The organism is Bradyrhizobium sp. CCBAU 21365, assembly GCF_015291305.1.
Lineage (GTDB): Bacteria > Pseudomonadota > Alphaproteobacteria > Rhizobiales > Xanthobacteraceae > Bradyrhizobium > Bradyrhizobium elkanii.
In genome coordinates this window covers 3,537,624-3,594,575 of record NZ_CP030036.1, presented here as the reverse complement: position 1 = coordinate 3,594,575, position 56,952 = coordinate 3,537,624, and the positions used below count along the sequence as shown (strand labels likewise).

Below are 56,952 nucleotides of genomic sequence, written 5' to 3'. Positions count from 1 at the left end.
GATCGGAGCGATATTCTCGACCGCCAGCGTGACGCCGCGGGACCTCAGCCCGCCGACAATGGCGGTTGCGAAGCCGTGCCAGCTGGTTTCGCCGGCGCAGACGAGGTTGACGACACCTCCCCTGCGCACGAGCTGATCGTGCAACGTGGTGAGGTTCGGCAGGACGATGCCGGCGACCGCACTGGCGATCGCTGATGCCGTGGTCGGCGCACCGATCTGATCGGCCACGATCCGCAGCTCCTTACGCTCGCCGGCGAGCCGCGCGATGGTGCGCAGGAAATTTGTGCCCTTTGCGGCATAAACCCATGAGGTGCGCGCGATCAGGTGCGCCCCGCCCGCCGCCTGGATCGCGGCATCACCGGCAAGCTTGCTGGCGCCGTAGACCGATAGCGGTTCTGTCGGGCTGTCCTCGCGCCACGGCCTGTCGCCCGAGCCATTGAAGACGTAGTCCGTGGAGAAATGCACCAGCGGCACGCGGTTCGCCGCAGCCCATTTGGCCATCACCTCAGGCCCCTTTGCGTTGACCAGGAACGCCTGCTCACGCTCGTCCTCGGCGCGATCGACGGCGGTATAGGCCGCCGGATTGATGATGAGATCGGGCTTCAGGCTCTCAAGCTGGCTCGTCAACATCTCCGGCTTCGACAGATCGAACTCCGCTGTGGGCGGCGCGATGATCGTGCCGTGGCTTTCCAGCAGAGGCTTGAGCGCGCTGCCAACCTGGCCGCGTGTTCCCGTCAACAAGATCCGCATCAGATTTGTCCATAGGTCGGAAGGTTGCTGGCGTCGGCCAGGAGCGGCGCGTCCGCATCCTTGGCCGACAGCTGTGGCTTGTCGACGCCCCATTTGATCCCGATCGCCGGATCATTCCACCGGATCGAGAGCTCGTCCTTGGGGCTGTAGAAATCGTCGCATTTGTAGAAGAAGTCGGCGGTCTCCGAGAGCACCACGAAGCCGTGGGCGAAGCCACGCGGCACCCATAATTGCCGACGGTTGTCCTCGCTCAATTCGACCGCGACATGCTTGCCGAAATTCGGACTGCCGACGCGCACGTCGACGGCAACGTCCAGCACCTTGCCGCGCAGCACAGTCACGAGCTTTCCCTGGGTGAGCGGGTTTTGCAGATGCAGCCCGCGCAGCACGCCATAGGCCGAGCGGGACATGTTGTCCTGCACGAAGGGACGCGTGATGCCGTGCTCGACGTAACGCGGAGACTGGTAGGTCTCGAGGAAGAAGCCGCGCTGGTCGCCAAACAGCTTCGGCTCGACGATCAGGACTTCAGGAAGCTCGGTCTTGATGACGTTCATCTAACATTTGTTCCAGTTTGACGCGCTTGAAATGTTAATTTCCCTCTCATAACAAACTTGTGCAGCGCACGCTATATGTTATGTTCTGATAGTCAAATTGTGAGGGACCATGAAAGGCATTATCCTTGCCGGTGGCACCGGCTCGCGCCTCTATCCGGTGACGACAGTCGTCTCCAAGCAACTGCTGCCCGTGTTCGACAAGCCGATGATCTACTATCCGCTGTCGACGCTGATGCTGGGCGGAATCCGCGATATCCTGATCATTTCCACGCCGCAGGACAAGCCGCTGTTCCAGCGCCTGCTTGGCGACGGCAGCGAGATGGGTGTCCGGTTCGCCTATGCGACGCAGGAGACCCCGCGGGGTCTTGCCGACGCCTTCATCGTCGGACGCGACTTCATCGGCGATGACTCTGTTGCCCTTGTGTTAGGGGATAACATTTTCTACGGCCACGGCCTGCCGAGCATGCTGTCGTCCGCCTCGATCCGCAAGAAAGGCGCCACCGTGTTCGGCTACGTCGTGAACGCGCCGGAGCAGTACGGCGTGATCGAGCTGGACGGCACCGGCCGGGCGCTCTCGATTGAGGAGAAGCCGAAGCGGCCGAAGTCCAACGTCGCGGTCACCGGCCTCTACTTCTACGACAATGATGTGGTCGACATCGCGGCGGGCATCAGGCCATCCCCGCGCGGCGAGATCGAGATCACCGACGTCAACAAGGCCTATCTCGAGCGCGGCGACCTCTATGTCGAGGTGCTCGGCCGCGGCTTTGCCTGGCTCGACACCGGCACCCATTCCTCGCTGGTCGAAGCCAGCCACTTCGTCCAGATCCTGGAGCAGCGCCAGGGCCTGCGCATCGCCTGCCCCGAGGAGATCGCGCTGCGCCAGGGCTACATCTCGCTCGAAGCCTTCGCGAGAGTCGCACAGAAGACCGCCAAGAGCAGCTACGGCGAGTACCTGCTGTCGGTCTACCGGTCATTCCACGGCGAGCCGCGCGCGGCGGAGGTATTCAAACATGCGGTTTAAGGGATCGACGATCTTCGTCACCGGCGGCGCCGGCTTCATCGGCTCCGCCGTGGTCCGCCACCTGCTGCGAGACACCCACGCCCGCGTCGTCAACATCGACAAGCTGACCTACGCGGCAAACCTCGCCTCGCTGCCCCGCGCCGCCGAAAGCCTGAACTACACCTTCGAGAAGGCCTGCATCTGCGAGGCACAGAACCTGCGCCGGCTGTTCGAGAAATATCAGCCCGATGCGGTGATGAACCTTGCCGCGGAAAGCCATGTCGACCGCTCGATCGACGGCCCCGGCGAATTCATCCAGACCAACATCGTCGGCACCTTCACGATCCTGCAGGAGACGCTGCGTCACTGGCGTACGCTCTCGCCCGAGAAGCGCGACCGCTTCCGCTTCCTGCATATCTCGACCGACGAGGTGTTCGGTTCGCTCGGCGACGAAGGGCTGTTCACCGAGACCACGGCGTATGCGCCGAACTCGCCCTATTCGGCCAGCAAGGCATCGTCCGATCACCTGGTGCGGGCCTGGCGCGAGACCTACGAGCTGCCGACCCTGGTGACCAACTGCTCCAACAATTACGGCCCCTATCACTTCCCGGAAAAGCTGATCCCGCACATGATCATCAAGGGGCTCGCCGGCGAGCCGCTGCCGGTCTATGGCGACGGCAAGAACATCCGCGACTGGCTGTTCGTCGAGGATCACGCCAAGGCGCTGACGCTGGTGCTGGAGCGCGGCGAGGTCGGCGAGACCTACAATGTCGGCGGCCGCAACGAGCGCACCAACCTGCACGTGGTCGAGAGCATCTGCGACCTGCTCGACGAGGTCGTGCCGGCCGCAGCAGGTCCGCGCCGCCAGCTGATCAATTTCGTCGCCGACCGGCCCGGCCACGACCGCCGCTACGCGATCGACGCCACCAAGCTCGAGACCGAGCTCGGCTGGCGCGCCGAGGAGAATTTCGAGACCGGCATCGCCAAGACCGTGCGCTGGTATGTCGACGAGCAACCCTGGTGGCGTTCCATCCTGGAGGGCGGCTACAAGGTGGAGCGTGTCGGCCTGAACCAGTAGCCGCCGGTCACCGCGGGTCATCAGCAACGGTGGCAGCGCCGATCATCGTGGGATTTGCGGAATATCCCTCGGCCGGAAGGTGTCCGGCCGATCGGGTGCAAGGATGCAGGCCCTGGCGACTATGACTTGGCGTTTGATGAACTGCGGCGCGGCCTGAAGATGCAACGACGTGCTGGCATCAGACACGTCCAACGCCCCCGGTGAAAAGGAATTGTCCCAGGGGCTGCGAACAACGAGGAGACGTCAATTGCTACCAAGAATGTCGCGGGAAGAAGCGGAACTGTTCTTGTCGTTTGTGAGAAATAGCCGCGATTACGTCGAATTCGGCACAGGCGGAAGTACGGTCATCGCCTCAAAGCACGTCACGAACTCGATATTGTCCATCGATTCCTCACAGGACTGGCTGGATCAGGTCGATCGTGCGTGCGCCTCAGCTCGTACGAAGCCGCATTTGACGTTCATCGACATCGGACGCACTGGCGATTGGGGTTTCCCGGTCGACCCATCAACAAAGCCGCGTTGGCCGGACTATCACTCGACCATCTGGGAAACGCCGCAAAGCGCCGATGCTGATCTTTATCTCGTCGACGGCCGCTTCAGGGTCGCATGCTTCGCCCAGATCGTCCTGCACTGCAGCCCAACTGCAATCATCGGCATGCACGATTTCAGCTCTCGCCCCGCCTATCATTGCGTCAGAGAGATCGCTCGCGAGATTGCGACGGCCGGCGACATGTCGTTCTTCATGCCGCTTGCGAAGAGAGACGCTGCCGAAGCCATACTGCAGTCGTTCAGCGGAGAGCCGTCCTGACCGGCGAGCTCTCCCGACAAGGCAACATTGCACCACGGCTTGCCGCCTGAGCGTTCAAGGCGGCAATGCCCCGACAGAGCAGCCAGATCCAACCTCAGGAAGGCAGCGTTTGCGCGCATAGCGCGTCAAAGGATGCAGCGAACTCGGCAAAGACGCGCTCCTCGGCCGGCGACGCAAATTCAACTTTGCCCGACTGGTCAATTCGCATCGACCCCGTTCCCAAGGGAGCCGTCTCGGGACCGCGGTCTTCCCGAAGAGAGAGCATCCGCTTGATCTCGGTCACGTACAGCTTCTCGTTCTCTGTCGCCCGCGATATATCCCGCTCCAATACTTTCTCAAGGGAGTCCCCGCGCTGCATGAATCCGCGGGCAATCAGCTTGTTGAGATTGGCGCGGATCCTCTGCGCGGGCGACAGAGTCGCCATATGCAGCAGGAAAAATCCAAACAACGGCGCCGGCGGCTTCTTTCCCTTGGCGATCTGGCAGTTGTGATTCACCTCTCCCGAGAAAGGCGCGGCAGCCGAACGGATCAAAGGCTTGCCCCAGGTGAGGCCATTGCGGAGCGTGCCCAAATCGGTGCCGCACAACATCCTGTCGCGATAGGAAGGCGCGTTGTACAGCCAGGTCGACGGGATAAACGCACCACCTTCCTTGTCGTTCAGGTGATGCAATATCGAAGCGTCGCTCGTGAAGCGTTCGCCGTCATAGAATGCCAGAAACTCGTCCGTATCCAGGAAGCAATGGAAATCGGAAGAAGCCGACAGACTGGCGTACAGCTCCTCGAAGTTCTTGGGATTGTGCAGATTGTTGTGAAATCCGCCGAAGCTCGCGATCAGCAAGTCCGGCCCCAGCTCTTCGTAAACCGACAAGACCTTGCTGTCGGCAGATCCATTGTCAAGAATGATCAGGTTCGCATCGCCCACGATCTTCCTGTGATGGTCCACCCAATCCGCAAGGAAAAACGGATCATCCTTGGTCTTGAGAACGATCTTGAGCGCTCCATGGCTGCTCCGGATGCGATCGCAAATCGCAGTAGATTCATTTTCCCATGCAACCAGCTGCATCAAACACGGTCCCTGTGCGTTGCAATCAACATCGACTGGTTTTAGCCAATCTAAGCTCATCGCGCAGAAAAAGTTTGGCCCATCATTAGCCGTACTGTCAGTTGATCATTAGGGCGTTTTTGAAGAGAATCAACAGGATGTTTGGGAAAACAACGGCGAGCGCTCGAAGATGCTGACACGACGATTGTTCCTGGCCCTGGGCTCAGCTGGAGCCCTTAGCTATACGGTTGAGCGCGCCCTGGCCGCCCAGCAAGCGGCTGCGCGCACCGACCGGCCTCTGGTGGGCGCGCTGCGGTGGGACGCCTGGTATGCGCCCGGATCGACGCCAACGAAGGCGGTTGAAACATCGCTCTCGCCGCAGCAGTACCATTGGCGAGTTCCATTCTTTGCGAAGGAGACAACTGGAAAGAGCCGCAGTGAGATTGCCTTTCCGGAGATCACGCAACAGACGATCGACAAGGAAATCAAGCAGGCCGTTTTCGCAGGCATCGACTACTGGGCGTTTGTCGCCTACGGCTCCGCCGATCCGATGTCGAGGGCCCTGAAGGTCTTCAGGGAAAGCCCGATCAAGAATGAGATTTCCTACTGCATCTTTACCGAGTTCCCTCGATGGGGCTCCCACGACAAGCCAAGCCCGCTGATTGACGAACACGTCAAACTCATGGGCGACAGCAACTACCTGAAAGTAGCGGGCGGAAGACCGCTGTATTTTCTCGGCTTCATACATGTTGCCGACGTTGAAAAACGATGGGGTGGGATCGAGAACCTTCGGGCCCAGATCGAGCAATTCAGAGCGCGTGTAAAGGCTGCGGGACACGGAGATCCGTATCTGGTGCTCACCGGTGACAAGAAACTGCTCAATGAACAGGGCGCTTTCCTGACTGCCGACGCAGTCAGTTCCTATGCCGGCGTTTACGGCAGCGTCCGTGGCTCCTATGCCGACCTCACGCGCGGCGCGGAGCGAGACTGGAATGAACTGGCCAAGAGCCGGCTTCCCGTCATCCCCACCGTGATGACCGGCTGGGACCGCCGTCCACGCATCGAACGCCCAGTGCCTTGGGAAGCCAAGCAGCGCCCCGGCGTGGGCATGGAAAACTTCTTCATTGCGCCGACCGGGGCGGAGCTGTCGGATCATCTGCATCGCTCGATCGAATGGAGGGCAGCTCAGCCCGGTGAGATGAAGTCTCCCGCGATCCTGATTTATGCCTGGAACGAAAACGACGAAGGCGGATGGCTTGTCCCCACCTTGCCCTGCAAGACCGAGCGCCTGGAGGCCCTGCGCAAGGTCCTGAAAGACCCGCAATCCAAGCAAAGGCCAAATCTTTGCTAGCTTCTGATGCGGTGAGGCTGGCGCCCGCGAGCTTCTTCAGCTGCGAACTTGTTCAGCTGCGACCTAGCGTCAGCCGTGACTTGTCAGCCGTGACTTGGCGCGTGATCTGGCGTCAGCCGCGTTGTGCTAGCGCCATTCGGCCGGGACCGTCCATTGGTTCAGCTCCACGGTCCTGTGCTCTGCAAGATAAGGTGCGTAGAGCTGCCGCATCCAAAAGCGGAAGTTCGGGTAGTTCCTGATCAGCTTGTAGAACGCCTCCCCCATGTTCAACGGACTGAGACAGGTCCCGTTCGGTGGCTTGGACGTCATCGCGCGCAGCGAATAGCTTTGCATGCAAGCCCGCGTTTCGCTTTCGGCCACCGAACTTAGTCCGCGGAAGCTGTTGGTTGCGTGCAATCGATACATGTACTGATCGGATTCCACGTATTTTGGTTCGACGATCGTGATCGCGCGCAGCGCGAATTCCCAATCGTGACAATATTTGAGGTCCGCGAACCACCCAGCCTGCCGCAACAGTTCGGCGCTCAACACGAAATTTCCCGTCGAGGCGGCGATCTGCGACTCCAGGAAGGACCACGACAGCGGGCGATCGGAGCTTACCGCCTGACTCGTTGCGTATCTGAGACGCGCCGGAAACTGATAACTCTTGATGGATTTCCCGTTCTCGTCGATCGGCTCGATCGCGGAGAAGCCGAAGAACAGCTTTTCAGCGCCATGGCGGCCGACAAATGTCTCGACCCGCTCCTTCGAAAAGGCGTCGTCCGAGTTGAGCAGGAAGAGCATGTCGCCCTTAGCAAGCGACAGCGCACGATTCCAGGTAAAGTGAGCTCCCATGTTGGTGGGATTCTTGAGCAGTTTGCACGATGCAAAACGCTTTGCGAACGACTTCCGCTTCAGAAGCCTTTCGGCCAGCTGGAAGCTGTTGTCCGGCGAATTGTCGTCGACAATGATCAGCTCAAGTTCGGGATGGGTCTGGTCGAAGACCGTCTCGAGACAATGCTCGAGATAGGCCTCGTGCTTGTAGCAAGCAATCACCACGCTGGCTAACATAGGACTCTCAACTCAATGCCGAACGACCAGGGAATGGCTTGATCCAACCAGCAGGTTTTCTCCTTCGCCAACCTCGAGCATCGAAAGCCTGTACTCTCCGTCCGGCAGTCCCTTGAGCATGAAGCTGACCTCGAAACCGAAGCAGCATTCGCGCGCGGTCGCCTTCATATATTCCGTGACGTCCATTCGCTCGTGCCAATCGATGACGAGGCAGTACCCGCTCTTGCCGGCGTTCGTCTCGCCTTCCGGAGACAACACCAGAAACGAGATGCGGTTTCTCAGGGGCTCGAAGCCATCCTTGGCAAAAACCCACCCCCGGACCAGCACTCTGTAGCGCGGGTCCACCACCACGCGCTCCTCCGTTTGCGAATTGATGTTCTCGATCACGAACATGGAGCCATCCGGACTTGCGATGGCTCCCTCAATTTCGACCGGCAAGCCTTCGCGAATGCTCTGGAATCCGGTGAGCGCGACTTCATTGCGCTGCAAATTGGCGAGGACTTCGACATGAACTGCAGCGCTCTTGATCGTCTGCTCGAGCTCCGATCTGCTCAAGCAGTCCAGCAGCGCGGAGTTCGAGCGCAGTTCTGCCGAGATCGACTCGCCGGCAGACACACGCCTGACGACATCGAGATAGGCACGGCCGAAACGCGAGTCCGGCTCCAGGTGGGCTCCCTCGGCCCATTCGTTCCACGAATTGATGAACACGATCGGCTGTTCGAAAGAACTCCGGCGCGCCCGCTCGGTCGCTTCACGAAGCCAGACTTCGAACGCCTCGGGGCTTGATCTGACGAACACGTGTCCTCGCGAGCCCTTGCGCGGCGTGTTGTCCCAGCGCGGCATCACGGTTGGAAAGAACGGAAACTCATAGACCTTGCCGAGCGTCGAGCGCATGGCTTCAAGATAGTCGTAGAGCTTGCCGGAAAACTCCGTCGGCGTCTCGACCTCTGCCCGGCTCAGCTCCCGCGCATTGACGGTATGGGGCGGGAATTCCACGGCGGCATCGCAATGGAATTCTCGCGGATCGAACTCGCCGAACGTCATCGCATTGCAAATCAGCAGCTCGCCGATGCCAAGTTGCCTTGCACGCACACGCCAGGTCTGGAACAGGCGTTCCTTGTCCGGGATCAGCGAGGGACGGTAGATGAGAAGGATCTTGCGACCGTCAACCGTGATGTAGCGATCATCCAGGAGGATATCTGCCATATCGTCAATGAAGCGGACGTCATCCTCGAGGGAGTGGTTCTGGCCGAGCAGCAGCTCGGTATCAGAACCATCCCATCGCCGTGACCAGTTTTCGTTCGCCCAGCAGATGCAGAACGGGATGTTCGGCTCGCCGTCCTCCAGCAAAAGCCGCAGCGGCCGCTCCAGGAGTCTTCGCCCCTGAAACCAGTAGGCGTAATAGCAAAAGCCGTGAACGCCGTAGCGGCGAGCCAGGTCTGCCTGTTGCTGGCGGGTCTCGACCAATCTCATGTCATAGAAGCCGAGATCCGCGGGCAACCACGGAGACTGGTGCGTGGGAAACTGCGGACGCATCTGGGAGACGTTGGTCCATTCGGTGAAGCCAGGACCCCACCAACGGTCGTTCTCCGCGAACGAATGGAATTGCGGCAGGTAGAAGCAGACGTAGCGCACCTCCTTCACGGAGGCGGCGCCCGCCATGGCGGCAACCAGTTTCTTGTCGTTGTTCGGAAACAACAGATCGTCGTAATCGTCGGTCGAGAAGCCGAGCGCGACGACCACCTCGTTCGACTCGAGTTTCTCGAACAGCGGTATTTCGTAGTGTTCGCCGTCGTTCAGGCTGATGCGCAGGTAGATCTGCACAGGCTTGCGTTCCAGCAGCGTATTCTTCAGGGCGCGAGCCAAACGACGGCGCACGGCTGGCGTGGAGAGATTGATGCGAAATCCGGGACGCCCGATCACGGTGTGCGGACCGACGCTGGCCGGCACCGACCGGCCCGTCCGTCCCTCTTCGACACAGTGGGAAGCAACAAAAAGCGATATCGCAACGGTCGAAGCAGGCGACTGCGCATCCACGATCCAGCCGGAGATCACTCGCCCGGAGTGCTCGAGGATCGCACCACGCAGCCTCGGTCCCGACTGGAAATCGCTGACATCGGGATCCAGGAATACACTCTGCGATTGATCGTCCTGCTGAACCGGACTGGCAACGGGCAACATATCCTTCGTATCCCTGACGCTCCGTTCCACCATCTTGTTCATCGCTTCTCAAGCTCCTACCAACGTCTAACGCTGGTTCCAGTTTCTTTATCAGCCGTGTGGAAGATCGATATCCCGAGATCGCGTTGCCGTTCGAACCTGCCCCGGATCGTGACCTGATGCTTATCAGTCAACTTCACACAACCACAATGAGTATTTGTTGGCGATAGCCACATTAACGCAATCTCTCTGTCGTCGATATGAAAGCCATCGTTAGTTCTGCCCAGATTGTCGCGCGAAGCTGCCTGCTTCAGTGCCTTCGCGCCTAAAAACAAAGCCGCCGCTCGGCGCCGCGTGCGAAGCCCGCCTCCGACAATCTCAGCCAACACTCTCGCCCATTGCCTGCAGACGACGTCGCGCGCCTTCGTTGTTCTGCTGTGCCGCTTGTCGATACCAGTGCAACGCCTGGTCGCGGTCCTGCGCGACGCCGTCGCCGGCGCGCAGTGCATCGCCAATCGCAAGTTGGGCTTCGACCATGCCCTGCTTCGCCGCGGCCTCGAACCATTCGGCCGCCTTCGCCGGATCGGCATCGCGCCCCTGTCCCCGGCCGAGCATCACGGCAAGGTTGTATTGCGCCGTCGTGTGGCCCTGGCGCGCCGCCGCCTCGTACCACGTGACGCCCTTGGCGAGGTCCTGCTCGACGCCCTGCCCGGTGCAATACATCACCGCAAGCTTGAACTGCGCCGCGGCGTTGCCGCCGTCCGCCGCCTTGACGATCCAGCCGGCGGCGGCCTGCGGATCCTTGAGGCCGCTCTTGGGATCGGAATACAGCAGCGCCAAAGTGTGCTGGGCTTCGACGTGGCCGGCGCTTGCCGCACGTTTGAACCATTGCGCTGCGGCCGGAACATCGACGGCGCCGCCGGATCTGCCCATGTGAAGCCCGCCCAGCTGAAATGCCGCAGCCGGATGGCCGGCCTCGGCCGCGTCGGTCAGCAGCGCACGTGCTTGCGCAAGACGCTCCGCGGACGGCTCATCCTGGATAAGAAACATCGCATAGGCCATCTTCGCATCGGCATCGCCGCCGTCGGCCGCCTTGCTGAGCCACTCCGCCGCACGCGCTTGATCGCGCGGCACGCCGTTGCCGGCAGAGTAGAGCCGACCGAGCTGCACGCCGGCGGCGCTGATGCCTCCCTCGGACGCGCGCTCGAACCACTTGATCGCAGCCGCGACATCGCGCGCCACGCCCCTGCCATTGAGATAGAACACCGCAATGTTGTGGGCCGCCGTGGCGTGGCCGCCCTCCGCCGCACGCTCGAACCATTTCGCAGCCTGGCGGATGCTGGGCGGAACGCCGGTGCCGGTGGCATAGAAGCGTCCGGTCAGGAACTGCGCCTGCGTATCGCCGCGCTCGGCCGCCTTCTCGTACCAATACGCCGCCTCGCGCAGATCCGGCTCGGCGGCAGTCCCGAGCGCATAGAACTCGGCCAGCGCCTGGATCGCCGGCAGGTAGTCCTTCCGCGCCGCCTTGCGCAATGCGGTCTCGGCCCTGTCGAGATCCTTGACAGCCCCCTTGCCGCTCAACCGCAACAGCGCAATGTTGTAGAGCGCGATCGTATCGTCATGCGCAGCGGCGCTCTGGAACAGCCGTGCGGCCTCTTCGACATTTTCGGGAAGCCCGGTGCCCTTGAGGCACATGAAAGCCAGCGCAACCTGTGCGCGAACATGTCCCTGCTCGGCCGCCTTGTGATACCAGATCGCGGCCTGCGCAAAATCGACGGGAACGCCGCGGCCCTGATAATACACATCGCCGAGTGCGAATTCGCCGGACGCCGCTTTCTGCTCGGCCGCGGCCTGATACCAGCGCAGGGCAGCAGCGTGATCCCGCACGCAACCTTGCCCGTTGGCGTACATGTCGCCGAGAATCGATTGCGCCTCCGCCTTGCCGGCTTCCGCCGCCACCGACATCCAGAGGAATGCGGCATCGACGTCCTTGGCCACGCCTGTCCCGTTCGGGAAGACCAGATCGTGGAGGTTGATCGCCTTGTCGCCGAGACGGGCCGCCGTGGATTGCCGCCACATCTCGGGCCTGTTCGGTCCGAGCGTCGCCTTGACCCCGTTGAGGTAGATCAGGCCAAGCTGGAATTGCGCATCCAGATGTCCTTTCAGCGCGGCGCGTTCATACCACGCGACCGCGTCCGGAATGCTGCCGATAACGCCCTCGTTCCGCGCATAGAGCAGCCCGATCCGGTAATCCGCCTCAGGCTTGCCCGCCCGCGAGGCAAGCCGCCAAAAGCGCAGGGCTTCAAGGTATCGCCCGTTCTCGTAAGCCTCCAGTCCCCGTTCAAACTGCTTTGGGTCTGAACGGGAGGAGTCGGGCCGGAACAACTCGAGCAGGGATCTCGCAGACTCCATCATGGCTCGCGCATCGCTTCCGTCATGCCGCGCAGCATGTCGCTGAGCAGATACATCGCCACCGAACGGGTGCCGACATTGACATCGCCCTGCAGCGTCATGCCGGGGATGAGGCGGAAATTGTTCGGAACATTGGTGAAGTTGCTCTGGTCGACCGAGCATCGCGCCTTGTAGTAGGCATCGACGGGCTTTCCGTCGTCGTCAGTGGTGAAGGCGCCTTCGCTGATCCAGCGTATCTTGCCCGCCGCCGTGCCGTGCTCCGCCGCGTTGAAGGCATCAACCTTCAGCGTGCAGGGGTCATTCGGCCGGATAAAGCCGACGTCGCGGGACAGCACCTGGATCTCCGCCTCCAGCCGCGTCTTGAGCGGCATCAGCGTGATGAAGGGATCGCCCGGCTTCAGCACGGATCCGACCGAGAGCTTGGCAAGGGTGAGGACGACCGACGGCTCGGCAGCCGTCCATCGGACCAGGTCCTGATGCTTGATGGCCTTGTCGTAGGCTGCCCGGGCCGTATCCAAATTGTTGCGCGTCGTGACCAGATCCTGGCTCAGCTGCGCGTTCCACTGCTCGATGAAGGCCTTGCGATCGGCCCTCAGCGAGTCGAGCTGGTGTTGCGCTTCCAGCAGCGTGTTGTGCGTGTTGTCGATCTGACGCAGCAACTCCAGGCGCGTATCCTGCGACAGATACAGGTTCAGCTTGGACCCGCTGCCGCTTTCGGCAAGGGTCGAGCGCATGTCCTCGATCTTGCCGGCGATCTCGGCGCGTTGACCATACCGCTCGTCGTCCTTCTTCGCCTTCGAGATCGTCGCTTCGGTCTGGCTGATCTTGGAATCGTAACTCGTCACCTGCGCGCTGTACTGGGCGACGCGCTGGTCGTAGAGCGCCTTCTGCAAGGCGTTGTACCTGGCGGCATCCGGATCCTTGGCGTTGCCATACGACAGCGGCTTTCCGGACAATTCGGCCTCGTCACGCGCAACCTGCGCATCGAGGCTCGCGATCTGCAGCTTGTACTGGGTGACATCGGCTGCGGTGAAGGTCGAGTCGAGGGTCGCAAGCAATTGTCCCGTGTCGACCTGCTCGCCTTCCCGAACATCGATCGTCTTGATGATCGACGGGTCCAGGGCCTGCAGCACGTTGATCTGATCGACCGGAACGATCTTGCCGCGGACGCTGGTGATCACCCGATCGAGGCGCGTCAGGCACATGATCGCCACGATGGATACCAGCAGCGCCGACAGCACGAACAGCGTCGCACGCGCCAACATCGGCTCGGGCGCCTCGCGGATGGCGTCGGTTTCGGACTGGAACTGGCGAACGGTCGCGAGCGAAGCTTGATTAGGAGACAAGGGTCGGACTCCTGAAGTTAGGCTTGTCGTTGCGGCCCGTCGGAACGAGATGCGTGTTCTGCTGGTACCAGAGCGAACTGTAGATGTCGTTGCGCTCCAGAAGTTCCTCGTGGCGACCGATATCGTTGACCACGCCGCGATTGAGCACGAGGATCGCGTCGGCCTTCGTCAGCGACGACAGGCGATGCGAGATGATGATCAGCGTGCGGCCGTGCGCGATCCGCGAAATGTTCGCATTCACGATCGTCTCGCTCTCCGCATCGAGCGCGCTGGTCGCCTCGTCCAGGATCAGGATGGGCGGATTGACGATCAGCGCGCGCGCGATCGCGAGGCGCTGACGCTGTCCGCCGGAGAGGTTGGTGGAGCCCTCGTAGACATAGGTCTCGTAACCCCGCGGCAGCTTGTCGATGAACTCCTCGGCGCCGGCCAATCGCGCCGCCCTGACGACGTCGTCGAAGGTCGCGTCCGGCTTTGCCGCGGCAATATTCTCGCGGATCGTGCCGCTGAACAGGAAGTTCTCCTGCAGCACGACGCCGACGTTGCGCCGCAGATGGTCGACATCGTATTCGCGAACATCGATACCGTCGACCTTGATCAACCCGCCATAGTCGGAGTGCAGGCGCTGCAACAGCCGCGTGATCGTGGTCTTGCCCGAGCCGCTCTTGCCCATCACGCCGAGCGTCGTGCCGAGCGGAATCTCGAAGGAGATATTGTTCAGCGCCGGCGACACCGCGCCCTTGTACTTGAACGTGACGCCGGAGAACTCGATCAGGCCCTTCAGCGGAACCCGCACGCCATGGCCAGAGCGTCCCTCCTCCGGCAGCTGATTCACCAGATTGCCGACGATGGTGACCGCGGTGCGCGCCTCGTCATACTGGTTGATGAGTTGGGCCATCTTCATCAGCGGGCCGGCAACACGCTGCGACAGCATCAGAAAGGCAAACAGCGCCCCGACATAGACCGGATCGCCGCTCGATACGGCGAGGTAGACGCCGAGTGCATAGGGAGCGCTGACCGCCAACCGTTCCAGCGGACGGACCAGCGTCTGGATCATGTTTCCGGTCATGCCTTCGGCAAGACGCGCCTTGGCGGCGCGCGCCACGAGCACATCCCACATGTGCCGCTGGCGCGTGTCGAGCGCCAGCGATTTGATGGTCCTCATGCCGTTCAGGCTCTGGATCAGAAACGCCCCCTGCGCGCCTTCGGCGGCAAGAACCGCCGAGGAGCTCCGCCGGTACACGGGCAGCATCAGGATGAGCCAGACCACGATCATTGCGGCAAAGCCCAGCACCATCAGCGTCATGATCGGGCTGAAGAAGAACATGACGGGCAGGAAGAAGATCAGCGTCGTCGAATCGAGGACGGTCCCGAACAACTGCCCGGTCAGGAAGCCGCGAATCCGGAACACTTCGCGAATGTCGCGGGAAATCAGGCCGACAGGATTCTGCTCGAAATAGTCGATCGGCAGATTGAGCACCTTTTCGAACACGTAGGTCGACAATTTGACGTCGAGGCGTGCCGTCAAGCTCTGCACGAGGTATTGCCGCAGGAACGAGAACGCCGTCTCGAACAGGATGATCACCAGCATCGCAACGCACAGCACGTAGAACGTATTGTACGCCTTGTAGAAAATGACCTTGTCCGAGAGCAGCCTCCAGAACATGATCGGTGCCAGCCCCATGAAGCCCAGGACCAGCGCCGCGATCGCGACGTCGCGCATGATGCGCCGTTCGCGGAACACCAGGGCGACGACGAAACCGAAGCTGAACGGCTGCGTCTCGTCCGAAATCTCATAGTCGCGCTTGGCCATGACGACGTCGCCCGACCAGATGTCCTCAAAGCGCGGTTGGTCGATGACGAGCAGCGCGTCCTCGCCGGCATTCGGATCCTGCAGGACCACCCGGGAGCTGTTTTCATCGCCTTCGAGGCGCAGCAGCACCATGTGGCTGCCGTCGCGCAGCCGAACGATGGCCGGCAGCGCCCTCTTGAGATGGCTCAGGCTCTTCCAGTCCAGCGTGACGGCCTTTGCCGTCATGCCCGAGGAATTCGCGCACTTCAAAAGCTCGGCCAGCGTGACTTCCTGGTCGCCCAGGAGGTTGTCGTGGATCAGCTGGGACGGGGTCAGATGCAAACCATGCTGTCTTGCCACGATGACGAGACAAGCGAGCCCCGAAGGTGGCAGGGCCTCCACCGAAGGTGCGCCGACGAGCGAGAGGTGTTTGGTCATGGATGCCTCGAAGTTTCGACTGCGCAAGGTCCGGTCCCCAGCGAGATATAACTTATCACTGTTAGTTCGCTAACGCAGCATTTTCAGCGCGTCGCCCGAAAAAGATATGTTTCGCGGCAGGCCGCGAAGCCAGTTTCGAGCGCGTTCTCGTGCGACTTAACCAGGGAACCTTATAACATTGTTTAACATCGACAAATCACGAGTCGGCGGTCACCGTCTCCTGGAAGTCGAATCCGCAGGCCTCCAGCTGTGGCCTGATCCGCTCGTCCCTGGCCTCCGGCATGAGTGCCAGTGCACAGATCTCAAAATTCCCGCTCCGAACCGACACCGTCGGGAAACCGGCGCTGAGCAGCAGGTTCCCCATCCGCTCGGTCGAAAAGCCGGTCTTGTGCGCCATGTGGTGGCGCCCCTGCTCGATCGCGCCGGAATGCCCGTAGATCATGTCCAATGGCCGGATCGGACCTGCCGGCGAGACGTAAGCGATCGCACCGAGGCCGCGCGTCAACATGTGCTGAGCGACCGCCTCGAGGTCGGGAGACATGATCAGTGCGAATCCGTCCGGTTTGAGGACTTGGCGGAACTGGACGAATGTGGGGTGAACCTCATGGGCATAGAGGTGCTCCATGACATGAGAACACCAGATCGCATCGAACGAGGCCGCCGGGAACAATCGGGCAAGATCGGTAATCGACCCGACGACGTCGGGATTCACGCCGCTGTCGACGTCTAATCGAATCTCGTCCCATTCATGCGATGTCAGGAGCGGCTGGATGCGCTTGGTAACCGTCGATCCAGCGCCGGCATTCAGCATTTTCTTCGTGGCCAATTCGAGAGCTCCGCGGGTTCGTTAAGCGGCTGAGTTCTGCAGCGATCGTTCGTCTTGACCAAATGTGCCGGGGCCGCAGATAGCCGTCGGCCCCAGCACCGTCGTGTCAAGCGAGCGGCACGGCTTTACAAAAGCTACGTGGTCCGAATGTGACGAACTAACTTCTAACGTCGATTGGCTAAAATGCCCGGGGCGGAACTTGTGATTGATTTGATACATCCGACTCGGATCGGTCGACAAGGTTCCAATCGGAATGTGCGCATGCACTTCCCCTGACGCGAGCCGTCGAACTCATCGCAGGCGCGTCATGATCGTCAACCGCAGCCTATTCGATCATCAATCACCCACTTTTGACGGCCATGCCGACGATCGAAGAAAAAAGCGCCGCCTCAACCTCGGTTGGGGCGGCGCCTTCGCTTAGTGCAGACCTAGGATCTTACAGCTTGGTCGAGTTACCATCGTTGAAGATCAGGTATTCGATGTTGCTGATCTGGGTCACCTGACCATTGCTGAAGGTGATGTCCATAGAACCGTTCGATCCAGAGCTGATGTCGCTCACGTCGGTCGAAGCGTGATCCAGGAAGGTCAGGGAGTCCTTGTTGCCGCCACCGCCATCGATGGTGTCGCTGCTGGTGGCGTTGTTCAGGTAGAAGTAGTCCTGACCGGAGCCGCCAACCATCGAGGCCGTACCGGTGTCGGAGCCGACGAACGAGTCCTTGCCGTCGCCACCGATCAGCGTCTGCGTGCCCGAGCCGGCGACCAGCGTATCGTTGCCGGAACCGCCAAACAGCGTGTCGTTGCCGGCACCGCCATACAGCGAGTCGTTGCCGGCACCACCATCGAGCGAGGTCGCGTGCGACGCATCGCTGCCCGAGTAGAGCACGTCCTTGCCGTTGCCGCCGAACTCGGCAGCAGTCTGGGTACCGCCGACAAGGAGATCGTTGCCGTTGCCGCCATGCAGCGTGTCGACACCGGATCCGCCATACAGCGTGTCGTTGCCGGCGCCGCCGTCCAGGCTGTCGTTGCCCGCACCAGCGTACAGCGCATCGTTGCCCTTGCCGCCATCCAGTGTGCTCGAATTGCCGGCGGTGCTGCCGGACGCCAGCACGTCGTTGCCGTTGCCGCCGCTCAGCTGCGACGAGCTGCCGCCGTAGAGCGTGTCGTTGCCGGCGCCACCGTTCAGGGTGTCGGCACCGGAGCCGAACAGCAGATCGTTGCCCCTGCCGCCATCCAGCGTGCTGTGACCGGAGGCGTTGTCGACCAGCACGTCGTTGCCGGAGCCCGCATCGATCGAGTCGTGACCGGCACCGCCGAAGATGGTGTCGTTGCCGGAGCCGGTGAGAACCGTCGTGTCGCCGGTGTTGTTGACGAACACCTGATCGTTGCCGGAGCCGGTCGCAGCCAGCACGGGGGTGCTGCCGTTCACCGTCAGCGTGACGTCCTGATTGGTCGCCTCGATGATCGCCTTCAGGTTGGCGTCGGTGTTAACAGTGTTAACGGGGTTGGTTTCGATCAGAACATTGGCGTTCGGATCCGGGTTGGTGATCCCAGACCCCTCCTGCACCGGAATCGTCGCGCCGTTATCCGGGCTGGTGTATCCGATCCCCGCGTTGATCAGATAGTCAAGGATCTGTTGCTGGGTCGAGTGATCGATCGTGGAGTTGATCGCCGCTTTAAGGTCGGTCTGGTCTAGATTGTAAGTCGCCATCGATGTAGCCCCTGCTTGGGATACGAGGATTCAAGCCGCTCGCCCACACTTAAGCTGTTGATTCACAACTAGTTTGTTGCGATGCAACTCAAATGTGGACCCAGGTTACGAACTTGTTAAGTCCATTGTTAAGTCCGCTAGGCCGGAGTGTCAATCAGCAATGCGCTGTTAACACCTGGTTCCCTGAGATTTATGTGAGACTTAGCACCACTTCGTATGCACTATAACATTCAGCGCAGGGCAATCACCAATGTTAGCCGCGGCGCAAAAAAGGTAGTGATTATACGGGGTTTCACGGGGGCCCGGGATACCGCGGGCGCGCTGAATTTCACTGATGCCGCGAGCGCTTCGATGGGATTTTCTGATCTGAAAAAAATATTTCTGCATCGCGTGAGACGTTTTGCAAAAAAGCGTCAAACTTCGCAGCCGGCGCCCCATCGGCCAGTGTTATAACGCCGCCTGGCCGCGATTTGCGGGCTCGATCAAGCGAGATCCGAGGAATCACCCGCAGAATCAGCGCCGTTCGACCGCGCGATGAAAACCTGGCGCGACGCCGGTCGGACGCCGTATTGTAACAAATTAACATCAGATTTGGCGCAATATGTTAGCGACGCGCATGGAACCGGCGGCACGAGGCCCGATCGCGGGCCGAGCGCCGACCTGCGGCGATCATCCCCTGGCGGCGCGCGCGTAGATGGCCTCGAGCATTCTGCGGTTCTCGTCCGGCGCGTAGTGCTCGAGATAGGCGGCCCGTGCGGCCCGTCCCCATGCGGCGGTCAGGCCGGCGGCGCCGAGAACCTCACCGATCCGCTTTCCGAGCGCGGCCGCGTCGCCCGGCGGCACCAGCGCGCCGGTCTTGCCGGCGGTCACCACCTCGGCAAGTCCGCCGATCTCGGAGGCGATCACCGGCGTGCCTCGCGCGAAGGCTTCGACCACGACCATCGGAAATCCCTCGTACCACAGCGACGGCACCACCAATGCCTCGGCATTCGCCATTTCCCGCAGCACCTCACCGCGCGAGAGCCCGCCCAGGAACGCGACATGGCCGGACGCCCGAGCCTCGAGCGCGACGCGCTCAGGCCCCTCGCCCACGATCCGCAAGGGCACGCCGGTCCCCGCAACGGCATCGAGCAGCACGCCGACGCCCTTCTCGCGGCTCAGCCGTCCAACGTAAAGCAGCCCGCTGCGCGGCCTGGACGGATCCGGGGCCCCCGGATCGGCCATGAAGTTCGGCTTCACGTCGATCCGGTCGGCGTCGAAGCCGGCCTGCGCGAACAGGGTTTTGGCAAACTGCGTCAGCGCGATGAGGCGCAGCCCGGGACGCGTCCAGGTGCCGCGGCGCCGGTGCTGCGCGATCATGTAGGCCGAAGCGATCGAGCCCGGAAGCGATCCGCGGTAGCAGCGGTGCACGACGCCCCAGCGATGTCCACGGTCCAGGCACTTGTGGCAGATGCGGCCGTCGCGCAGCAGCATGCCGCCGGTGCAGATGGTGCGATAATTGTGCAGCGTCACCACCGCGGGCACGCGCTTTTGCCGGCAGAGATCGAACACGGCGGGCGACAGCAGCGGGAAGAAATTGTGGACGTGCACGACGTCGGGGCTAGAGCGGTCGATCGCCTCCGCCACGACCCGCTTTCCCTCCGCATTATCGGCGATCGACAGCGTGGTCGTGATGCGTGCGGGGAGCGAATTGATCGTCTCGTTGCTGACCGTGAGCGTTTCAACGCTGTGTCCTGCGGCGCGCAGCAGGTCGACTTCCGCTTCAAACACAACGTCCTCGCCGCCGCGTCCCTGATACCTGTTGTGGGCGACCAGGATCTTCATGATCGGGCCGGATCAGAGAACCAGCGCAGCTCGGTCACCAGGCTTTGGCCGCCCGCGAGCGTACCGGAGCCGATCAGCGTCGCTGAGGGCACCTTGAGATCGAAGGACGGCGAATACCAGCCGGCCGGCATGGTCTCGTCACCCCGATGCGGCATCCAGCTCAGTGCCGCCGGCAGATCGAGCTCGCCGCGCCCGCCCGGCCATGCCAGCTGCGCCCTGTGCCCTTCGAGCCTGCATTCGACGTCGGGACCGAGATGCCAGCTGAGGCTCGCCTGCACCGCAAGCCCTTCATCGGCAAGCACGACATCGGTGACGACGAGCCGCGCCGCCTGACGCTGCAATTGCACCGAGCGGCGATGCACGACACCTGCTTCGTCCCGATATCCCGAATGCTCCGCGACCCAGCTCGCATCCGCATCGCGATCGTCCAGGCCGCTTGCTGCGACAAGCCGGCTCTGCGCATGCCGTGTCCAGAGAAACGGCCCGCCCGACACCGACTGGTCGCGCGCGAACAGGCAGAGCGTGTTGTGCGCCAGCGTGGAGCGGAAGTAGGCCCGCCATCGCGGATCGCCATGGTAGCAATAGGTGCCAGGGTCGGCGAGGATCTCCACACCGCCGATCCTGCATTCGAGCGACAGCGCGTCCGCATGGGCGTGGGCGGCAATGCGGCCGAAGCCATGCGGGCCGTAGTCACAACGGCACCACACCGCGCGCTCGGAATCGATCAGAAAGGCCTGTCCCGCCCCTTCAAGCAAATGCGGGCGGCGCTTGGGCCGCCCAGCGATCGCACGGGCCTTAATGCCTTCGGTGAGCACAAGGGTGCGCAGATCGGGCTCCGGCGATTTAGGCCACCATGGCAGCCCGCCGAACAGGCGCGCACCGGTGGCGAGCAGGCCGAGCCAGCGATTGCCGGCGTGATCGTCGAGCAACAGGCCGATGCCGTCGTCACCGTCGCCCTGCCGCGGCGGATGACCGCGATCGTCCAGCATCGCGGCAATGACGTCGCTCATGCGGCACATCGTGGTCCAGACCGCATCGCCAAGCGGATGTCCGGACGACTGGCCCTGCACTGCCGCCGCCAGCAGCAGTTCGAGAACAAAGCCGTGATAGTCGGTCGCGAGCTCACTGTTGCTGCCGCAGGCGAGCGTCTGCGCAACGGCTTCGTGTGCCAGCGTGCCGGCCGATTGCTCACGCCATCGCGCACTGTCCTGGAAGAACGGAAACACGCAAGCCGCCACGAACTGCCCGGCAGCCTCCGCGATGAGGTGGTTGTTGGCCGAGGAGCCACGGCTTGGGAACTGCGACAGCCAGTATTGATGCGCATAGAGCTGCGTCAGGAACAGATCGTTGTTTTCGAACAACGCAGCAGCGCCGGGCCAATTCTGCAGCAGCTGGCGCACCCAGGTCCACGAGATCAGCCGTACGCCCAGCTCGATGCCGCTGATCCAGTGCGGGCCGCGCGGGAACGGATTTTCGCGCCACCAGCTCACCAGATGCTCGGCCGCGCGCCTGGCGTAGCGCTCGTCGGAGGTCAGGTAATACGCGGCCGCGAGCACCGTGAGATGGTGGTGACGCGACGGCTCCCAGATGTATTTGATGTTTCCGACCGCGGTCTCGTCACGATAGGGAACCGCGAACGCGTGCACGCCGGCCGGCGCCCGCTTCCCGCTTCTGATATCGACGAACCAGTCGGGCCGTTCGCCGAGGGCCCCATGATCCCTGGCGAAAATCCGCCACTGCCCGGCGAGAATCCGGTCGGCGCTCTGGATCAGCCGTTCGGCGGCCTGTCCCGGGGCGTGGGCGGGCAAAGGCAGCGGCTTCAGGCGCGGCTGCCGCGGGCCGGGAGCGAGCTTGGCGCCGGCGCGCCGTGCGATATCGGGCGGAGTGATCCGCCAGAGCAGATGCAGCACCTGGTCGTTCACCCGTCCGGCAAGCTCGGACGGCTCCATGCGCTGCAGCCTGCGCAGATACCAGGCCGGATTCATCTCAACGCAGTCGAGGCGCGCGCGACGCCCTGCTCCGCCGCGCCGGCCGTCAGATCGATCGGCATCCCGGCGGCCGCGCTTTCCTGGACGGCAAGTGTTGCGCGCGTGGTCGCCAGCAGCGAGTCGAGCGCAATCGGCATCGCAGCTCCCGATGCGACCGCAGCGATGAAGGCATCCAGCATCGGCCGCTGGCCCTTGTCGAGCCGCGCTGTCTTCGCCGTGCGCTGCCCGGCGTGCCAGACCTCGAAGCCCGAGAAATTGTCGAAGGCGGCAAAACCCGTGCTTGCCGATATCTCGAGCGCTTCCTTCGGCACCCGCGGATCGCCGCCGGTGAGATAGCTGAGGCTCGCGACCGAACCGTCGGCAAAATCGAAGGTGGCGACCAGATTGTCGACGTCCTTGCCCGCCATGCTCGCGAAGACACGCACCGGCTCGGCGCCGAGCCACCAGCACAGCACGTCGATGAAATGGCCGCCCTCGCCGACGAAGCGGCTGCCTTCGCTTTCGGCCTGCAGATACCAGGATGACTTCTCCAGCGGCCCGGCCATGACACGATATTGCAGGGTCTGCGGTCCTGCCGGCGCGAACGTCGCGCGCATGCCCTGCAGCAGCGGCGAAAAGCGGCGGTTGAAGCCGACCATCAGCCGGTTGTTGCCGGTTTCCCGGATCACCTGCTCCAATCGATCGAGCGAGTTTGTATCGATCGCCAAAGGCTTTTCGACAAACACCGCCTTGCCGGCGCGCAGCGCCTGCGTCGCGAGGTCGGTATGGGAGGCATGGCGCGTTGCGATCAGCACGGCATCGATGTCGTCGGCGCCGAGCACCGATGCCGCGTCCGTCGAGGCGCGCGCGAAGCCGAATTTGCGGACCGCAGTGGCGCCGCTCAGGCCGGTATTGGTGGCGACCTCGACGAGATCGACGCGCTGGTTGCTCGCAAGCTGCGGCAACAGCATGCTGGAGGCATAATTGCCGGCGCCGATGACGCCGAGCCGCACCCGGCCGCTGCGCGAGGCAACCGCCGGACGATAGATCATCTGCATCGCGCGGGGAGCGGCGTCCGGATAGGCGAACACCATGCCGAGGCCGACCTCGCCGCGGCTCATACGCTCGAACGCCGACGTCGCCTGCTCCAGCGGTACCATTTCGGAAATCAGCGAGGAGAAATCCAGCCGCCCGTCGGCGAGCAACGCGACGATCGCTTCCATATTGCGCTTCTCGGTCCAGCGCACATGGCCGATCGGATAATCGATGCCGCCCTCCTCATAGAGCGGATCGTAGCGGCCGGGGCCGTAGGAGCGCGAGAAGCGCACGTCGAGCTCCTTGTCGTAGAATTCGTTCCACGGCAGGTTCAGCGTGCATTTGCCGATATCGACAATGCGGCCGCGGTCGCGCAACAGTGCCGCCGAACGCGATGCGAGATCGGGATCGTCGCTGCCTGCGGTGATGAACACGCAATCGACGCCGTTGCCTGCGGTCAGCTGCTCGATCCGGGCGCGGAATTCGGCCGCGGCATCATCCGATGCGACGGCACAGACCGCGGCGCCCGCAGCTTCCGCCTGCCGGCATCGCGCCTCCAGCCTGTCAAGCCCGGCGACCACGACACCGGCGCTGCGCAGCAGCCGCACCATGATCTGCCCGATCAGGCCGAGGCCGATCACGCAGGCGGTCTCGCCGAAACGGATCTCCGACTGGCGCATCGCCTGCAGCGCGATCGAGGCGATCGTGGTGAATGCGGCCTGGTCCAGCGCAGCGCTGTCCGGCAGCGGCACGCAAAGGTTCACCGGCACCCAATTGTATTCGGCGTGGGTTGCATATTGATTGCCGCCGCAGCAGACGCGCTGTCCGACCGAGAAGCCGCCGACGCCCTCGCCGACCTCCACCACGGTGCCCGACAGCGAGTAGCCGAGCGGCGTGTAGGAATCGAGGCGGTTCATCACCTTCTGATAGGTCGCGAGCAACCCCTGCTGGCGGACCGAGCTCACCACCTTGGCAACCTGGTCGGGTCGCGCGCGCGCCTTGCCGAGCAGCGACAGGCGGCCTTCGGTGAACTTCATCATTTCGGTGCCGGTCGACACCGCGGAGAACGCCGTGCGCACCAAAACCCCGCCGGGGCGGCAGCGCGGCGCCGGCACATCGATCAGCTTGAGCTCGCCGCTCTTATAGTTCTGCGCGATCTGCTTCACGGTCGGTCAATCGCCTCAAGTTAACAGCGCTCCTTGTATCGCGCCCGCCGCCCGCAATGAAGCCAGGAACATCGTCATAATTATCTCACTGCCGGAGACTTAACATTGCTATCATTCCAGCAACAGGACCGGTTTTGGCGAGATCTCGACCTCGCCGCTGGCGACAGGCCCTTCGCCGCCGTCGAGGCCCTGGTAGAGGCTAAAATGCGGGTCGACCCGATAAACGGACCGGCCCTTGGTGGTCCAGAGGATCAGACCGTTGCGGCCATCCGGCAAGCGAAGCTCGACGCGCCAGGTCGACGGCGACGTCCTGCCTGCCGCCACGACGCTTGCACCGACCAGCCAGGACTGGATCGTGCGGTAGGCAATTCCGCTCGGCAGCAGCCCGCGCACCGGGTCCCATAATTTTCCAAAGTCGCTGCCGCCTCCGGCAAACTCGTACCAATAGAAGCGGTCGACACCGCTGATCCATTTCAGGATGTATGCGCGCGCCAGACACCCGTCGGGATTGTCCTCATAGGAGGACCAGCCGGCCTCGGTGTCCCAGATCGGCCTCGCGGACAGGTCGTGCGCGGCGAGGATTTTCTTGAAGCGCGCAATGATTCCGAGCACCGCCTCGGGTTCGCTCGTGTAGCCGTGGAAGGCGAACACATCGGCATATTGTCCGCCACCTTGCGCCATGAAGGCTTCTTGCCAGCGATACCCGTCCGGCGTGCCATTGGACGGCGGCGTCAGCACGGTCAGCGTGGGGTCGCTGGCTTTAATGATCTCGTAGGCCCGCTTCTGCAGCTGGACCATGGTCGCGATATCGCCCGAGTAATATTTGGGATCCTCGGGCTCGTTCCAGATTTCCCAGTATTTGATGCGGCCGGCGGCACGCGTGACCGCCGCACGCACCCAGTCGTCCCATGACGCGAGATCGGCCGGCGGTGAGCTTGCGCCCGGCGTGAACGCCGGCGGCGCATCCTTCACCGACGCGGCCCATCGCGGCGTATAGGCGAGATTGAGGACGATCTCGACGTGCTCGCGCTCCGCCGCGGCAAGGATGGCGTCGAAGCGCGCCCAATTGTAGATGCCGGGCGCCGGATTGATCTGCGCCCAGTAGATCGCGCCCCACAGCCGAACGCCGTCGAATTTGAGCTCGGGCCAGGGCTGCGACTTTGGCTGCGACTGCCCGATCGCGTTGATCGTCATGCCGAAAAGCGTCGGCGGGATCACCGCATTCACGCGGCTCGCATTGAGCGCATCGTATGCCGTCAAACCAGCCCACTGCAGCGGCCATTTGTAGGCCAGCGGCAGCAGCGCGCTCAAAACCAGCGCAATCAATGCCCTTTGGCCCCAATCCCACACTCTGCCTGCCATGTCCCTGTCTCGTCGCCGTCACATCCGCGCCGGGATTGCATAGTGGAAGCCGCGCATGTTAATGCCGATGTTAGTCGGATTGTGATGTTGTTAGGTCAATGGTATAGATCATCGCAGATGTCGAGAGCTGAACCATCACCGCGGCGGATCCTGATCATCGTCGAGAACCTTCCGGTTCCTTTCGATCGCAGGGTGTGGTGCGAAGCAACGTCGCTGCGCAAGGCGGGTTATGAAGTTTCGGTGATCTGCCCGAAGGGCCGCGGCCATGACGAATCCTACGAATGCCTCGAGGGCATTCACATCTACCGTCATCCGATGCCGGTGGAGGCGCGCGGGATCGCCGCCTACCTGATCGAATATCCGGTCGCACTGTTCTGGGAAACGCTGCTGGCGATCAAGGTGGCGTGGAAGCACGGCTTCGACGTGATCCAGGGCTGCAATCCGCCCGACCTGATCTTCCTGATCGGCCTGTTGTTCAAGCTCGGCGGCAAGCGCTTCGTGTTCGATCATCACGACGTCAATCCGGAGCTCTACGAAGCAAAATTCGGCCGCAAGGATTTCTTCTGGCATCTGCTGCGGCTGGTCGAGTATCTCACCTTCAAGACGGCGAGCATCTCGATCGCGACCAATGAATCCTATCGCGAGATCGCGATCGCGCGCGGCGGCATGCCCGCCAATCGCGTCTTCGTGGTGCGATCCGGCCCCAATCTCGACCGGGTGCGCTCGCGGCCGGCCGATCCGGCCTGGCGCCGTGGCCGGCGCCACAGCGTCGGCTATGTCGGCGTGATCGGTCAGTCGGAAGGCATCGATCTGCTGCTGCAGTCGATCGGCCACATCGTGCACGATCTCGGCCGCACCGACATCCAGTTCAACATCGCCGGCACCGGGCCGGAGTGGAATGCGGTGGTCAAGCTCTGCGAGGAGATGCAGCTCTCCGACTACGTGAACTTCACCGGCGCCATCGCGGACGACGCGCTGTTCACGATGCTCTCGACCGCCGACGTCTGCGTCAATCCGGACCGCGTCACGCCGATGAACGACATCTCCACCATGAACAAGATCATGGAGTACATGGCGCTCGGACGACCGATCGTTCAGTTCGATGTCCGCGAGGGCCGGCGCTCGGCGCTCGACGCCTCGCTCTATGCCGCGAAGAACGATCCGAGGGATTTCGCCAGCAAGATCATTACGTTGATCGACGACCCGTCATTGCGGCAGTCGATGGGGGCATTTGGCCGCAACCGCGTCGAGCGTGCGCTGTCGTGGACACATGAGGAGCCGAAGCTGCTTGCGGCCTATGAGTCGTTGTTTGCCGGGACGGTGCCCGCGCAAAGCCGTGCGCCGCGCGCGCATGCACCCGCCGAGCGGCCGACCTCGCAACCGTCCAGCGCGAACGCAGCCGCCGGGCGGGCATCGTCTTGAACGCGCAGCCGCCTCACTCACGTCAAACGCGACGCGGGTGCGGCCACGCGCACGTCCTGGATTGTTGAAGGTCGAAGCATGAACGTCAGCATTTTCGGCCTCGGCTATGTCGGAACGGTCTGCGCCGCCTGCTTCACCGAGCTCGGCCATCAGATCATCGGCGTCGACAAGAGCGTTGCGAAGGTCGACCTGATCCGCGAAGGCAGATCGCCGGTCGTCGAGCCGGGCATTTCGGACAAGGTGGCGCACGCGGTGGCAACCGGTCAGCTGACCGCGACCACCGACGCCACCGAAGCGATCGTCAACAGCGACATATCGCTGGTCTGCGTCGGCACGCCCTCGTCCGGCAACGGCAATCTCGACCTGACCGCGATCCGACAGGTCGCGATCGAGATCGGCCGCGGACTGCGCGCCAAGAACGCACCGCACACCGTGACGATCCGCTCCACCGTGCTGCCCGGCACCACCCGCGGCACCGTCGGACCGCTGATCGAGGAAGCCTCCGGCAACAGGATCGGACGCGATTTCGACCTCGCCTTCAATCCGGAGTTCCTGCGCGAGGGCAGCGCGATTGCGGATTTCAACGCGCCGTCCAAGACCGTGGTCGGCGCCTTCAACCAGGAAACCGCCGACCGCGTCATGGCGCTTTACAAGGATCTGCCCGGCGCCAAGATCACGCCGCCGGTCGAGACCGCGGAACTGGTGAAATATGTCGACAACAGCTGGCATGCGCTCAAGGTCAGCTTTGCCAACGAGATCGGCACGATCGCGAAGACGCTCGGCATCGACGGGCGCGACGTCATGAACATCTTCATGCAGGACACGCGGCTCAACATCTCGCCGGCCTATTTGCGGCCGGGCTTTGCCTTCGGCGGCTCCTGCCTGCCCAAGGACGTCAAGGCGCTGAAACACCTTGCACACAGCCGCGGACTGTCGACGCCGGTGCTCGAAAGCATCCTGCCGAGCAATGACATGATCATGTCGCGCGGCGCCGACTGGATCCTGTCGCATGAGGGCCGCCGCATCGCATTCCTCGGAATCAGCTTCAAGGCCGGCACCGACGACGTCCGCGACAGTCCCTTCGTGAGGCTGGTGAAGAACCTGCGCGGCGAGCGGCGCGACATCCGGATCTACGACCCCAATGTGCAGCTGTCGCAACTGATCGGCGCCAACCGGGAATTCCTGATGCGCAATCCGGAGCTGGTCGGCCTGTTGAACGACGATGTGACCGCGACCATCGAGTGGGCCGACATTATCGTGCTGACGACGGCCGATCCGCGCTTCGTTGCGGCGCTGACTGCGACCCGTCCCGACCAGGTCGTGCTCGAACTGTCGGAGATCGGATTGCCCGAGCAGGTGCGCGCCAAAGTGAGCGGCTTTCACTGGTAGGGAATATCATGGCCACCATGGGCCAGACCCGCGAGCGACCCGAAATCCGCTTTCACGACGAGATTTCGTCGGGATGGGAGACGCTGCATCAGAGCCGTACCTTCAAGGCGCGGACGGCCGCGATGTTCGGTCTGGTCGGCAATGCGGACCTCAACGGGCAGCGCTGGCTCGACGCCGGGTGCGGCACCGGAACGCTGTCCCGCCTGCTCGCCGCGCGCGGCTGCGACGTCACCGGCGTCGACGCCTCATCGGAGATGATTGCGGCGGCTCGCAGCCACCTCGCCGACGGCACGCTCGCCGGGCGCCTCACATTCCAGCAGATCCCGACCATCGCTAGCCTGCCGTTTCCCGATCGATCCTTCGACGGCGCGCTGTGCGCGAGCGTGCTGGAATATGTTCCCGACGTGGCGCAGTGCCTCGCCGAGATTCATCGCGTGCTCAGGCCTCGCGGGCTGCTGCTGCTCTCGATCCCCAACCGAGACTCGCTGCTGCGCCGGGGCTACAGGCTCGCGCATGCGGCCTCTTCACGCGTGTCGGCGCGGCCGCTGTTTCGCTATCTCGCGTTCTCCAAATTCGACACCTCGCCGGCGGCCATGCAGGGTCTGCTTCGACAACACGGCCTCACGATGCTGGGGAGCAGCTTTGCCGGTTCCCCGCTCCCCCCGGCGCTCGATCGCCAACCCGCAGTGGGCACGCTGATCAACATCCTGGCCCGGCGCGACGATTGACGTGGCAGGCGGATGGCCGCCTCAGGCCTTGATCGCCATCAGCGACTTGGTCATGCCGAGATAACGTTCGCGATAGATCTTCGCGTCGGGAAATGTTTCCGTCATCTCGCGCCAGTCGAACAGGTGCCAGTCGGGCGCGGTCCGCTTGAACCAGAAGCGATTGAATATATTGATCAGCGCGATCTGCGGCCGCCTTGGCAGCAGGACGATGATGCCCGGCAGCCAGGTATGGCTCTCGATCGGAAAATACCGGTACGGCGTCTGCACGTAGAAGGACTTCGCGACCCGCGAGATCTCGCCCGCAAAGCGGTTCTGGTGCTCGCGCGCGATATTCAGGAACGTTGCGTCGCTCTCGATCGCGACGACATCCTGCTTTGGTCCGGTGACGTGTTCGATCACCGACGAGCAAAAGCAGAAGTCGAACGCCTGATCGTCGAACGGCAGGCGCTCGGTCTCCTGCAGCAGAACGGTCTTGAAGCCGAAGCGCTCGCGTGCGGCCTTCAAATCGTCGGCCGATATGTCGCAAACCGTGATGTCGGTATGGCGGGGCAGGATCGCGCGAATGTGCCGGCCGGTGCCGCCGCCGAGATCGAGGATCTTCGCGTCGAGCGGCAGGATTACGGTGCGGACGAGGAATTCGCCGCGCCGCTGGCGTGCCGCATTGGAAAATCGGGCTTGGATCGCACCCAGCAAGCTCAGTCTCCTGCTACCGGTCGGTTCGAACTGGCACGGCCTGCGCGATCCCTCACCCAACGATGCATCGATTTTCCTGTCGCGCTCACTTGATGGCCTCGAAGTAGATCGACTCGTCCGGCCGGTTGTCGAGCCGGTCGATGTCGGGACAGACGCCCTCGCGATAGGCACGGGTGTGGGTTTCCGAACAACCGGCGTCGCGGAACAGGGCCGCGAGCGAGGCACGGGTAAAGCCCCAGTGATGCGCAAAGGCGGCCTCCTTGCGGCGATCGATCTCGAACACGCCCTTGAGGAAAGCCTGCGGCGCCGCCGGATCGTAGAGCGCGACGATGCGCTCCATGTCGGGGACGACGATCCGGCACACCCCGCCAGGCGCCAGCACCCGCGCGATCTCGCGCGCCAGCCGCTCGACCTCGTCGGGAAACAGGTGCTCGAAGACATGCGCGCTGAATACCGCCGAGAGGCTGCGATCCGCGAACGGCAGCGGCCTGGTCAGGTTCATGTGGCGCAGCCCGGCGAACTTGCCCTGGCGATGCTCGGCATAGCGGGCATCGCTCAGCAGGCCAGCGAGATGCAATGCCCTGGCCGCGAACGGCATCCGCGCGATCCACAGGTGCATCGTGATGTCGGTATTGATCCAGCCGTCGATGCCGCAATTGAAGGCGCCGATATGCAGCCTTTCGAGCGATCCGCCGCGCGCGTCGTCGGTCATGTCCGCTCCCGCGCCGAATTGGTCAACACAACCGTGATCACCGACGCCGTACTGGAGGCCACCATCGCCGCAACCGCGCCCATCACCTGCCAGACCTCCGCCGCGAACGGCAGGACACAGCACAGCGCGACAAGGCCGGCGATCCGGCTCAGCATGAATCGCTGCGGTTTGCCGGTCGCAAACAACGGCAGCGCGAGGCCGAGCCACACCGCGTCGAGCGCCATCGCAGCGCCCATCAAGGCGAGGCTGCCGGTGCCGATCTCGTAACTCTGTCCGTGGATGACAAGCGCCAGAATGCGCTGGCCGAGCAGCACGACCGCCGTGCCGTAGGCGGCCGCGATCGACCCGAGCAGCAGGGCATTTTCGCGCGCGGCCGCGGCGACTGCGCTGCGCCGGCCGGCGCGCAGTTCGGCCGCGATTTCCGGCAGGCGAACCGAGAACATCGTCGCGCAGAACTGGCTGAGCGGTGCGAACACCAACAGCAGGATCCGCAGCGACGCGCTCGCGTCCAGCCCGATCAGGAAGCCGCAGACCGGGATCAACCCGATGCTGCCGATCCAGTAGGTGAGCGAGGTCGCGACGAACCAGCGACCGTTTCGAAACAGCCGCTGCAGCGAACCGCGGAAGATTCTGGCTTGCGGCCGGGCCAGCTCGCTGGTGCGGGCCAGCAGCAGGCTGCCGGCGAGCGCGGCCGAGATCGCGATACACGCCATCGCCGCCGTTGCGCCGGCGAGCTTGAGCGCGATCATCAGCCCGGCCGAGACGACCAGCGCCACGCAATAGGTCAGCGAGGACGCCAGCGCGCGCGGCAGTCTGCCGTCGAGATAGCAAATCCGGCGGAACATGCTCTGCAGGCGAACCGCCGGGATCGCAAGCCCGGTTGCGATCACGAGCCTACCGGCGTCTCCGCCGACGGCGACGATTACAAGGCCCGCACTCACCAGCAGAAGGCCGAGCGCACCCGAGGCGAGCAGTGACGACAGATAGAGGCCGAGCCGCAGCTGCGGCCATAGCGATTTCGGGATGCGGTGCGCGGTCGCCGGCAACCCGTCGTCGAACAGGCCGCGCAGAAACACCGCCTCGATCAGGATCGAGAATGACCAGGCGACGCTGAACCTGCCGAATGAATTGATGTCGAGCACATTGGCGAGCACGATCGTCAGCACGAAGGCGGACCCGCTCAGCAGCGCCTGATCGATCAGGCCAAGCGCGACATTGCCCCCGGCACGCCGCAGCCGGCGAAGCAATCCGCTCATGGCACCGGCGACCCGGGTCTGGGCCGCCGCCCGGTCCAGCCTGTCGGTCAACGCGCTCACGCCTCACTCACCCGTAGTCTGTTGAACGTGCGCCGCGGCGCCATTTGCAGCCTGGCCTCCGGGCCGAAATAGCACCAGAACACCAGCACGCAGCCGAAATAATTGTGCAGCAGCTGGCTGGAGTCATTGGCCGACGCGATCACGACGAACAGCAGCATCGCGAACGGCGCCATACAGTACATCCCTCTCCGCTCGAACGCGAAGACGATGGTGTTCCACAATGCGAGCGCCAGCAGCAGCATATAGAGCGCACCGCCCAGCAGGCCGAACTGGAGAAAGGCGTCGAGATAGGAATTCTCGAATGAGCCGAACTCGGTATTCCACGGCGCCATGCTCGTCAGTTCGTTCACGGGCGAGTTCGGCAGTTCGTTGAAGAATCCCGAAAACCCGTAGCCGAGCCAGGGGTGCTGCCAGAAGAAGTGCGGCCAGACCGACCAGAGGAACGAGCGGCCGGTCAGGTTTCCACTGCGGCCGACCAGCCCGTACAACTCGTCGCTCGGCACGGCGAACACGACAAGCGCAACGAAGGCGAGGCCGAGCCAGTAGATCGAGGCAGCGCCCCTGTGCCCGAGCACCACCAGCAGCAGCCCGAAGGTCACGGCAAGCGCCGTCAACATGCTGATCAGCGGTCCTGCGGCGCCGGCCGCGGCGAGCGCGAAAAAATGACATCCCATCAGCAGCAGCGTCCAGCCGAATTGCCGCCGCGGCCCCGCCAGCATGCGCACGAAGCAGATCAGCACCATCAGGCCGAAGAAGGCGCCCGCGAGGTTCTTGTGACCGAACACGCCGGCATAGGCCTGGGTTCCGAGCACCGTCGGCCGGTGCAGCGGGTCGTAATCCCATTGCGAGCCGATTACCGGAAACAGCAGAACGTGAACGATCAGCACCACGATCCCGATCCGGAACAGCGTATCGACGAGACGATCGACCGGGCAGCTGATCACAACCCACGCCGAGAACATCGTGGTCAGCAGATACATCGCGAACTTGATCGACGAGCCGGCGGGGTCGGCGCTCAGCGCCAGCGATACCAGGGCGAAGGCGATGAACGTCAGGTAGAGATGCGATTGCAGCATCAGCAGGCCGAAGCGCTGCCGGTCGATCGCAACGTGCAGCATCAAGAGGAGGTAGAGCAGCAGCCATGCGCCGCGGAACAGCGTGGATTCCCCGGCCCTTTCCGCGAACGAGATGCCCTCGATGAAATTGAACAGGAAATAGATGCAGCCGAGCACCATCACCAGATAGGCGTGCAGAAAGACATCGGTTCGCAGCCACCATCTGCCGATCATTGCACGGCCTCCTGCCGGGCCGGCGCCCTCAAGAGGTGATCGACCGCGGCGGTGAAACGCGCCGCGGCGTCGGCAAGCGCATCGCGTCGCACGCTCTGCCGGGCGTGCCGCGACATCGCTTCCCAGCGCGCGGGATGTTCGAGCAAGCCGCGCGCCGCATCGACCCAAACCTGTTCATCGAGCGCGCAAACATAACCATTGTCCTGGTCACGGACCAACTCACCGCCTGCCCCGACATGGGGAGACACCAGGCAGGGAACCCCGCACTGCAGGGCCTCGTTGCACACCAGGCCCCATGGTTCCAGCAATGAGGGCAGCAGCAGCAGCCGCGACTGCAGAAAGACGTCCGATATCGCCTGCCACGGCAGGTAGCGGTCGTGGCGGACATCGATGCCGGCACCGCCGAGCCGCGCCAGCATGCGCTGTTCGGCGGCGCCGGACCCGACCACGCGCACCTTCAGCCCGGGCACGATCCGGCCAAGCGCGATCGCGACGTTCTCGAAGAAGATCGCGTTCTTGGCGTCGTCATTGAGGCGGGCGCACCAGAGCAGATGAAATGGACGGTCGTGGAATGCCGGCACAATCGCCGGCGGATCCCATGCCGGCACCAGCGGCACCACGAACAGATCGTCGGCACAAACGCCCTCGCCGCGGAAATACGCCCTGCCCTTGTCGCTGCAACACACCACTGCGTCGCACTGGCGCAGCAGCCAGGGCCGCGCCAGACGGTGATAGGCGGTGTTCGGCATCGTCTCGCGCCAGCCGTCGATCGTCAGCGCGAGCGCCTTGCCGTTGGTGCGCGCCCATGCCGCGCCGGCCAGCATCGAGGGATACAGGCCGTTGACGAACAGCAGGTCGGGCGCGAGCGCATTCAAGGCACGTCCGATTCCGATATTGACATGGGTGTGACGCGACCGCGACAGCGGGATCGATACACCCGGCACCGTGCGCGTGACGTAGCGCGGCGTGAACGAGCCGGCCCAGGCGCGATCGACCTCCTGCGGCGTACAGGACAGTACGGCGAGATCCAGCCCACGGCTGGCCAGCTCGTTGTAGAGACGGTTGGTATAGGGTGTGATCATGTTGTTGAAGACGACCACGCGCGGCGCCATGGCTTATCGGTCCTGTGGCGGCGCCGAGTCGTGCCGGCAGATCGCCCCGCAATGATAAGTCGCAAGCCGGGTCGCGACCCCTGGGCTGATCGTCAACAGCGACTTCCGCACGATGCTCTTCGCGAGCCCCTTCATCCGCGACGAATGAAAAGCATGCACCGGCAGGCTGTGGTCCCAGGTGCCGAAGTCCTTGACCTTGAGCCCCACAGTCTCCAGCAGCAGCCGAAACGTATCGGGCGTGTAGAAATTGATATGGCCGATGTCGAGCGTCGATTGCAGCGCCCGGCGACTGGTCCGCGCGTGCAATTCGCAGGGCACCTCGACATAGATGAAGTCCCGCGAGACGCGGGCGAGTTCGTAAAGCAATGCGCGCGGTTCGGGCACGTGTTCCAGCACGTGGCTGGCATAGACGAGGTCGAACGATCCGTCGGCGAACGGGATCGTCGTACCGTCATAGCTGGACCAGCGGAATGGAGCTGAAGCTGCGCCGTCGATCTCCAGATTGGTCGCGGGATCGATCACGTCGATGCCGGTGAAGTCGCGGCCGACGCCGATCGCCGACAGCCGCGCCAGCACGGCGCCGGTGCCGCAGCCGACCTCGAGCACATTGCCGACCCTCGCGGCGGCTGCGCCGAGCAAGCCGGCGATATGATCGGCCTTGTCGACCGCGCAGACGCGGCGCCAGTCGCGCTCCTGCGCCGAATAGACGCCCTCATAATGCGCGTTGTGCTGTCCGACGCAAAATTCCATCGTCATGGCCTAGCCCTCGCCTCCGGCGGCATTCGGGCAAGCTCGTCGAAGCGGTCGTTCGATTTGTGCTGCCAATTGCGCCGCTCCGCCGGCGAGCGGCGGTCGAGATCGTATCCAATATCGGCCATGGTGCGGGTCAGGATGTCGACGTTCCGTAGCGGGACAGCTGCAAGGCCGGCCAGCAACTTGTCGCGGTGCGCCCAGCCCGGTCCCTTCAGGAGATCGATTGCCTCGGTGTACAGTTCGGTCTTCACGAGACGCGCGAACTCGGCAACCACGTCGGACGAAAGGTCGGCCGGCAGCGCGTCGAACATTGTAAGCGCCATCGCGCTGCGCTTGACCACGATCCAGCCCTCGTTCGGTCCGAGCCGGTACGACATCCGCAGCAGGTCGAAATTGGCGTCGCTCAAACCTTGCCTCGTATTGCGAAGCCAGAACAGCACCAGCCAGAGATAGGGATCGGCCGGCGCGCAGCCGAGCGATTTGCGGACAGCTTCGTCAAGCTCGCCCATCCGGGCGTCGACCTGCTCGCCGGATGCGAGCGCGTTCTCGGCGCGCCGCAACCGGATCACCGCCGCGCTGCGATCGATGGCCGGCATGCAATCCCTTTCCGCCACGGCGCGCGACAGCAGCGGACCGAGGTCATCGAGTTCGGCGTCGCTGACCGGTACGTTGCGAAGAATCAGGTCCTTGGCGCCGTCGAGCCGGGCCTGATCGACAAAGTCCGGCAAGGTGGTGGTGCCCCAGGCGACGGACGAGCACGCGACCGCGGCCAGCAAGCCGCGCGCAAGCCAGGCGGCTGCACGCCCGGGCATCCCACCGTGCGCCTCACTCGGTGTAGCCATATCGCCCATAGTGCGAGTTGTAATAGTAGTTCTTGCCGCCGTAGCCGCTATAGCGGCTCATCGCCGCAATATCGGCCTTGTTGAGCACGACGCCGAGCAGGTTCTCGTTGACCGCTCGCGCACTGCGCAGCGCGCGCTCGACCACCTGCACCTGGGTCTTGCCCCATTCCACGATGAAGACGAAGGAATCGACGAAGTGGGCGGTGATACGGACATCGACCACCGGCGTGAGCGGCGGGAAATCGACGATCACGTAATCATAATGGCTGCGGGCCCCGTCGATGAAATCCCTCATCTGGTCGGAGGCCAGCACGTCGTGCGAATGCGCGATGCGCGAGCGCGTGGCGCCAGGCAGGAAGGCGAGGCCGGTCTCGGGATCGCGCCATAGCGTGTCCTGCAATGTCGCATTGTTCGACAGCACGTCGAGGATGCCGCGCTCGGCAGTCGCGGCGACCTTGCGGCTGAGCGAGGGATTGCGCAGGTCGCAATCGATCAGGAGCACGCGGGCCCCGCTCTGGGCAACCAGTTGCGCAAACACGAAGGCGAGCGTCGACTTGCCCTCGTTGGGCAGCGCCGAGGTCAGGCCGAGGATCTTTGACGGCTTGGTGACGTTGAGGTCGGCATTGACCTTGATCGAGCGGATCGCTTCCGAGAACCGCGAGAACGGCGAATCGATCGCCGCCCACAGCACCGGCTCGTCGCCGCGCCGGATCGTGCGCGGACCGATCGGCAGATTGGGACGACCGGCGACCGGCGCCTTGATCTGGCCCGGCGAGACGCGGGGAACGATGGCGACGCAATCGGCCTCGAGGATCGTCTCGACCATTTCAGCGGTGCGGAACACCCGGTCATAGAGGTCGCGCAACACGCCGAGCCCGAGCCCGGCGATCAGGCCGCCGAGCGCCGAGAGCGCGAGCACGACCAAGGTCTGCGGATGGCTCTTGCCGAGCGGACGCGAGGCGCGGGTGATCACCCGCGCCTCGCTGACCGGGAACGACTGCTGCTGCACGTTTTCCATGTAGCGCTGCAGGAAATTGTCGTAGAGCGAGCGATAGGTCTGCGCCGAGCTCTCGAGCTCGCGCAGCGTGACCTGCGCCTGGTTGGTCGACTGCGACTGCGACACCGAGTCGTTGACGGCGCGCTCGATCTCGTTCTGGCGCTGCAGGGCGATCGCATAGTCGCTCTTGTAGCTTTCGGCGAGCCGCTTCAGCTCGTCCACGATCGACGATTGGATCTCGCGCATCTGGTTGCGCAGATTGACGGCGGCCAAATGATTGTAGCCGTAGCGCGACGACCAGTCGGCCTCGCGATTGGCCAGCTCGAGATATTGCGAGCGCAGCTTGGTAATGACCTGGTTGTTCAGGGTATCGGCCACCGTCGCATCGGGGACGCCCCCCTTCACCACCGCCTCGATGCGGTCGAGCTTGGCCTTGGCGTCGGTGACCTGCGACTTCACGTGGAGCAGCTGGGTGTTGAGCTCGCCGAGCTGCTGCTCGTTGAGCAGCTTGCCGCTGGAGGTGACGATGTTGTTGGTCTTCTTGTAGTCGAGCACCGCGCGCTCGGCGTTGGATGCCTGCGTGCGCAGCTCCTGGATGCGGTCCTGCAGCCAGACGCTGGCGCGCCGCGTTGCCTGATACTTGGAATCGAGCTGGTCGACGATGTAGGCGTCGGCGACGGCATTGGCGATCTGCGCCGCGCGCTCGGGATCGAGCGATCGGAAGCTGACCTCGATCACATAAGTCATGCCGCGGCGGCGGACGTCGAGCTGCTTCTGGAACGTGCGGACCGCGCGCCGGGTCCGGTCGAACTCGGTGGGCGGCGCGCCGCCGGCGAGCAGGCCGGACACGAAATCGACCACAGCTCCTACCGCGCCGGCCCTCGAGCCGACGAATTCCGGATCCACGTTGAGCTTGAGGTCGCGGATCACCGCGAGCGCCACATTCTCCGATTTCAGGATCTCGACCTGGCTCTCGACCGCGGCGGAATCGACCGGGGCCTCGCTCACCGGCGATTGCTGCTGGAAGGCCTGGAATTTGCGCGTGTCGATGATCATCGTGGCAAGCGCCGTATAGCTCGGCGCCGCCGTCATCAGATAGCAGATGCCGCCGAACAGGCAGAGCCCGGCGGTCCCGAGGATGACCCAGTATTGCCGGAGCAAATAGGTGCCGAAGGCGTCGAAGGTTTCCGCCAGCGACGGCAATTCGGCCGGACGATTTCTTAAGTCGACAGACGGCGAAATCTGGTTGCGCTGAAGCATTTCGTCCTATCGCCGCGCCGGCAGGTTGATGCCTGCCCTCGCGCCCTCCAATGATCCTGCGAAGCGTCCCGCCGCCGACACCGAAGCGCGTTGCTGCAGAGAGTTCTCCATTGGCGATCGGACGTCCGCTCAGGGAGTTACTGTTGAAATGAGTGTGGTGCCGGTGCCCGTGGCCGTACCGGTCGTCGTGCTACCCGAACTGCTGACCGACGAGGTGAAACTGAAAATGCCGGTGTTCACGCTGTTGCCGTCGATGGCCTCGAGCGTGCCGCCTCCGGCGCCGCTGGCACCGAGCGCGCTGGTCTGGCCGCCGGATGCACCGGCGCTGCCCGCGCCGCCGGCGCCGGTCGCAGCGGTGCCGCTGTCGCCCGACGCAGCGGCAAACGCCATCACGGCGTCGAGATCCTTGGTGTCGGCAATCGCCTGCTGGATGCGCGTCGCGTAGGGCTGGTTGCTGCGCACCACGATGCGCGCGGCCTGCGCGAGACCGGCGGCGATCGCCGTCTTCTGATCCTTGCTTGCCTTGGCGAGCAGCGCAATCAGCGGGTCGAGCGACGTCGGATCGTTGAGCGCGAAATCGCGCGCCCGCGAGGTCAACTCCACGCCCGCATTCGGATATTGGGTCAGCAGCTGCTCCGGATTGGCCTTGAAATTGGTGACCGCCTGGGACAGCTGGATCAGTCCGCCAGGGGTCTCCGCCATCGCCGCGCCACCGGGCACCGCGAGCACCAACATCACCAGCATCGCGAGGCGCGGAGCGGAAAAACCGCCGGATCGCTCAAATGTGAACACAGCTATCTCCCTAACGAATACTAACAGTTCGTTAGCATAGTCAGAGTTATCGCGCCAATTAAATAGCCTCGCCGGCCGCGCCCCCGCTTCGGCGCGCCAAATCAACGTTAACCTGCCGCCCGACCGTAACATGGGCGTCACGGTCGGAGCCGCCACCGGAGCCGCCCCTGCCCGAGCGGAAGGATTGCGACAGGCCTGCCCCGAGCAAGGCCGCGATTACAACAGCATAGCCGGTGATCTGGAGCGAGAAATCGATCATCGAATGGAGCGCGCCGGCGGCCGACGCGCAGAGCGCCGCGAGCGGCACGATCACGTCGCGGCGGCGGGTCCGCACGCCATGCGCGAGCACGCCGAACGCTGCGAGCAGCGCGATCATGGTGGCGCCGGCCATTAACATTCCGCCGTCGGACGCCAGTTCGAGCCAGCTGTTATGCGCCCGGTTCCAGGTCCCGCGCAGCGAGATGTCGTCGGTGCGATAGGCCGGATAGACCCATTCGAAGGTCCCGAAACCATCGCCGAGCCAAGGGTGGTCCCAGATCATCCGCAACGTTGCGCGATAGGTCGAGAACCGTCCCTCATCCGACAGGCCCATCGTGCTGAAGCGCGCGCCGACGCCGCCGCCGAGAAGCTGCAGCAGTGCCAGCGCGACCAGGCTGCCGACGCCGAGCGCCACGATCATGCCGTAGCGGCGCGGCACCCGGTTGCGAAAGAAGATCGCGGCGGCTGCGACCGCAGCGAGCAGCGAGATCCCGGCGCCGCCGCGCGAGCCGGTCAGAAACATCGCCAGCAGGCAGGTGAGCCAGCCGAACGCATGGCCGGCGAGCCGGCGCCGCGCCGGCATATCGAGGCGCGCGAGCAGCCGTGACAGGCTGGCGCGGCGCGACGGCCAATGCCGCTCGATCAGCTCGCAGCCGAACAACAGCCAGATCAGCGCACAGCAACCGTAATAGATGCCGGCAGTGTTGCGATTGACGAAGGGAGATGTCAGCCACGCCAGGTGCGCCTGCTTCTCGTGCAGCAGGTAGATCCGGGTGGGATCGATCCCAAAAGTGACGATGCCGCAGATCGCATAGACCAGGCCCGCCGCGGCCACCGCCCGCAACAACCCGCGCGCCAGTCCGCGGTTGGCGCCGAGCACGACGCCGATGGCGAAGCTGAGCAGGCAAACGATCCCGACGCCGATCGAGTAGAACGGCTGACTGCGCGCGATCGACACGGCCGGCGGCAGCTCGGCAGGCAGCAATTTGCCGGCCTGTGCCCACAACGCGTTCGGCGCCACACCCGACCAGGGCCGAAGCGCCGACTGCTCGCGCAGCACCAGCATTGCAAGCGCCGTCAACAGCGCCGTCACGGCGAGGATCGCGAGCTGACTGCCGCGCAGGCGCATCGGCAACACCCCGAGCAGTGCAATCCCGAGCAGGATCGACCAGATCGCGGGAGCAACAGTACCGACCGAGCCGAGCGGCAGCGGCGCCAGCGCGACGACGGCGCAGAACAGCCACGACGACCAGCGCACGGGCCACGGCAATGCCGTCGCCTCGCCCGAGCCGGAAGCTAGTCGCAAACGTGTCATGAAGCCGGCCGTGCCGGCTCACGCCCCAGTATCAGGGCGCAAGCTTGATCGAATTACGAAGTAAGGTTGCGTTGTAGGCGGCCACGATCGGATCGTTCACCGTTGCGGTCACGAGGCGGATCTGCTGCATCACCTTGGCGTCCTCGACGGATGCCGCGTTCGACGCATAGAGCACGTCCTTGTTGCGCAACTGGAAACGCGTGGCCAGGAAATAGCCGGCCGGATCGCGGAAATTGATGTTGTAGACGACCGGAATGATCGGCCCTGAATATTTGCTGACGTCGACGCCAAGCTTGGCGGCCACTTCCGGCAGTTCGCCGCGATAGACGAACACCGAGGCCGGATCGGCCGAGGAGTCGTTCAGGCCGCCCGCCTTGGCGACCGCTTCGGCGAGCGAGATGCGCCAGGCTTCGAAATTGAACTGGCCCTGCGCGCCCGAAGCGCCGAAGGCGACGAAGGTCTGCGGCTCACGGTAGACATAAATGGTGTCGCCGGGATGCGCGTAGATGTTGCTCTTGGGCTCGTAGACCAGCTGGCCGAACGGCACAGTGGTGCGCTTGCCGTCACGCTCCAGCATCACCCAGGTATCAAAGCCCTGCCCTTTCGGGCCGCCGGCGCGCGTGATGGCGTCGAGCACGTGCTCACCCGCGGCGTTGGCGGGGAAGCGGTTCGGCGAATTGACCTCGCCGAGCACGGAGATCAGCGATGTGCGCTGCTCGATCAGGGCGACCACCGCCTGCGGCTCGATCGCGCGGTTCTTCAGCGCATCGACGATCGAGCGCTGCACTTCGGTCGGCGTGCGGCTCTTGGCGCGGATCGCGCCGGCATAGGGCACCGAGATGTTGCCGTCGGTATCGACGTTCTGGTTGGGCAGCGTGATGTAGTTTCCGGGACGCACGCCGGCCTCGACCGGAATGAACAGACCGCCGGCGGCGGCCTCGAAGATCGTGACGCTGACGACGTCGCCGATGCCGAAACGGATGTCCTTCGGCGGCGGGCCCTGGATGCCGCCGGCAAGTTGCGGCGCGAATGACGCCAGCACGTTCTCGATCTGCGGTGTGATCTTGACCATCGCATAGGGCAGGCTTTCAGGATCGCGCTGCCCGGCCACGACATCGGAGCTCGTCGGACCGTTGGTCGGCATGTAATGGCAACCGCTGACCCAACAGGCGGCCGCAAGTAATAACATTGCCCGAATGAAAATCGTACGCGACATTTAAATACTCCGGCCGTGCCGTAACACGCCGACTATCATAATCACAAGGTTTCGCGATATATTGCGATGCAATTGATAAATAATGTTAGCGAGGTGAGGCAAATCGGCGACACCGGCGCACCGCTGTGAGACAAAGCCCGGCGCGCCGTCACTCCGGCTTTGATTTCGTCCGATGTTCCCGTTATCTGTGAATGAGATGGTTTGAGTTAACCGATTGAGGGTTCGATGGCCCGCATGAAGTCACTGGCGATCGCGTTGGGAATGGTCGCCTTGCCGCTGCTAGGCCCCCTCGGCGGCTCCGGCGTTTTTGCTGCAGAACTAAGCGTTTCCCCTGCGCCGCGCGCCGTGCAACGGGTCGGCGGCAACTGTCAGCGGCTGCAATATTGTCGTGGCGACGTCTGCCAGTGGAAACGGGTTTGCTGGCACGGCTGTCCCGATCGCTACTCTTGCGCGCCGCTCTACGGCGCCTATGGACCGTATGGCGGCCGCGATTATTGGGCGGCCTATAGTTACGGCGATCTGCGCCCGTTCTGAATGTTAATCGATTAACAAACTCACTGGTCATTCGAGCGTCGACCTGCGTCGCGCCGGCCGCTTGCGGCGTGCGGGTTAACCCCGGCTTAGGCCCGGCCCGGTACCATGCGGGCGCAGGGTTTGGTTATGTTATTTGTTTTTCTTGGCAATTTGATCGGCGGAACCGTTCTCGGGCTGCGCCAGCACTGTCTGGTGCTGGCGCCGGTGGCGCTCGCAGAGCTCGCGCTGCTGGCCGCCATCGGGGTCGCGCGCCTGTCGTGGTCGGAAACCGCGCTGCTCATGATCGCTGCGATCGTAGCGCTGCAAGTCGGATATCTGGCAGGCACCTTCGCGCCGCTGTTCTGGTCTCGCACCTCAACGCCACGTCTCGCCCTGCGCCGTTCGCAATAGCAGGCATAACACTGCCCGCTTTGGCGTGCCCGATTTCCGTTGACCTCGCGGCAAGCCCGGGGCATCCCGCTGCCTTGCGTCTCATCCTCTGCAGGACCTCCCCCTCTCGTGTGGAACGTCACGGCCTTCATCTGCATCTTGATCGGGGCGTCGATTCCGCTCGATCTCATCGACGCATCGCTCGCGATGGGTCTCGTCGGCGCGGCGACGTCGCTCGGGCTGCTCGCAAGCCTCGTGGCGATCCGTCCAGGTGAGCTGTCGTTCCTGAAGTCGGTCGTCGGTCCCGCTGTTGCGGCGGCGCTTCTGCCGGTGCTCTGGATCGCCCTGCAGATGCTTCCCCTGGCGGCCCTGGCGCATCCGGTGTGGAAGTTCGCCGGCGAAACGCTGGGGGTACAGCTCAGCGGCAGCATCACGATCGACACCGGCGCAAGCTTCGGCGCGCTGCTGATCTGGCTGTCACTCATGTCAGTCATGATCACCTCCGCCGCGATCGCGATCGACGCCCGCCGCGCCGATATGGTGGCCCGCACCATTGCAGCAACGGCGGCCGTCGCGGCCCTGATCCTGCTGCTATCAAGCGATCCGGTCAAAGTCTGGCCTGGCGCTGCGCGCGATGAGACGGCAAACGGATTCCTGGTCGTCGTTCTCGTTGGCGTTCCGCTCGGCCTTGCGCGCGCGCTCGACGTCGGTGGACACGCCGATGGCCGCACCGCAGCCCAATTGACGCGGCTGCGCTGGCTACTCGCCGCCGGCGCGCTGTTCTGCGCCGCCAGCGCCTGCTGGTACGGAGGGCGCGGCGCCGCGATCGCACTCGCCGCGGGCATCACCCTCGTCCTGATGACCTTCGCCGCGCGGAAGCTTCATCTGCACCGCTGGAGCAGCGCTGCTGCTGCGGCAGCGATCGCGCTGATCGCCCTGGCGACGGCGATCGGCAACCGTCATCCCGACGTGCCGCTCGCGGTCGCCTTTGTTCATGCACCGTCCGAGTTCGTGCAATCGACCCACAATCTGCTCGCCGACCTGCCCGCGCTCGGCAGCGGCGCCGGCACCACGGCAACGCTGGCGTCGACCTATATGGACTGGCAGGGCGCCACCACGCGCCCCGTGGTTGCGACCAGCGCGGCGGCCTTGATCGCGCAATTCGGTTCCGCCATGTTCTGGACTTTAGTCGCGGCTATCATCGTCGGCATCGCAGCATTCACGGCCGGTGCGCGCAATCGCGGCCGCGACTGGTCCTACCCCGCATCGGCAGCAGCCGTCCTGCTGACGCTGCTGCTAGCTAGCTTCACCTTGCCGGAATTGCCGGCGCTGCCCGGAGTGATCGTATTGGGAGCCGTGATCGGAACAGGACTGGCACAGCGGATCAGCCGTTCACGGTTGCAGGCGGGCTAGACGCCAAATGCGCAGCTTCCTCCAGCGTCTTGTCGGCCAGACCGGCGATCTCGAACATGAGGGCGACGAGACCTGCATCTACGCCGTCGGCGATATCCACGGTCATGCCGACCTGCTGCACGAGATCTGCGCCCGCATCGATGCCGACATCCGTAGGTTCCGGCCGGCGCGACCGATCCAGGTGTTCCTCGGCGACTATATCGATCGCGGACCGGATTCGCGCGATGTCATCACCATGCTCGATCAACGCCGCCGCACCCGCAGCATGGTCTGCCTGCTCGGCAATCACGAGGCCTGCCTGCTGGAGTTTCTCGTCAATCCCGACATGCTCGCGCAATGGCGGCAGTTCGGCGGCTTGCAAACGCTGATGTCCTACGGACTGACACCCTCGCCCAATCCCGACGCTTCCGAACGAAGGGCGCTCGCCCGGCAATTGATCCGCCAGATGCCGCCGGCCCATCTCGCCTTCCTGCGCTCGCTGCCGCTCTGTTATGTGCACAAACGCTACTTCTTCGTCCATGCCGGCGTCAGGCCCGGAGTCGCGCTCAACCAACAGCGCAAGGAGGATCTGCTCTGGATCCGCGACGACTTCCTGATCTCGGAAGATGATTTCGGCAAGGTCGTGGTCCACGGCCATACGCCGGTGCGTGAGGCCGAGCTGCTGCGCAACCGCATCAATGTCGACACCGGCGCCTATGCGACCGGCCGCCTGACCTGCGTCAAGCTCGAGGGAGCACGGCGAACCCTGCTGATGACCGGCAACCGGGCCGCGCGCCATGGCCAATGCGATGGCTGACGCGATCGGCCGGAATGCGAGGCGCCTCTCGCCGGCCTTCGTGCCGGCGGCCGCCGCGATCGGCGCGGCGACGCTGGCCTTGTCGACCTGGTGGCTTGCCGCCGATGCATTGCGCGGCAGACCGGCGATCGCCGCAGAGGTCGGCATGGTCAGAGGCGAGCTGTGGCTGCGCGACGGCTGGAGCCAATTGCAGGCGTCGCCGGAGGCGGCCGAAGCCGCGTTCACGCGCGCGCTTCGCCTCTCGCCGATGGACGCCGGCGCCTGGTTCGGCCTCGCCTCGGCAACCGGACGGTTCGACTGGCTGAACCCGACCGCATCGAAGGCGCTCAAGATGTCCTACTATACCGGTTTCAACCGCAGCGACCTGATCGCGCCGCGCCTGATCCTGTTGGCGCAGGTCGACACCGCGCGCGATGTCGAATTGGTCGATCTGCTGCAGCGGCAGATTCGCCTGATCCTCACCCGCGCGCCGGAGCTGAAGGACGCGATCGGGCAGGCCTATCGCGTGGCCGGCGATGCCAACCGACGCATCATCGAGGCGGAATTCAAGGACGCCAACCAGAGCATTCCGGAGTAAGGCGCGCCTGGCCCAGATGCCCAGCCGTCAGATACCCTTGTGACGCAACACCGCGCCGATCGTGCGCAGCAGGATGCGCAGGTCGAGCACGAAGCTCCAGCTCTTGATGTAGATGAGGTCATGCGCCACGCGCAGCTGCATGTCCTCGATCGCCGGCGTCGCGCCGCGCAGCCCTTGCACCTGCGCGAGACCGGTGATGCCGGGCTTGACGTGCTGGCGTTCTGCATAGCTCGCGATCAGCTTCGAATATTTGTCGTCATGCGCCAGCGCGTGCGGCCGCGGCCCGACCAGCGACATGTCGCCGCGCAATACGTTCACCAGCTGCGGCAGCTCATCGATGCTGCGGCGACGCAGCGTCGCGCCGATCCCGGTCAGCCGCGGATCGTTCGGGCGGGCCTGCGTAATGATATCGCCATCCTCGAGCACGTGCATCGAGCGGAATTTGAGGATGGTGAATTGCTTGCCGTCGAAGCCGTTGCGGCGCTGCCGGAACAGGACCGGCCCCCTGGAGTCGAGCTTGATCGCAATCGCCGTTCCGATCAGCAGCGGCGCGAACAGCACCAGGAGTCCGCTGGACGCAACGATGTCGAACAGCCGCTTGCCGGCGCGCTCGAGCGAAGTAAGCGGCGAGCGCTGCATTTCCAGCGTCGGGATCGGGCCGGTCGCCACCATCCGCAGCGCCAGGAACCGCTCCGCGGTCCGGTCCGGCAGCAGCCGCACCGGCAGCGGCGATGCCCGCAGCTGATCGCACACGAACTGGATGCGCGGCTCCTGCTGCCAGGGCATGGCCAGGATGATCTCGTCGGCGCCGCACTCGCGGGCTGCAAGAATGGCCGACGCGACGGCGGCCCGGTCGCCGGCGTCGTCGGACGATCCGGAGAGCTGGACCCGTCGCACCTCGCTGAGGCCGAAATCGCGCAGCAGGCTCGCTTGCCGCACCCGGGACAATTCGTCCGCCATCCCGACCACGACCGCGCGGCGCGTGGCCAGCATGCCGCGGTCGATCGCGCGTTGCAGCGGCGCCTGCAGCAGCATCCGTCCGCCGACCAGCCCGAGGCCGCCGATCAGGCCAAATGACAGCACCGATCCGCGCGAGACGCCGGAACCCACCTTCAAAAGGAAGATGATCAGGGTCATCAGCAGAACGACCAGCAGCCATCCGCCGAGCAGGCTGCTCCAGCGCCGGTCGAGACCGGCCAGCACCTGCGCATTGTAAAGGCCCTGCGACTTCGCCACGAACATGTGAAGGATGGCGGCGAGGACGCCGATCCCTAGAAAACCCTCGAAGCTGTTGCTATAAACCGTGTGGTAGTAAAAGAGGTGATAGGCCGCGCCGCCGACGATGCTGGACAGCACGACGATTATCATCTCGAACGCGACGGCAAACGCCTCGAGGGAGGCGAAAGCGAACGAGAAGGCGCCGAAGTTAACCGGTACCTTCGCCAATCGAGCGTCCGAAAGGTCGGTCATCGGGAATTAACATTCGTGTTAACAATTCATATGTGTATTATCAGGCGGGTCGTGAGCTCGCAAGACCTGCTGCGGATATCGGATAGAGAGCGCGCATGAGTTCATCGGCTGGCGAAACCGAGGCCGCGCTGGTGGCCCTCCTCCATCTCATCCGCCTGATGGGCGCCGAACTCGTCGCGGGCCAGCACCGCGACGACGTCGAGGTGCTGGTCAAGGCGATCGAGACAAAGCTGCGCGCGGCCCGCTTCCCGGCCGACATGCCGAATCAGGACATCGTCAGAGGTCTGGACCTTGCGCAGGCCAGACTGCGTCCGATCTTCGAAGAGCTGCGCGCAAGGTCGGAGAAGGCACATCTGAGCGACCAGCTGCTGCTGGCTCCCAGGCCTTCACGCATCCACTAACGGATAGCTTACGTCAGCTTTGGGCTTCACCACGGCGGGGCAAGCCGCTCCCGCCGCCGGACCTGAGCGCAAGCTTTTCCTCGATCTTCATTTTCTCGAGCAGCAAGTCGGTCACGATCCGGCGCAGCCGTTCATTTTCCAGCCGTAATTCATCAATACGGTTATGGACAGGGGGGATCCCATCTCGATCATCGGTGCGAGCGGCGAATTCGGTAACAGTACCATTCGCCTGGTGGCCACGTGCGGCCTCCTGCTTGCGCCAGCGATGAAATGTCATCACGCTAACGCCCAGCACCTTGCACGCTTGGGCCTGGGACTGCCCCCGCGCCATGAGTTCCTCGGCCTGTTTGACCTTGGAACTGATCTCCTCAGTAGAATGACGCCTCATTGGTCATCTCATTGCCCCCTAGATTAGCAATCATCGCATGGCCTATAAGCTATGTAAATGCAACAGGAAATTCAAATTGAGGGTTTCCCGGGGGCCTTTCGGGAGCCTCGAACTTGCCGGTCGGCAGCAACACATAGTGCGAAGAAACGCCGAAGCTGCAAGGTATTGAGCGGAATATACGGGGAATATTCCTCCGCTGAAAGGGCCTGATAAAAAAAGTTATACGACTTTCTGTGTATGAGAGTTTGATCGGGATAACTGGCGCACTGTTTGCATTCTCAAACGGGAAGCAAATGAGAATATTCAATCGGTCTCTCGACAGATTGTGAGTGCGCCATGCCTCGCCGCGATAATCGCCCCACCGGTCAAGCGCAACTTTCACAAATTTCTAACAAATTAATCCCGCGACTTTCGCGTTCGACCGCTTGCGGGCGTACACGCCCAGCAGTAGTTACTAGGACGTTAGGTGTCATGAGGGTTTCAACATATTTGAGGATTATTTTCACGAAACCTAACGCTCATATCTCGATCCACGAATTATCAATTAAGCGCTTTCCCACCCGAGGCCATCAGGCGGAACCACGTCCGCCCGATAATCCGCGTACCATTCCGTGCTGACGCTTGTCAGAGCCAGCCTCTGATCAACATTTTTGCGAGGATCGACACCATGGCGCGTCTCAAGGTCTTCGAGGGGAACCAACCCGCGTCAAGCGAGGCGGCCGACATCCTGGAACGCCTCGTCGCAGAGAATTGCGAGCTCCGGCATACCGCGGTCGAACTGGTCTTGCAGAATTGGATCCTGCGCGAGCGTCTGTCCGATGCCGGGGCACGCAAGTCCGTGCCGCTGGAGCACTGACCGTCCCCACCCTCACGACCGCGATTGTCCGCAGCAACGTCCGCCGGCTCGCCTAAACGAGCATCGGGCCAGCGCATCATTCAATTTAGAATTGAAATGTCCGCAACTGCAGGCGCGCCAGCATGCTCGCCGGATTGGCGAGGATGTGGCCGCATATTCTGCCGATGAGAAAGAGGCTGACGGACTTCAGCTGTGAACCCGGCGCAGCGCGACGCGCGGGGTGTTCTGCTCTCGAGACATGCCGAACGAACGCGACGAGCCCGGGCGTTCCTGGATTTCACGTAACTCAGCGATATCAAGCATCAGCGCAACGACTTCGTTGCGCAGCGATTGATTGGTCGCGAGCAACGCCTCTTCGATCGGCTGATGCAAATGTTGAACTTTGTGCTGCTTCATGGCGCGCCCTCGCTCTGCGGTTAGGGGTATGAGCGATGTGATTGAAGTTTCGATGACAGGGTTATTCCGCGCACATGGAAGGCGGTTAATGGGGCAGGTTTGCGACCAACACGGCTCCGAGTTAAATTTTCTCAATCAGGTTCCACAACCTGATCGCGAAGCGCTCGATCGGCGGCCTTTGATGTGTCGTGCAGATGAGTTGGCAGCGGCAACGATAAGGCGCGCGGCTGGACAACGCGGCTCAATGCGCGGCAGAAGCTCTACCAAGCGCATGATATTGCTCGGTGATCATTGATGGCTGCCGTGTCCTGCAATGCTGAACGGGCATTGTCCGGCTATCACAATGTCGCCGTGTTAGCGACCGCACGTCAAAGGGCGCGTTCAGGTGCACACAAGATATTCCACCAAAGCTGCTCCGTAGACGCAAAATCTGCTGCGGCCACGCTCATCAAGGATCGCAGAGTGTTTCGATCGGTTGCGAATATTGAAGCAGCTCTGACGGTTCTGAAGCGCTCGAGCAATCCGGCGAAATGAATTCAACGCTGGATATCGAACCAAGCGCGATTTCGCCTCCGCCGGATTCAAACGCGCTAACGCTATTCTAATTAAAATGAGCGGGACCGAAGCGTCCAGCTTGAACAGAGAGAGCGAACGCCTTTCGCGCGCTTGTCGCTTCACTCACACGCGCTTGCACAGTCGCCACGAACAGCAGCGACAGCGAAGATTCGCCATAAGCATCGCTAATTCGCCACGCGCGTCGCGATCGCGCGCTATTTCGATTTAAGAGGCGTATCGTCGTCCATCTTGCCACCATTGGCGACGCATTTGTTGAAATAGTCCCGCTGGGCTTTCGCACCGCCCCTCGCGCTACCGGAAGCGGGATTGCCGGGCTGTAGCGGCGGAAATGCCTTCGCCACCAAAGCATCGCAGGCGCGCGCCACCTGCACGTCGATCGCATGCGCCGGAACCATCGCACTGGAGATCATGATCACGGCTGAAGCGATCGCAAAACCGGAGATAACTCGCATTGCCACACTCCGTTCCAAGCTGAACCAGTTTTTTTCTCGAGCCCGGACTCGCAAGGAGCGCACTAAAGCATGATCCGGAAAAGTGCGAAGCGGTTTTCCGTCGCGACAAACGCGGATCGCGTGTGCGCGAAGATCAGGCTCTGGCTACGTGTTGAAACGTGACGTCGATTCTCGCGGCGCCTAGGTCCGATCGACGTCGTGATAGGCCCGATACCAGGCGACAAACCTGGCAATGCCATCCTCGATCCGCGTCTGCGGGCGGAAGCCGATTTCACGCTCCAGGTCGGAGACGTCGGCCGACGTCCCCGGTACATCTCCCGGTTGCATCGGCAACAACTGCTTTTCGGCCTGCCGCCCGAAGCCCCGCTCGAGCAGCGCAACCACATGCATCAGTTCTTCCGGCCTGCTGTTGCCGATATTGTAGACCCGCCACGGCGCCCGGCTCGAGCCCGGATCGGGATGCGCTCCCGACCAGTTGACGTCGCCCTCCGGCGCGCGGCCGATCAACCGCATCATCGCCTCGACCACGTCGTCGACATAGGTGAAGTCGCGCCGCATGTTGCCGTTGTTGAACAGCTGGATCGGCTTGCCCTTGGTGATCGCGTCGGCGAACGCATAGAGCGCCATGTCCGGCCGATACCACGTCCCATACACGGTGAAAAACCGCAGCCCGGTCGCCGGTACGCGATAGAGATGGCTGTAGGAATGGGCGATCAGTTCGTTGGCCTTCTTGGTCGCGGCGTACAGGCTGACCGGATGGTCGACATTGTCGTGGACCGAAAACGGCAACTTGGTGTTGGCGCCATAGACCGACGATGAGGACGCAAACAACAGGTGCTTGCACGCGGTGTGCCGGCAGCCCTCGAGGACGTTGAGGAAGCCCTCCAGATTGGAATCCGCATAGGCGTGCGGGTTCTGCAGGGAATAGCGCACGCCGGCCTGCGCGGCGAGATGCACCACGACCTCGAAGCGATAACGCTCGAACAGCGCCTTCATGCCGGCGCGGTCGGCGAGGTCGAGCTCCACGAAGGTGAAGCCACGATGCTGCTTGAGCAGATCGAGGCGCGCGCGCTTGAGCGCCGGGTCGTAATAGTCGTTCAGATTGTCGAGGCCGATGACCGGCTGCCCCGCCCGCAGCAGATGCTCCGCCAGATGGAAGCCGATGAAGCCGGCGCAGCCCGTGACGAGTAGATTGCCTGCGATCACCACGTTTTGCCTGTGCCTTTCGCCTTGCGCCGGACCTTCCGGATCCGCCGTCACACGCGGCAGCCGCAGCTGCCTTCGCGTTGCGCGCCGCTAGGCGTCAATTGCCGGCGGCCGGCGGCTTGTAGTCCGGAAAGCGGCTCAGAATCGCGGCCTTCATGAACTTGAAGTGCGCAATCTCGGTCGCCAATTCCTTCAGCCGGCGCTGGCCGTTGGAGATCTCGGCGTCAAACAGGTCTTGATGATAGTTGTCAAGCGCCTCGCGTTCCAGATATTCGTCGGTGCCGTTGCCGAGGGTTACCGCGGCGCGGGCCAGAACATCGTCGACACGGCGGCCAAGACCGGATTGCTCGCTCTCGGCCGCCTGCAACGCAGCCTCGATCGCGGCCATGATCGATCCGATCCGGGCGCGATCGGTCTCGGCATCGCGCTCGGCCGAGCGTGCCTTGAAACCTTCCTCGCCGCGCCGCGACCTGATCAGGTCCTGCGCGCGAGACCGCAAAAACAGCTGAAACATCTGTCAGTATCCGGTTCGGGCCCATTCAGGCAGCACAGGTCAAAAATCGCCCGGTCTTAGTTAAAAAAGGATGAATTGCCCTCATGCCCGGCCCTCAGGTCGGCTTTCCACTTGATCCAGGCCTTGTCGTGCTTGTCATAGAGTTCGAGCCACCGTCCCTCACCGGCTGACGGCACCAGGCCGGTCCCGCCCCCGTCCGCCAGTCCGGGCAGCGAGGCGTCCAGGTCCTCGAACTCCGACGTCTCCTCAAGCGTCAGCCCGACCAGCACGCGCTTGCCACTGACATCGACGACATACCGCCTTGGCGAATGCCCCCTGAGATCACTCATGACGTGAAAGTTCCCTTGCGATCCGCGAGGCTGGCAACGAGATCAGGCGCACGCCGGCGCGCAACCAACCCGCCTGCCGCAACGGACGCGGACATGATGACCGATTGCATGTTGCCAGCCAACCCCAACTCACCGCACACCGTCGCGCTACCTCGATCGAACTACTCCGCTAGAACGCGCGACGCATGTGGCCGAACGCACTGACCGGCTGGTCCCGCCTCGACGATTTCGCGGCCGATGGCGCCACATACGGTGCATAGATCCGATATTGCGCGCGGCGCTTGTGCGATCGCCACGAGCGCGCAGCGAAACCGGAGAAGAAGCCTGCGACGAACACCGCCGCGAGAATCAGAGCAGAAGAAACCATCACAATCGTCCACGTTCGCCCCGATGTTATTAACATTCGAAGTTGTGACGACATCATGATTGGACGCGCCGAAAGATTGTTCAGCCGCTGGAATTTTTGTGCAATCTGACGGCGCAACAAGGATCAGGCGTCAACAATAGTTGTTCTCGCGAGACAACGTCTCAGGAGAACCACCAAAGCATGAATTTCAGGAACATCGAGCTGAGAAGATAAATCCACCCTGCCATCGCCAGCACCGTCAATCCGACGAAGACACCTGAAACGCTTTTCTCCTTGAGGCGGGCCAGCAACGAGTTTTTTTCTTCTTGCGAATAGAACATCTCAGGCTCAGGACGTATCTGATTCAAATCAGCTAGCAGTCAATTTCGATGATCTCGTGACGCGTCGCCGCAGCCATTCGCCTCGCGCATCACAGATCACCGCTGCAAAACGCCGCCAAGCTGCAGGCCATCGCTCAGGGAAATTCCATTCGACCCGATCTGGAATTCGACGTCGGCGATCGCGGCAACCCGCACGCCGGAATTTCCACTTGCATTCTGGTCCGATCGACGTCGCGTCCTTGCGTCAAGACGATCGTGCAGCTTGACCATGCAATGTGACCCGCATGCGGGATAGCCGCGCGCCGGAAGCCGACGCGATCGACCGAACGGATTCTTCCCGGGAGCAATCTGCCCGCTTCGCCCCGCCTGTCAGTCTAACAATCAAGTCCTCGCACGCGGCCAACCAATGATCATCGCCTCACACGCGGAAAAAGGCGAACCAGACAATGCCGAGGATCAGGACGGCCAGCCCTGTCGAGGCCGTGAGCAGCGCGAGAACCGAAGGTCCAGGCTCGGCCTGGCGCGCCTCGGTCGGGGTTTCAACGATTTGACCGTGTCGTTCCGTTGCCATGGCAACCTCTTTGCTTAAGTGCCTGTAATTCCGGCGTTTGCCGCTCCCCTTCGACAGCCAACGCGTGATCGGGAGCGATGTTCCGAGCTCTTCGACGGCTGCCCAACGGCAGTCCCGCCCGCCGCGTCAAACCGGCGCAGCGCGAGGTCACGGTTAACGCCGTTGCGAGATTCACCGGGCCGTGTTGTTTCAAACTGGGGTTCCCGGTGTTATCCTTGACCATTCCGTCGGTTGCGTAATCGGAGTTCCCCGGAGTTTCCCCCATGGCCCCTCGTGCCAATTGGAAGGGCTTTTTGCGCCTTTCGCTCGTGACTTGCCCGGTTGCCCTGTACCCGGCGACATCGGATACCGAAAAGGTCTCCTTCAACCAGATCAACCGTAAGACCGGCCACCGCATCAAGTACGCCAAGGTCGACGCGGAGACCGGCGAGGAAGTCTCCACCGAAGACATCATGAAGGGCTACAAGGTCGACACCGACACCTATATCGAGGTCACCAAGGAAGAGCTCGACGACATCGCGCTGGATTCGACCCGCACCATCGAGATCGACGAATTCGTGCCGCGCAGCGAGATCGACAGCCGCTATCTGATCCGCCCCTACTACCTCGTTCCCGACGGCAAGGTCGGCCACGACGCCTTTGCGGTGATCCGCGAGACCATCCGCAGCCTGAACAAGGTCGCGATCGGCCGCGTGGTGCTGACCAACCGCGAGCACATCATCGCGCTCGAGCCGCTCGACAACGGGCTGATGGGCACGCTGTTGCGCTACCCGTATGAGGTGCGCAGCGAGAAGGAGTATTTCGACGACATCCAGGATGTGAAGATCACCAAGGACATGCTCGATCTCGCCAAGCACATCGTCGAGCAGAAGTCCGCCGACTTCGATCCGGAGGAGTTCGAGGACCGCTACGAGCAGGCGCTGATCGACCTGATCAACCAGAAGCGCAACGGCATCAAGGTTGCCAAGCCCGCGGCGAAGACCAGCGGCAACGTCATCAACCTGATGGACGCGCTGAAGAAGAGCCTCGCCAACGAGAAGCAGGCCGCGCCCGCCAAGGCCGAGGCAAAGGCGGCGAAGGGCAAGAAGCCGAAGAAGCGCATCGAGGGCCAGCGCGAAATGCTGCTGCCGATCTCGGGCAGCGGCAAGCGCGAGCCCAAGGAAGCCGCCAAGCCCGAGCCAAAGAAGGCCGAGAAGACAACGCGCGCCCAGGGCACCGCGGCGCGCAAGAAGGCAGGCTAGCGGCAGCGACCACAAGATGAGCCCGGTCCACAGCGCCTGAGATGTCCCGGTCGAGGATGCCCTGGTCGACGCCGTTTGACGAACCGATCGCGCTGCATCGCGGCGGCACGCTGGTGACGCTGCAGCACGCTGCCGACTACATCATGAAGCTATCGGAAGACACCCAGCAGGAGACGCGCTGGCAGATCGCGGTCGAGCATCTGATCAATGCGGCGGAACAAGGTGCCGGCTGGTTGATGTTCGCGCGCATCGCGATGCTGCGCGCGTTGAATGGGGACGACTGAATCTGGAAAATGCCGAGCTGTCGGCAGCGCTTACTTGAATGCCGAACTGACGGCATTGAATTGGCCGCTCACACTGGTGCCGATGCCCCTGACGCCGGCGACGATCACGATGCTGATGCCGCCGGCGATGATGGCGTATTCAATGGCCGTCGCCCCGACCTCATCACGCAGAAACCTTGCCATCAACGCGCGCATGAAAAGCTCCTGTCCGACGCTCGCGGCTTTTTCTCCCGCGCCGTAGTAATATGCCGGCCAAACTAGGCCACATTGGTTGACGGCCCATTGAGGGAAAGGATGAACGGTCGCTTAAAAGTTGCAGCGAATTTCCCTGCTAGTTCTGCCTGCATCGGGTTGCCGCCGGGCGAGGCACCGGGCCGCGGCCGGAGCGCTTTCCAGCGAAGTTGACACCGGCTCGCGCAAAGAAAACGCGTCAAAACAAGTATCTAGAGCTCCGTTCTGATCCCGTCTGACCGGAAATGGCTCCGCTCGTAAACGCATATCAGGACTACCTGATCCGGCCCCGGCCGCGCTTTACCGGTGCCGCGGAATCCTGTTCCTTTATCGGACAGGCGACAACGAGGCCGGAACGAACCGGCCGCATGCAAAGGGAGTGACCGTCATGAAGCTCGGCACCGCGATCGCGGAAATCATGAAGCGCGAGGGCATCGAGATCCTCACGGGCTACCCGGTCAACCACCTGATCGAATACGCCGCCAATGCCGACATCCGCCCGGTGATGGTGCGCCAGGAGCGCATCGGCGTGCACATGGCGGACGCGATCTCCCGCGTCACCTCGGGCGAGAAGATCGGCGCCTTCTGCATGCAGCACGGCCCCGGGGCCGAGAACGCGATGGGCGGCGTCGCGCAGTGCTACGGCGAATCCGTGCCCGTCCTGGTGCTGCCGATGGGCTATGCGCGCCGGCTCGCGAATATCGACCCGAACTTCAATTCCAGCCAGGCGATGAAGGCGTTCTCAAAATCGTCGGAGCCGATCAACATCGCGGCCGAGGTCTGCAACATCTTTCGGCGGGCGTTTACAAAATTGAAGAACGGCCGCGGCGGGCCGGTCATCGTCGAAATCCCCGCCGACATGTGGAACGAGGAGGTGCCGGAGCCCTTGAACTACACGCCGGTGCTGCGCACCCGCTACGGCGCCGACCCCGTCCATGTGAAGGAAGCGGCCGCCCTGCTCGTTGGCGCCAAGCGTCCGGTGATCTATGCCGGCCAGGGTGTGCACTATGCAAAGGCCTGGCCGCAGCTGAAGCGCCTCGCCGAGCGGCTCGCGATACCGGTTACCACCAGCCTCGGCGGCAAGTCGTCGTTCCCCGAGACGCATCCGCTCTCGCTCGGCTCCGGCGGCCTCGCCGTGCCGCGCGCGGTGCCCAAATTTCTTTCCGAAGCCGACGTGATCTTCGGCATCGGCTGCTCCTTCACCGAGACCTCGTTCGGCATCGCGATGCCGAAGGGCAAGACCATCATCCATTCGACGCTCGATCCGAACCACATCAACAAGGATGTCGAGGCCAAGGTCGGCCTGGTCGGCGACGCCGGCCTGGTGCTCGACGCGCTACTGGAGGAGATCGGCAAGACCGTGTCCACGGACCGCAACGCCAGCGCGGTCGCCGAGGAGATCGCCGCTTCCCACAAGGAGTGGCTCGCCAAGTGGATGCCGAAGCTGACGCACAACGATTCGCCGCTCAATCCCTACCGCGTGCTGTGGGACCTGCAGCACACCGTCGACATCCACAACACCATCATCACCCACGACGCGGGCAGCCCGCGCGACCAGCTCTCGCCGTTCTGGAAGTCGGTCGAGCCGCTGTCCTATATCGGCTGGGGCAAGACCACGCAGCTCGGCTATGGCCTGGGCCTTGCGATGGGCGCCAAACTGGCAAAGCCGGACAAGCTCTGCATCAATGTCTGGGGCGACGCCGCGATCGGCTTTACCGGGATGGACTTCGAGACCGCGGTGCGCGAGCGGATTCCGATCATGTCGATCCTGCTCAACAATTTCTCGATGGCGATCGAATTGAAGGTGATGCCGATCTCCACCGAGAAATACCGCTCAACCGACATCTCCGGCGATTACGCCGCGATGGCCCGCGCCTTCGGCGGCTACGGCGAACGGGTGA

Annotated in this window: 55 protein-coding genes (2 of these 55 running past the window's edge); 18 read left to right on the top strand and 37 right to left on the bottom strand. The window is 63.2% G+C overall.

The window, feature by feature from the left end; all coding sequences use genetic code 11:
* Positions 1–750, bottom strand: partial view of a dTDP-4-dehydrorhamnose reductase gene (gene rfbD, locus XI02_RS16365; RefSeq protein ID WP_018270713.1) — the 5' portion only. It extends 162 nt beyond the left edge of the window; the window shows 750 of its 912 coding nt (coding positions 1–750); its start codon is at positions 748–750; its stop codon lies beyond the left edge, outside the window.
* Positions 750–1,304: a dTDP-4-dehydrorhamnose 3,5-epimerase gene (rfbC, locus tag XI02_RS16360; RefSeq protein WP_016841672.1), complete on the bottom strand. Its 555-nt coding sequence runs from the start codon at positions 1,302–1,304 to the stop codon at positions 750–752. Before rfbC ends, rfbD begins: the two co-directional genes overlap by 1 nt.
* A 109-nt stretch (positions 1,305–1,413) precedes the next feature.
* On the opposite strand from rfbC, the gene rfbA reads away from it, so the two are divergent.
* The 3 genes from rfbA to XI02_RS16345 all read left to right on the top strand — a co-directional run bounded on the left by rfbA (position 1,414) and on the right by XI02_RS16345 (position 4,190).
* Positions 1,414–2,325, top strand: a complete 912-nt coding sequence (rfbA, locus tag XI02_RS16355; protein WP_018270712.1) for a glucose-1-phosphate thymidylyltransferase RfbA — start codon at positions 1,414–1,416, stop codon at positions 2,323–2,325.
* Complete coding sequence (gene rfbB / locus XI02_RS16350; RefSeq protein WP_016841674.1) at positions 2,315–3,382, top strand: dTDP-glucose 4,6-dehydratase; 1,068 nt, start codon at positions 2,315–2,317, stop codon at positions 3,380–3,382. Before rfbA ends, rfbB begins: the two co-directional genes overlap by 11 nt.
* Before the next feature lie 169 nt (positions 3,383–3,551).
* Positions 3,552–4,190: a hypothetical protein gene (locus XI02_RS16345; protein WP_244620846.1), complete on the top strand. Its 639-nt coding sequence runs from the start codon at positions 3,552–3,554 to the stop codon at positions 4,188–4,190.
* 94 nt (positions 4,191–4,284) lie between these two features.
* Here the strand turns inward: XI02_RS16345 and XI02_RS16340 are convergent, their stop codons facing one another.
* Complete coding sequence (locus tag XI02_RS16340; RefSeq protein WP_018270710.1) at positions 4,285–5,253, bottom strand: hypothetical protein; 969 nt, start codon at positions 5,251–5,253, stop codon at positions 4,285–4,287.
* A gap of 169 nt (positions 5,254–5,422) precedes the next feature.
* Between XI02_RS16340 and XI02_RS16335 the strand changes: the two genes are divergently transcribed.
* On the top strand, positions 5,423–6,583 hold the full coding sequence (locus tag XI02_RS16335; RefSeq protein ID WP_038379567.1) for a hypothetical protein: 1,161 nt from the start codon (positions 5,423–5,425) through the stop codon (positions 6,581–6,583).
* A gap of 126 nt (positions 6,584–6,709) precedes the next feature.
* On the opposite strand, the gene XI02_RS16330 is transcribed toward XI02_RS16335, so the two are convergent.
* From XI02_RS16330 to XI02_RS16275, 12 genes are all read right to left on the bottom strand, one after another.
* Positions 6,710–7,633, bottom strand: a complete 924-nt coding sequence (locus XI02_RS16330; protein WP_038374246.1) for a glycosyltransferase family 2 protein — start codon at positions 7,631–7,633, stop codon at positions 6,710–6,712.
* Between the two features lie 12 nt (positions 7,634–7,645).
* Entirely contained in the window at positions 7,646–9,856 is a 2,211-nt protein-coding gene (locus XI02_RS16325) for a glycoside hydrolase family 99-like domain-containing protein (protein ID WP_172648133.1), read from the bottom strand.
* Positions 9,857–9,870: 14 nt separating this feature from the next.
* On the bottom strand, positions 9,871–10,179 hold the full coding sequence (locus tag XI02_RS16320) for a hypothetical protein (protein ID WP_129964921.1): 309 nt from the start codon (positions 10,177–10,179) through the stop codon (positions 9,871–9,873).
* On the bottom strand, positions 10,172–12,205 hold the full coding sequence (locus tag XI02_RS16315) for an SEL1-like repeat protein (protein WP_172649187.1): 2,034 nt from the start codon (positions 12,203–12,205) through the stop codon (positions 10,172–10,174). The genes XI02_RS16320 and XI02_RS16315 overlap by 8 nt, the downstream gene beginning before the upstream one ends.
* Positions 12,205–13,551, bottom strand: a complete 1,347-nt coding sequence (locus XI02_RS16310) for an HlyD family type I secretion periplasmic adaptor subunit (RefSeq protein ID WP_026192529.1) — start codon at positions 13,549–13,551, stop codon at positions 12,205–12,207. The genes XI02_RS16315 and XI02_RS16310 overlap by 1 nt, the downstream gene beginning before the upstream one ends.
* Complete coding sequence (locus XI02_RS16305; protein ID WP_026192528.1) at positions 13,541–15,778, bottom strand: peptidase domain-containing ABC transporter; 2,238 nt, start codon at positions 15,776–15,778, stop codon at positions 13,541–13,543. Before XI02_RS16305 ends, XI02_RS16310 begins: the two co-directional genes overlap by 11 nt.
* Before the next feature lie 196 nt (positions 15,779–15,974).
* Positions 15,975–16,589 (bottom strand): methyltransferase domain-containing protein, encoded by a 615-nt coding sequence (locus XI02_RS16300; RefSeq protein WP_016841687.1) that lies wholly within the window; start codon positions 16,587–16,589, stop codon positions 15,975–15,977.
* A 451-nt stretch (positions 16,590–17,040) separates the two neighbouring features.
* On the bottom strand, positions 17,041–18,312 hold the full coding sequence (locus XI02_RS16295; RefSeq protein ID WP_129964920.1) for a calcium-binding protein: 1,272 nt from the start codon (positions 18,310–18,312) through the stop codon (positions 17,041–17,043).
* 669 nt (positions 18,313–18,981) lie between these two features.
* A complete protein-coding gene (locus XI02_RS16290) occupies positions 18,982–20,136 on the bottom strand; it encodes a glycosyltransferase (protein ID WP_172648134.1) in 1,155 nt (384 codons plus the stop codon).
* Positions 20,133–22,121: an alginate lyase family protein gene (locus tag XI02_RS16285; RefSeq protein WP_172648135.1), complete on the bottom strand. Its 1,989-nt coding sequence runs from the start codon at positions 22,119–22,121 to the stop codon at positions 20,133–20,135. Before XI02_RS16285 ends, XI02_RS16290 begins: the two co-directional genes overlap by 4 nt.
* Positions 22,118–24,304 carry a bi-domain-containing oxidoreductase gene (locus XI02_RS16280; RefSeq protein WP_172648136.1) on the bottom strand — a complete coding sequence of 729 codons (2,187 nt, stop codon included), beginning with the start codon at positions 24,302–24,304 and terminating at the stop codon, positions 22,118–22,120. The genes XI02_RS16285 and XI02_RS16280 overlap by 4 nt, the downstream gene beginning before the upstream one ends.
* Before the next feature lie 111 nt (positions 24,305–24,415).
* Positions 24,416–25,666, bottom strand: coding sequence for a glycosyl hydrolase (locus tag XI02_RS16275; RefSeq protein ID WP_244980701.1), 1,251 nt, complete (start codon positions 25,664–25,666; stop codon positions 24,416–24,418).
* Positions 25,667–25,783: 117 nt separating this feature from the next.
* Here XI02_RS16275 and XI02_RS16270 point away from each other — a divergent pair, with 117 nt between their 5' ends.
* The 3 genes from XI02_RS16270 to XI02_RS16260 all read left to right on the top strand — a co-directional run bounded on the left by XI02_RS16270 (position 25,784) and on the right by XI02_RS16260 (position 29,205).
* A complete protein-coding gene (locus tag XI02_RS16270) occupies positions 25,784–27,088 on the top strand; it encodes a glycosyltransferase family 4 protein (protein ID WP_194483458.1) in 1,305 nt (434 codons plus the stop codon).
* Positions 27,089–27,166: 78 nt separating this feature from the next.
* Positions 27,167–28,477 (top strand): nucleotide sugar dehydrogenase, encoded by a 1,311-nt coding sequence (locus XI02_RS16265; RefSeq protein WP_172648138.1) that lies wholly within the window; start codon positions 27,167–27,169, stop codon positions 28,475–28,477.
* 8 nt (positions 28,478–28,485) lie between these two features.
* A complete protein-coding gene (locus tag XI02_RS16260; protein ID WP_172648139.1) occupies positions 28,486–29,205 on the top strand; it encodes a bifunctional 2-polyprenyl-6-hydroxyphenol methylase/3-demethylubiquinol 3-O-methyltransferase UbiG in 720 nt (239 codons plus the stop codon).
* 21 nt (positions 29,206–29,226) lie between these two features.
* Here XI02_RS16260 and XI02_RS16255 read toward each other — a convergent pair whose 3' ends face one another.
* The 11 genes from XI02_RS16255 to XI02_RS16205 form a co-directional block, all read right to left on the bottom strand.
* Positions 29,227–29,898, bottom strand: coding sequence for a class I SAM-dependent methyltransferase (locus XI02_RS16255; RefSeq protein WP_172648140.1), 672 nt, complete (start codon positions 29,896–29,898; stop codon positions 29,227–29,229).
* A gap of 85 nt (positions 29,899–29,983) precedes the next feature.
* Positions 29,984–30,610: a methyltransferase domain-containing protein gene (locus XI02_RS16250; RefSeq protein WP_016841768.1), complete on the bottom strand. Its 627-nt coding sequence runs from the start codon at positions 30,608–30,610 to the stop codon at positions 29,984–29,986.
* Positions 30,607–31,926 (bottom strand): hypothetical protein, encoded by a 1,320-nt coding sequence (locus XI02_RS16245; protein ID WP_016841769.1) that lies wholly within the window; start codon positions 31,924–31,926, stop codon positions 30,607–30,609. Before XI02_RS16245 ends, XI02_RS16250 begins: the two co-directional genes overlap by 4 nt.
* On the bottom strand, positions 31,923–33,215 hold the full coding sequence (locus tag XI02_RS16240; protein WP_018270692.1) for an O-antigen ligase: 1,293 nt from the start codon (positions 33,213–33,215) through the stop codon (positions 31,923–31,925). The genes XI02_RS16245 and XI02_RS16240 overlap by 4 nt, the downstream gene beginning before the upstream one ends.
* A complete protein-coding gene (locus XI02_RS16235) occupies positions 33,212–34,327 on the bottom strand; it encodes a glycosyltransferase family 4 protein (protein WP_172648141.1) in 1,116 nt (371 codons plus the stop codon). The genes XI02_RS16240 and XI02_RS16235 overlap by 4 nt, the downstream gene beginning before the upstream one ends.
* Before the next feature lie 3 nt (positions 34,328–34,330).
* A complete protein-coding gene (locus XI02_RS16230; RefSeq protein WP_172648142.1) occupies positions 34,331–35,083 on the bottom strand; it encodes a class I SAM-dependent methyltransferase in 753 nt (250 codons plus the stop codon).
* Positions 35,080–35,892 (bottom strand): hypothetical protein, encoded by an 813-nt coding sequence (locus XI02_RS16225; protein ID WP_172648143.1) that lies wholly within the window; start codon positions 35,890–35,892, stop codon positions 35,080–35,082. Before XI02_RS16225 ends, XI02_RS16230 begins: the two co-directional genes overlap by 4 nt.
* A 13-nt stretch (positions 35,893–35,905) precedes the next feature.
* Complete coding sequence (locus XI02_RS16220) at positions 35,906–38,179, bottom strand: polysaccharide biosynthesis tyrosine autokinase (RefSeq protein WP_172648144.1); 2,274 nt, start codon at positions 38,177–38,179, stop codon at positions 35,906–35,908.
* Positions 38,180–38,308: 129 nt separating this feature from the next.
* Positions 38,309–38,971 carry a hypothetical protein gene (locus XI02_RS16215; RefSeq protein ID WP_244980702.1) on the bottom strand — a complete coding sequence of 221 codons (663 nt, stop codon included), beginning with the start codon at positions 38,969–38,971 and terminating at the stop codon, positions 38,309–38,311.
* Between the two features lie 58 nt (positions 38,972–39,029).
* Positions 39,030–40,544 (bottom strand): O-antigen ligase, encoded by a 1,515-nt coding sequence (locus XI02_RS16210; RefSeq protein ID WP_244980703.1) that lies wholly within the window; start codon positions 40,542–40,544, stop codon positions 39,030–39,032.
* A gap of 31 nt (positions 40,545–40,575) precedes the next feature.
* Positions 40,576–41,688 (bottom strand): polysaccharide biosynthesis/export family protein, encoded by a 1,113-nt coding sequence (locus XI02_RS16205; protein ID WP_018270685.1) that lies wholly within the window; start codon positions 41,686–41,688, stop codon positions 40,576–40,578.
* 297 nt (positions 41,689–41,985) lie between these two features.
* On the opposite strand from XI02_RS16205, the gene XI02_RS16200 reads away from it, so the two are divergent.
* The 5 genes from XI02_RS16200 to XI02_RS16180 all read left to right on the top strand — a co-directional run bounded on the left by XI02_RS16200 (position 41,986) and on the right by XI02_RS16180 (position 45,449).
* Positions 41,986–42,294 (top strand): hypothetical protein, encoded by a 309-nt coding sequence (locus XI02_RS16200; protein WP_075969293.1) that lies wholly within the window; start codon positions 41,986–41,988, stop codon positions 42,292–42,294.
* Positions 42,295–42,399: 105 nt separating this feature from the next.
* Complete coding sequence (locus XI02_RS16195) at positions 42,400–42,684, top strand: hypothetical protein (RefSeq protein ID WP_172648146.1); 285 nt, start codon at positions 42,400–42,402, stop codon at positions 42,682–42,684.
* Between the two features lie 108 nt (positions 42,685–42,792).
* Positions 42,793–44,076, top strand: a complete 1,284-nt coding sequence (locus XI02_RS16190; protein ID WP_172648147.1) for a hypothetical protein — start codon at positions 42,793–42,795, stop codon at positions 44,074–44,076.
* Between the two features lie 7 nt (positions 44,077–44,083).
* Complete coding sequence (locus XI02_RS16185) at positions 44,084–44,872, top strand: metallophosphoesterase family protein (RefSeq protein ID WP_172648148.1); 789 nt, start codon at positions 44,084–44,086, stop codon at positions 44,870–44,872.
* A complete protein-coding gene (locus XI02_RS16180) occupies positions 44,865–45,449 on the top strand; it encodes a hypothetical protein (RefSeq protein WP_172648149.1) in 585 nt (194 codons plus the stop codon). The genes XI02_RS16185 and XI02_RS16180 overlap by 8 nt, the downstream gene beginning before the upstream one ends.
* Before the next feature lie 27 nt (positions 45,450–45,476).
* On the opposite strand, the gene XI02_RS16175 is transcribed toward XI02_RS16180, so the two are convergent.
* A complete protein-coding gene (locus tag XI02_RS16175; RefSeq protein WP_244980704.1) occupies positions 45,477–46,895 on the bottom strand; it encodes an undecaprenyl-phosphate glucose phosphotransferase in 1,419 nt (472 codons plus the stop codon).
* A gap of 119 nt (positions 46,896–47,014) precedes the next feature.
* Between XI02_RS16175 and XI02_RS16170 the strand changes: the two genes are divergently transcribed.
* Positions 47,015–47,320 carry a hypothetical protein gene (locus XI02_RS16170; protein WP_016841787.1) on the top strand — a complete coding sequence of 102 codons (306 nt, stop codon included), beginning with the start codon at positions 47,015–47,017 and terminating at the stop codon, positions 47,318–47,320.
* A gap of 13 nt (positions 47,321–47,333) precedes the next feature.
* Here XI02_RS16170 and XI02_RS16165 read toward each other — a convergent pair whose 3' ends face one another.
* Positions 47,334–47,708, bottom strand: coding sequence for a helix-turn-helix domain-containing protein (locus XI02_RS16165; protein WP_018270679.1), 375 nt, complete (start codon positions 47,706–47,708; stop codon positions 47,334–47,336).
* A 667-nt stretch (positions 47,709–48,375) separates the two neighbouring features.
* Here XI02_RS16165 and XI02_RS16160 point away from each other — a divergent pair.
* Positions 48,376–48,564 carry a hypothetical protein gene (locus tag XI02_RS16160; RefSeq protein WP_016841789.1) on the top strand — a complete coding sequence of 63 codons (189 nt, stop codon included), beginning with the start codon at positions 48,376–48,378 and terminating at the stop codon, positions 48,562–48,564.
* 186 nt (positions 48,565–48,750) lie between these two features.
* Here XI02_RS16160 and XI02_RS16155 read toward each other — a convergent pair whose 3' ends face one another.
* The gene (locus XI02_RS16155; protein WP_016841790.1) at positions 48,751–48,960 is read right to left on the bottom strand and encodes a hypothetical protein; all 210 of its coding nucleotides are present in this window, start codon (positions 48,958–48,960) and stop codon (positions 48,751–48,753) included.
* A 294-nt stretch (positions 48,961–49,254) separates the two neighbouring features.
* On the opposite strand from XI02_RS16155, the gene XI02_RS16150 reads away from it, so the two are divergent.
* Complete coding sequence (locus XI02_RS16150) at positions 49,255–49,494, top strand: hypothetical protein (RefSeq protein WP_172648150.1); 240 nt, start codon at positions 49,255–49,257, stop codon at positions 49,492–49,494.
* A gap of 236 nt (positions 49,495–49,730) precedes the next feature.
* Here the strand turns inward: XI02_RS16150 and XI02_RS16145 are convergent, their stop codons facing one another.
* The 7 genes from XI02_RS16145 to XI02_RS16115 all read right to left on the bottom strand — a co-directional run bounded on the left by XI02_RS16145 (position 49,731) and on the right by XI02_RS16115 (position 53,295).
* Positions 49,731–49,988, bottom strand: coding sequence for a hypothetical protein (locus XI02_RS16145; RefSeq protein WP_244980705.1), 258 nt, complete (start codon positions 49,986–49,988; stop codon positions 49,731–49,733).
* A gap of 180 nt (positions 49,989–50,168) precedes the next feature.
* Positions 50,169–51,197, bottom strand: coding sequence for an NAD-dependent epimerase (locus tag XI02_RS16140; protein ID WP_370143911.1), 1,029 nt, complete (start codon positions 51,195–51,197; stop codon positions 50,169–50,171).
* 94 nt (positions 51,198–51,291) lie between these two features.
* Entirely contained in the window at positions 51,292–51,708 is a 417-nt protein-coding gene (locus XI02_RS16135; RefSeq protein ID WP_172648151.1) for a hypothetical protein, read from the bottom strand.
* A 56-nt stretch (positions 51,709–51,764) separates the two neighbouring features.
* Positions 51,765–52,037: a hypothetical protein gene (locus XI02_RS16130; RefSeq protein ID WP_018270674.1), complete on the bottom strand. Its 273-nt coding sequence runs from the start codon at positions 52,035–52,037 to the stop codon at positions 51,765–51,767.
* Positions 52,038–52,206: 169 nt separating this feature from the next.
* Entirely contained in the window at positions 52,207–52,404 is a 198-nt protein-coding gene (locus XI02_RS16125) for a hypothetical protein (RefSeq protein WP_018270673.1), read from the bottom strand.
* Between the two features lie 161 nt (positions 52,405–52,565).
* Entirely contained in the window at positions 52,566–52,724 is a 159-nt protein-coding gene (locus tag XI02_RS16120) for a hypothetical protein (RefSeq protein ID WP_016841796.1), read from the bottom strand.
* Positions 52,725–53,142: 418 nt separating this feature from the next.
* Positions 53,143–53,295: a hypothetical protein gene (locus XI02_RS16115; RefSeq protein WP_016841798.1), complete on the bottom strand. Its 153-nt coding sequence runs from the start codon at positions 53,293–53,295 to the stop codon at positions 53,143–53,145.
* Between the two features lie 263 nt (positions 53,296–53,558).
* Here XI02_RS16115 and XI02_RS16110 point away from each other — a divergent pair, with 263 nt between their 5' ends.
* Both XI02_RS16110 and XI02_RS16105 read left to right on the top strand, forming a co-directional pair.
* Positions 53,559–54,536 carry a Ku protein gene (locus XI02_RS16110; protein ID WP_026192523.1) on the top strand — a complete coding sequence of 326 codons (978 nt, stop codon included), beginning with the start codon at positions 53,559–53,561 and terminating at the stop codon, positions 54,534–54,536.
* A 56-nt stretch (positions 54,537–54,592) separates the two neighbouring features.
* Positions 54,593–54,820 carry a hypothetical protein gene (locus tag XI02_RS16105; protein WP_016841800.1) on the top strand — a complete coding sequence of 76 codons (228 nt, stop codon included), beginning with the start codon at positions 54,593–54,595 and terminating at the stop codon, positions 54,818–54,820.
* A gap of 30 nt (positions 54,821–54,850) precedes the next feature.
* On the opposite strand, the gene XI02_RS16100 is transcribed toward XI02_RS16105, so the two are convergent.
* Entirely contained in the window at positions 54,851–55,015 is a 165-nt protein-coding gene (locus tag XI02_RS16100) for a Flp family type IVb pilin (protein ID WP_016841801.1), read from the bottom strand.
* 424 nt (positions 55,016–55,439) lie between these two features.
* Between XI02_RS16100 and XI02_RS16095 the strand changes: the two genes are divergently transcribed.
* Positions 55,440–56,952, top strand: the 5' portion of a protein-coding gene (locus XI02_RS16095) for a thiamine pyrophosphate-requiring protein (protein ID WP_018270670.1). Its footprint extends 122 nt past the window's final position; only the first 1,513 of its 1,635 coding nucleotides appear in the window; the start codon lies at positions 55,440–55,442; its stop codon lies off the right edge, out of view.

Excerpts from the sequence above, each read along its gene's own strand:
- rfbC (WP_016841672.1), bottom strand. The coding sequence starts at position 1,304 with ATGAACGTCATCAAGACCGAGCTTCCTGAAGTCCTGATCGTCGAGCCG.
- rfbA (WP_018270712.1), top strand. The coding sequence starts at position 1,414 with ATGAAAGGCATTATCCTTGCCGGTGGCACCGGCTCGCGCCTCTATCCG.
- rfbB (WP_016841674.1), top strand. The coding sequence starts at position 2,315 with ATGCGGTTTAAGGGATCGACGATCTTCGTCACCGGCGGCGCCGGCTTC.
- XI02_RS16340 (WP_018270710.1), bottom strand. The coding sequence starts at position 5,253 with ATGCAGCTGGTTGCATGGGAAAATGAATCTACTGCGATTTGCGATCGC.
- XI02_RS16335 (WP_038379567.1), top strand. The coding sequence starts at position 5,423 with ATGCTGACACGACGATTGTTCCTGGCCCTGGGCTCAGCTGGAGCCCTT.
- XI02_RS16330 (WP_038374246.1), bottom strand. The coding sequence starts at position 7,633 with ATGTTAGCCAGCGTGGTGATTGCTTGCTACAAGCACGAGGCCTATCTC.
- XI02_RS16325 (WP_172648133.1), bottom strand. The coding sequence starts at position 9,856 with ATGAACAAGATGGTGGAACGGAGCGTCAGGGATACGAAGGATATGTTG.
- XI02_RS16315 (WP_172649187.1), bottom strand. The coding sequence starts at position 12,205 with ATGGAGTCTGCGAGATCCCTGCTCGAGTTGTTCCGGCCCGACTCCTCC.
- XI02_RS16305 (WP_026192528.1), bottom strand. The coding sequence starts at position 15,778 with ATGACCAAACACCTCTCGCTCGTCGGCGCACCTTCGGTGGAGGCCCTG.
- XI02_RS16300 (WP_016841687.1), bottom strand. The coding sequence starts at position 16,589 with ATGCTGAATGCCGGCGCTGGATCGACGGTTACCAAGCGCATCCAGCCG.
- XI02_RS16295 (WP_129964920.1), bottom strand. The coding sequence starts at position 18,312 with ATGGCGACTTACAATCTAGACCAGACCGACCTTAAAGCGGCGATCAAC.
- XI02_RS16290 (WP_172648134.1), bottom strand. The coding sequence starts at position 20,136 with ATGAAGATCCTGGTCGCCCACAACAGGTATCAGGGACGCGGCGGCGAG.
- XI02_RS16285 (WP_172648135.1), bottom strand. The coding sequence starts at position 22,121 with ATGAATCCGGCCTGGTATCTGCGCAGGCTGCAGCGCATGGAGCCGTCC.
- XI02_RS16275 (WP_244980701.1), bottom strand. The coding sequence starts at position 25,666 with ATGGCAGGCAGAGTGTGGGATTGGGGCCAAAGGGCATTGATTGCGCTG.
- XI02_RS16270 (WP_194483458.1), top strand. The coding sequence starts at position 25,784 with ATGTCGAGAGCTGAACCATCACCGCGGCGGATCCTGATCATCGTCGAG.
- XI02_RS16265 (WP_172648138.1), top strand. The coding sequence starts at position 27,167 with ATGAACGTCAGCATTTTCGGCCTCGGCTATGTCGGAACGGTCTGCGCC.
- XI02_RS16260 (WP_172648139.1), top strand. The coding sequence starts at position 28,486 with ATGGCCACCATGGGCCAGACCCGCGAGCGACCCGAAATCCGCTTTCAC.
- XI02_RS16250 (WP_016841768.1), bottom strand. The coding sequence starts at position 30,610 with ATGACCGACGACGCGCGCGGCGGATCGCTCGAAAGGCTGCATATCGGC.
- XI02_RS16240 (WP_018270692.1), bottom strand. The coding sequence starts at position 33,215 with ATGATCGGCAGATGGTGGCTGCGAACCGATGTCTTTCTGCACGCCTAT.
- XI02_RS16235 (WP_172648141.1), bottom strand. The coding sequence starts at position 34,327 with ATGGCGCCGCGCGTGGTCGTCTTCAACAACATGATCACACCCTATACC.
- XI02_RS16230 (WP_172648142.1), bottom strand. The coding sequence starts at position 35,083 with ATGACGATGGAATTTTGCGTCGGACAGCACAACGCGCATTATGAGGGC.
- XI02_RS16225 (WP_172648143.1), bottom strand. The coding sequence starts at position 35,892 with ATGCCCGGGCGTGCAGCCGCCTGGCTTGCGCGCGGCTTGCTGGCCGCG.
- XI02_RS16220 (WP_172648144.1), bottom strand. The coding sequence starts at position 38,179 with ATGCTTCAGCGCAACCAGATTTCGCCGTCTGTCGACTTAAGAAATCGT.
- XI02_RS16210 (WP_244980703.1), bottom strand. The coding sequence starts at position 40,544 with ATGACACGTTTGCGACTAGCTTCCGGCTCGGGCGAGGCGACGGCATTG.
- XI02_RS16205 (WP_018270685.1), bottom strand. The coding sequence starts at position 41,688 with ATGCCGACCAACGGTCCGACGAGCTCCGATGTCGTGGCCGGGCAGCGC.
- XI02_RS16200 (WP_075969293.1), top strand. The coding sequence starts at position 41,986 with ATGGCCCGCATGAAGTCACTGGCGATCGCGTTGGGAATGGTCGCCTTG.
- XI02_RS16195 (WP_172648146.1), top strand. The coding sequence starts at position 42,400 with ATGCGGGCGCAGGGTTTGGTTATGTTATTTGTTTTTCTTGGCAATTTG.
- XI02_RS16185 (WP_172648148.1), top strand. The coding sequence starts at position 44,084 with ATGCGCAGCTTCCTCCAGCGTCTTGTCGGCCAGACCGGCGATCTCGAA.
- XI02_RS16180 (WP_172648149.1), top strand. The coding sequence starts at position 44,865 with ATGGCTGACGCGATCGGCCGGAATGCGAGGCGCCTCTCGCCGGCCTTC.
- XI02_RS16170 (WP_016841787.1), top strand. The coding sequence starts at position 47,015 with ATGAGTTCATCGGCTGGCGAAACCGAGGCCGCGCTGGTGGCCCTCCTC.
- XI02_RS16165 (WP_018270679.1), bottom strand. The coding sequence starts at position 47,708 with ATGAGGCGTCATTCTACTGAGGAGATCAGTTCCAAGGTCAAACAGGCC.
- XI02_RS16160 (WP_016841789.1), top strand. The coding sequence starts at position 48,376 with ATGGCGCGTCTCAAGGTCTTCGAGGGGAACCAACCCGCGTCAAGCGAG.
- XI02_RS16155 (WP_016841790.1), bottom strand. The coding sequence starts at position 48,960 with ATGAAGCAGCACAAAGTTCAACATTTGCATCAGCCGATCGAAGAGGCG.
- XI02_RS16150 (WP_172648150.1), top strand. The coding sequence starts at position 49,255 with ATGGCTGCCGTGTCCTGCAATGCTGAACGGGCATTGTCCGGCTATCAC.
- XI02_RS16145 (WP_244980705.1), bottom strand. The coding sequence starts at position 49,988 with ATGCGAGTTATCTCCGGTTTTGCGATCGCTTCAGCCGTGATCATGATC.
- XI02_RS16135 (WP_172648151.1), bottom strand. The coding sequence starts at position 51,708 with ATGTTTCAGCTGTTTTTGCGGTCTCGCGCGCAGGACCTGATCAGGTCG.
- XI02_RS16130 (WP_018270674.1), bottom strand. The coding sequence starts at position 52,037 with ATGAGTGATCTCAGGGGGCATTCGCCAAGGCGGTATGTCGTCGATGTC.
- XI02_RS16125 (WP_018270673.1), bottom strand. The coding sequence starts at position 52,404 with ATGGTTTCTTCTGCTCTGATTCTCGCGGCGGTGTTCGTCGCAGGCTTC.
- XI02_RS16120 (WP_016841796.1), bottom strand. The coding sequence starts at position 52,724 with ATGTTCTATTCGCAAGAAGAAAAAAACTCGTTGCTGGCCCGCCTCAAG.
- XI02_RS16115 (WP_016841798.1), bottom strand. The coding sequence starts at position 53,295 with ATGGCAACGGAACGACACGGTCAAATCGTTGAAACCCCGACCGAGGCG.
- XI02_RS16110 (WP_026192523.1), top strand. The coding sequence starts at position 53,559 with ATGGCCCCTCGTGCCAATTGGAAGGGCTTTTTGCGCCTTTCGCTCGTG.
- XI02_RS16105 (WP_016841800.1), top strand. The coding sequence starts at position 54,593 with ATGCCCTGGTCGACGCCGTTTGACGAACCGATCGCGCTGCATCGCGGC.
- XI02_RS16100 (WP_016841801.1), bottom strand. The coding sequence starts at position 55,015 with ATGCGCGCGTTGATGGCAAGGTTTCTGCGTGATGAGGTCGGGGCGACG.